Source organism: Pseudomonas sp. GW821-FHT04C07 (assembly GCF_059420325.1).
Map to the genome: position 1 here is coordinate 343,646 of NZ_JBWKTM010000002.1, position 57,671 is coordinate 401,316.

Below are 57,671 nucleotides of genomic sequence, written 5' to 3' on the forward strand. Positions count from 1 at the left end.
TACCTTCCGTTCCTGGGCGGCAACCTTGTGCATTGTGCTGCCGCTGGTGTTGACCTCGGTGCTCGGAAACGCCCTGATGGCCTTCATGGGTATCGGCGTGAAAGTCGCGACCTTGCCGGTGGTGGCGCTGGGCGTAGGGATCGGTGTCGACTATGGCATCTACATTTACAGTCGCCTCGAAAGTTTCCTGCGTGCCGGTCTGTCGCTGCAGGAAGCCTATTACCAGACCCTGAAATCCACCGGTAAAGCAGTGCTGTTCACGGGTTTGTGCCTGGCCATCGGCGTCTGCACCTGGATCTTCTCGGCGATCAAGTTCCAGGCCGACATGGGCCTGATGCTGACCTTCATGCTGCTGTGGAATATGTTCGGCGCGTTGTGGCTGTTGCCAGCGCTGGCGCGGTTCCTGATCAAGCCTTCGAGCCTGGCCGGGCAGAAGGGTAATTCGTTGTTCGCCCACTAAGGGTTAGCTGAAACAACAAAGCCGCAACTCAGGTTGCGGCTTTTTTTTGAGTGCGCCAGGCATGGCGCGTTTTTGATCGTTCCCACGCTCTGCGTGGGAATGCCTCACTGGACGCTCTGCGTCCGCTCTTGAATGTGACGCGCAGCGTCACGGGCTGCATTCCTTTGCTGCGCGTGGGAACGATCATGCCTCGCCTTGCACGACCAGCTATCATTGCACCTTTCCAATTGATGATTGATCGCCATGACTGCCGTTACCAACACCTTGCTGACCGCCCTCCAAACTTGCGACATGCTGGAAATCGACGGGCTGCATGCTTTTGATTTCTCCCTCGATGACAGCCAGTTGCAGATCGAATGCATGGACGGCCGGGCAGCCAAACGCTGGAGTTTCAGCGTGGCCCAGGTTCAAGCCGCGACCTTTGATGAAACGTTGCAAAGCTGGACCATCACCGGCGACTCCGGCGAACACCGACTGGTGTGCATGAGCGCATTCAGCGCCGGAGACGAAGAGGACGATGAGCATGAGGATGCGTAACTTCTGGCCATTGCTGATGGCTGGTAGTGTGGGGGCGATGTCCGTGCAGGCTGCACCGGTTGATAACTATGAGCTGTTGGTCGGTTCCTACACCCAGGGCCAGAGCCAGGGCCTCTATCGCCTGCAGTTCGACAGTCGCACGGGTCAGCTCGATGCCAAACCGTTGCAGGTGGTGAAGAGCTCCAACCCGTCCTGGTTGACCCTGTCCAAGGATCAGCAGCGACTGTTTGTGGTCAACGAGAACGGCCCCGGTCAGAGCGATCCGGTCGGCCGTGTCAGCAGTTTTTCTATTGAGCCGAAGAACCATCAGCTAAACCTGATCAATCAGGTCCAGTCCCTGGGCAATGAGCCGACTCACTCCAGTCTGAGCGCCGACGGGCGCTACCTGTTCGTCAGTAACTATTCGGTGCTGGAAGATCCGGGTGGCAGCCTCGCGGTCTTACCTGTGGCGGCTGATGGCAAGCTGGCACCGCCGGTGCAACTCAGCAGTCATCCGTCCAGTCGGGTCAATCCTGAACGGCAGATGTCAGCCCATGTGCATTCGGCGGTGTCATCGCCGGACGGTCAGTTTGTGTTTGCCAGTGACCTGGGGGCGGACAAGATCTTTGTCTACCGTTATGACCCCAAAGCCAGCCCCGAGCAGCCGTTGACCGCCGCTCCGCCAGCTTCGGTGCAATTGCCACCGGGCAGCGGGCCGCGGCATTTGCTGTTCAGCGGTGATGGCAAGCATGCCTGGTTGACGATGGAAATGAGCGCGCAAGTAGCGGTGTTCGATTATCAGGCAGGCAAGCTTGTGCAGCGGCAGATGGTCGAACTGGCCGCCAACCGGCCTGCGCAAGAGAAAGCCGCTGGCGCGCTGCATGCATCGCAGGATGGCAAATTTCTCTACGTCAGCAACCGTGGCAGCGCCAATCAGTTGCTGGTGTTTGCCGTTGATCCTGCGACGGGAGAGCTCAAGGAAATCCAGCGACGCTCGGTAGAAGGTGATCATCCGCGCGAATTCAGCCTCGATCCGAGCGGCAAGTTCTTGTTGATTGCCAACCAGAAAAGCAACCATATCGTCGTGCTGGAGCGGGACGCCAAGACTGGTTTGTTAGGCAAAACCGTACAAAAACTGCCTTTCGATTCCCCCAGCAATATCAGGTTTCTGCTGCGTCAATAGGCCGCAGGCCCCGAAGGTCGGGGCCTGCGTACTTCTATTAATGACGCTGATATTCGCTACTGCTGCAAAGCATTTCAACGCGCCGAACCTCGGGCGTAAGTTTGCTTCACGGCCCACCCGGGCAAGCAAGCCAACTGAATTCACGAGGGTTACCGCCATGAACTTCAATCTCTTCTCCGTCATCGCTGCTTCCGCTATCTCGGCTACCGTGGCTTTGCCAGCCAGTGCCAGCGTTGAGATCAGCGATAGAAAATCCAGCACCCATACCTACACCCAGAAATACCTGCAACAAAGCGCCAACTTCTACGCCGCACTGGATCACAAGATCCAACACTGAAAACTCGGCATTGAAGAATTTATGCAGGAGCGAAGTCACTTACTCCGATCGGCGATTATTTTCGTCGACCGGGACCAAGAGTGATGTCGCTCCTGCATAAAGCGCTGTGCTGTTGATTTGTGCGCCGAGTGCAAATTCCTTTGGTAATGTCACATGGCCATGTGTTTAAATTTGACGCTAATTTATTGACTCAGTCTCTCCAAGGGATCGACAGCATGGTTATGCGTCTGGCAGTGGTTCTTCTGTTCCTCTATTCCACCCCCATTTTGTCGGCTGCCCAGCCTGTTCCAGACGAGCCGGATGCTGCGCGCGAGCGGTTAATGAGCTTGCTGCAGGACTAAAACACGTCGGATTAAAGATCAATAAAGCTGATAGCTACTATGCATAAAGGTCGCTATTCATTGCCGGTTTTTTGATCGAATCTGTGGGCATTGAAACATGCCCACGGAGAATCCCATGGCCAGCACACTTCTTACCTCTGCCAAACACGGTGCGTACGTCGCCATCGGTTTGTACGTGGCCATAATCATCGTGGTCACGCTGTCGGCACAGACTAAAGCCTGGGTCGACGCGCCGATTCAAGTGGCTTACCCAGCCATTCAATTTGAACATCGCGCACAAAGCGTCACTGCCGAACAGGCACAGACTGTGGGAGTGGCGACGCTATGAAAGGAGGCAAGCTTTGGGTCATTGCCTTCCTGGCGTTCTTGACCAACGGCTCTTCGTTGCTGGGGATCGGGCAGGGTTCAGCGGGCTCTTTGGCCCGGGCCATCGAATGCAATCACAACATCGCCCACAACATTCAAACCGCCAAGGCGTTGGGGCTGCTGGCGGGTAATCCGCCGATCAAGCCGAAAGCCGCATTTTTCGGCCCGTTCAAAGTGGATTGCTCGGCGTTGCAAATGTGCAGTGTGTTTGCCAGGCCGGTGGTGGCTTAGGCGGATTTCAGAAGCGACGAACCTTCTGTAGCAGCTGCCGCCAGGCTGCGTCCGGTCGCGCAGCGGTCGTAGAATGATTGACCGCAATTTTTCTGGATGAGTCGGGATGCCGATTTACGACTGCTTCGCCCGAACGCGGACCGAGCCGGACGCAGCCTTCGGCAACTGCTACGGGTTTTGTGGCGCAGCTTCTTTGGCCATCACCCCGATAAACAACTCTGACTCCAGAAATCGCTGCAACCATGCCTGCAAATGCCGATACGGCGTCTGTGCGAACCAGTGCTGATCGACATGAGCAAACTGCCGCAAGAACGGCGCCAGGGCGATGTCCGCGAGGCTCAAGTGATCGGCTGCCAGATAGACATGCTTGTGCAAGAGGTCATCGAGCTTCTGTAAAAAAACGGCGCCTTGCGCGCGGTAATGCTCCATTGGCTGCTCCGGATAGCGATCGGCGTACTTGTAGCGATCCAGATAGCGCTTGAACACCTGATCGTTCTCTTCGATCAGCGCGGCGCTCGCTTGCTTTGCCGCGAGGTCGTCCTTGAGCCGCCAATCCTGCGGATCATGGTGTTCCAGCGCCCAGCGCATGATCTCCAGGCTTTCTTCGATTACCCGGCCATTAACGTTCAACACCGGCACCGTCCCTTTACTGGACAGCAGGAGCATTTCGGCAGGCTTGGCTTTCAGGCTGACCTCGACAATGTTCACGCTCACACCTGAATAACGCAGGGCCATGCGCGCACGCATCGCATACGGGCAGCGACGGAAGGAATAGAGGGTCGGCGTACTCATTTCACCTCCAGTGTGCTCAGGCCGTTGCCTTGGCGGCGGACCTGAATCTGCACCGGGATTCGCTCGTGCATTTCCTGCACGTGGGAAATCACCGCGACCTTGCGCCCTTGCGCCTGCAGACCGTCGAGTGCATCCATCGCCAGTTGCAGCGACTCAGGATCAAGACTGCCGAACCCTTCATCGATAAACAGCGATTCGATTTTCAGCGTGCTGGAGGCCATCGACGCCAGGCCCAGGGCGAGCGCCAGGGAGACCAGGAACGTCTCGCCACCGGACAACGAATGCACCGAGCGCAGTTCGTCACCCATTTCAGTATCCATCACCAATAGACCGAGCATGCTGCCGCCGCGCCTTAGGCGATAGCGGCGCACCAGTTGACGTAATTGCGCGTTGGCATGATGCACCAGCAGGTCAAGGTTGTAGGCCTGAGCGATCTTGCGAAAGGTGTCACCGGTGGCCGAGCCGATCAAGGCATTCAGCCGTGCCCAGCGCTGCCATTCGCTGTAGGCCTGGGCGATGCGTTGCGCCAGTACCTGATTGGCGTTCTGCCGGCGTTGGTCTTCGGCTTGCCGGGCACGCAGTTCGGCGCTGAGTTGTTCAGTGGCGGTGAACTGGCTTTGCAGTTCGCTCAGGGCGCTGGCCAGCTGTTCGGCATCGAGGTTGCCATTGTGCTGCGCCTGGTGGTGGTGCAGGCGCTGTTCGCGTTCATGCAGTAGAACTTTGGCTTGTTCGATGGTTTTTTCGCTGTGTTGCAACTGCTGGCGCAACTGGCTGATCTGCTCGTCGTCGAAGGCCAGCAACTGTTCCAGACCGCCGTCGTCCAGCTCGGGATGCCGCTGGCGCCAGTCGGCGATTTTGCTGCTCAACTCTCGGCTCTCTAGCTCAAGGGAGTGCAAGCGCTCTTGCTTGGCCTTCAGGTCCGCGCCGTGCTGGATCAGTTGGCTACGGGTTTCTTGCAGCGCCTGGTCGGCCATTGTCTGGGCGTTGCGTGCCTGTTCGACGGCCTGATCCAGTTGCTGCTGCCATTGCTCGGCATTGGCGTGTTCACCCAGTAGCCCACGCAGTTTTTGCTGACAGGCTTGCTGCTGATCGGCGAGGGCGGTGAACTGCTGTTGCGCGGCATCGGATTGCTGCGTGCGCAGTTGCTGACGATCCTGTTCCTTATCCAGCGACTGCTGACGCTGCTGCTGTTCGCTGAGCTCGTCGCGCTGCTGCTCAAGGTGTTCCAGGCGTTGGGCAATCTGCTGATCGAGCTGCATGAAGGTCGCGGCTGGCTGCCGGCGCAAACCTTCTAGCGTATCGGGCGGGAGCAGGGTGCTGAAAGCTGACAGCTCTTCCTCCAGGCGCTGGCGGTCTGCGGCCAGTTGCCGTTGTTGTTCCGCTAATTGTTGGGCAGCCTGCTGGCTGGCCTCCTCGGCGGTGCGTAGCTGTTGCTGGAGGCGTGCGGCGTCTTGCTGCAAGGTCAGCAGCGCATTCTGGCGCTGTTCATCCTGGGCGATGCTCTGGTTCAGCTGGCTGGTTTGCTGATTGAGCCAGGCATCGTGCTTGCCGGTGTCCTGGGCCAATAGTTGCCCCCACAGCGGGTGCGCTTCCAGGCTCAGGGCCAGCGCTTGTTGCTGGGGGGCGAGTTGCTCCAGCTGTTGCAGCAGTTCCTTTTGCCGGGCGATAACGCCGCCGACGTCGGAACGCAACTCATCGAGCTTTGCCTTCAGCGTATCGACAGCTTTGCGCGCATTGGCTTCTTCGCCTTCGTCGTGACGACCCAGGCTTTGCAGCAGGGCTTCAGGCTGATGGTAAGGATGTTCGTGACTGCCACAGACCGGACAGGGCTGGTCGTCCTGCAACTGCTCGCGCAGATCTTCGACGCTGGCACTGCGAGCCAGGCGCTGACGCTCCAGCAGTTGGAGAGTGACGTTCAGGGTTTGCTCGGCAACCGTCAGCTCGGCCTTGGCCTGAACTCCGTCGTGGGTCAGGCGCTCGCGTTCTTGTTGCGCGCTGTGCTGGCGCTGTTGCAGTTCCAACGCTCGCTGATCCATTTGTTGCTGGCTGGCCCACAACCGCGCCAGCTCTTCGAAGGCTCGCTGCTGCTTACGGTTGTCTTGTAACAGGCTGCCGAGAATCTGGATCTGCTCGGCCACCGCTTCAGGCTCGGCGGCGGCTTCGCGGTAGAGCAGTTCGAGCTGTTTGCGTTGCTCGCCCAGTTGCTGCGCGGCGGTGGCGGCGCGATGTTCCAGTTGAGGCAGTTCGGCCTGTCCCTGATTCAGACGATTACCGACTAGCACCAACTGTTGCAGACGATCGCGGTAGGCATTCCAGGCTTCGCCCAGCGGTGCCAGAGACGCGCTGTGTTCAAGTTGTTCGGCGATTTTAGTCAGGCGCTCGGCGACCAGACGTTGTTGCTCGAACATGGCCTGGATTGCGCTTTGCCCTTGGGTGCAGGCCAGCTCCGTTTGTTGCTTGAGCGCTGCACCTTGGCCCAGATCCTTGGTCAGGCGCACGAGGGTGCTTTGTTCTTCAAATGCTTGACGTAGCAGTGGCGCGCCAGCGGTTTGTCGGGCTTGTGCGTCGGCCAGGGCGGTCTGAGCATCCAGCAGGCTTTGTTCGAGCTGGCCCTGACGGGTTTGCAGATCAAGCTGCTGCTGGCTGTGTTGCTGAATTTGTACCGCCAGCGGATTGAGCAGGGCGGTGAGTTCTGTCTGGCGGGCAAACTGATGCCGCTGCGGCGCCAGTTGCTCCAGGCGGGTCAGATTCAGGCGCTCGCTGGCCTGACCGTCCCAATGCTGTTGGGCTTGCTGTAGTTGCTCGGCGGCGCTCTGCTGCCCGTCTTGCAACTGGCGCAGTTCCTTGAGCCAGGTGTGCTGCAACTCAAGTTGTTTGAGTTGCGCCTGTTGCGTCTTGAGTTGCTGTTGAGCGTCATTGAAACGCTGATCGAGCTCGGCGCGCGCGTCGGGCTCCAGCGGCGTGACACCGGTGGCCTGGTCTTGCAACAGCTTGTGGGCTTCGCGGGCGTCTTTGCTTTTATCGAAGGCGCGCTTGCCGAGGCGAGTGTAGAGGGCTGTGTCGGTGAGTTTTTCCAGCAACTCGCTGCGGTCGTTGTCATCAGCCTTGAGGAAGGCGCTGAACTCACTCTGTGCAAGCATCACCGCGCGGGTGAACTGTTCGAAATTCAGGCCCAGCACCGCTTCGAGCCGGGTTTTGTACTCGCCTTTCTGGCTGGCCAGCAGTTGATCGGTGTCCAGGTCGCGCAGGCTTTGGCGGCTGGCTTGCAGTTTGCCATTGGCTTTTTCCCGCGCCCGGTTGGCTTCCCAGCGTGCGCGATAGCGACGACCGTCGATACCGAGAAAGTCCACCTCGGCATAACCGTCACCGGTGCCACGACGCAACAGCGTACGCGGATCGCCCGTGGCAATTTCACCGTCCGCATCCGGCACTTTGGCGTCGCGCCCGGTGTTGTTGAGTCGCGGCACTGCACCAAACAGCGCCAGGCACAAGGCATCGAGCAAGGTGCTTTTGCCGGCGCCGGTAGGCCCGGTGATGGCGAACAAGCCGGCGCTGGCCAAGGGCTCGGCGGTGAAGTCGATTTCAAAGGGGCCGGCCAGCGAGGCGAGGTTTTTCAAACGGATCGCGAGGATTTTCATGGCTGTTCGCTCTCCAGTTGAACGTCTTGCAACAGCACGGCGAAGTCGTTGAGGGTCTGTTCGTCGACCTCGCTGCCATAGCTGTCCATCCAGGCTCGGCTGAACAGTTCCTGGGGTGTGAGTTGGTCCAGCTCGATCAGCTGAGTGCCTTCATCGGCGCCTTCACGGTCACCATTGCCGGCGTATTCGGCGGCGATTCGTACCAGGCGCACGGCTTTGCCTTGCAGCGCTGTTTCCACTTGCTGGCGCAGGTCCGGCTGCGGCTCGTCGAGGCGAACCCGCACCTCCAGCCAGGGTTGGCGCTGGAGATCGGCCAGCAGGTCGATATTCGGCAGGTCTTGCAGCTGGCTCAATATCTCGGCCAATGGCGCAGGGCCCAGGCGTTGCAGGTTGACGGCGCGGGGGATCAGCCGGGGTTCGACACTGAGCAGGGTTTCACCTGCCAGTTCGATGTCGAGAATCTGATGCTGATAACCAATCTCGGAAAATGACAGTGGAATCGGCGAACCGCTGTAGCGAATGCGTTCCTCACCGTTGACCTTTTGCGGTTTGTGCAAATGGCCGAGGGCGACATAGCTGATGCTCGGCCCGAACAGACTGGCGGGCAACGCTTCGGCATTGCCGATGATCAGGCTGCGCTCGGAGTCTTGCGAAACCGAACCGCCGGCCAGGTGCGCGTGGCTGATGGCGATCAGCGCCTGCCCCGGTTGGCGTTTGGCGTTGGCGGCGGCGATCAGCCATTCATGAACCTGGCCGATGCCGCGCAGGTAGTCGTCACCCAAATGCGCGCCGGTGACTTCTGCCGGACGCAAAAACGGGAGCGCCAGGCACCAGCCGGCGATTTCTCCGGTTGCATCGGGCAAAGGGATCAGCAGGCGCTCGGCATCCAGTTGGCCGTCATCGAGCCACAACACCCGCCCCAGCGCGTGAGTGCGCAAGCGCCGCATCAAGGACGCGGGCAGCTCGATGCGCGAGCCGGAATCGTGGTTGCCGGCGATCATCACGATGGTCAGCAATGGCTGTTGCTCGTGGGCGCTGACAATGAAGTCGTAAAGGCGTTCCTGGGCTTTGACCGGCGGGTTGACCGTGTCGAAGATGTCGCCGGCGATCAGCAGGACATCGGGCTTCTCCAGACCAAGCTGGCGAAGCAGCCAGTCGAGAAAGCAGGCGTGTTCAAAGTCGCGTTCCTGGCCGTGCAGGTTCTGCCCAAGGTGCCAGTCGGAGGTGTGAAACAGACGCAAGGCAAACTCCGCTTGAAAAATGAGGTGTGGCCGCGGGAAAAATGATAGCGGCGAAAGGGCAAAGAGTTTACTGGCAAAAAACTGTAAGGGCGCGGTTGATGTGGATTCGCGCGACCCGTAGCAGCTGCCGAAGGCTGCGTTCGGCTCGGTCCGCGTTCGGGCGAAGCAGTCGTAAATCATGTGTCCACGGTTAACCTGTAAAACCGCAGTGCCTGACTTTACGACCGCTTCGCGCTCGAACGCAGCCTTCGGCAGCTGCTACGGGAAAAATGCGGAGCCAGAAATTACTCTCCACTATTTCGGATAAAGCGGCGGCAGGCCGCTGTCGCCAACCGGGTCCTGAACGCGTTCGGTGATCGGGATGGCGCGGATCACCCGCCACAGCTCCTCGCCTTGCCAGTGTTGGCCGGTTTCGCTGTAGAGCGCCCCGTTCAGGCCGTCCAGTGCGTCGGACAGCGGCACGTAGCGGGCGGCCATATCGGCCAGGGTTTCCGGTTGTTGCCGGGCCCAGGCGTCCAACGCTTGTCGGGTTGCTTGCGGGTCGTTGGCCAGGCTCGCGCGTTTGATATCGTCGAGCAGGGTGCGCGGGCTTGGGCCTGTCTGCGCCGTGCGCAGGATCGCCGGTTGCCAACGGGCGCGCCACCAGAGACCGAAGCCGAGCAGGGTGGTGCAGGCCAGAATAAGGGTGCTGAGCTGCCAGCGTCGAAGTTCTGCGTAGTCAGTCGATGAGCCGGTCGGTGTGTTGCTGGTGGGGGTGTCGACCACCAGGCTCGGGTTGTTCGCCACTTGCAGAGTGTGGGCCGGCAGGCTGCTGCGTTCCAGGTGATCCTCAAAGGTGTTCCACCAGACCACTTCCACCGCTGGCAGCTCGATTGCGCCGCTGCGGGTCGGCACCAGAGCGTCGCGGTCTTCGCGACTGCCGATCAGGCCACGCTCGCCGCTCTTGTTGCTCAGTATCGGTTGGTCCGGGTAACGGCGCAGGCCGTTGACATCGGTGGTGGGCAGGGGTGCAAGTTGTGAGCTGGACAGGCCTTCAGCCTTGATCGTCAGGCTGCGGGTCAGAGAGTCGCCGACCTGGCTGTGATCCGGCTCCGGGCTCCAGCTTTCGCTCAGGCTCAGGCTGCGTGCCGGCAGCCAGGGTACGTCGGCCGGATAGTCGAGAGGTTTGGCTTTGACCGTCAGCGGGATCTCGGTGGAGCTGACGCGTATCAGTTTGCCTTGTTTCGGACCCTGGGGTGTCGGGTCCTGGGATGGTTGAGCGTCGACCAGGGTTGCGCTGAATATCTGCGCTGGAATCTTCAGCTCGCCGCTGTGTTGCGCAAAGATCGCGTAACGCATTTCGATCACGCCATGGCGCAGGCCGTTGATGACTTTTTCGTAGGTGCGCGACTCACCCAACTGTTCGATTCGCGCATCGGGAATTTGCAAGGGTGTCAGGCTGCTGTCGTCATACAGTGACACCGAGTGGTAGATGCGCAGGGTCAGGATCGCCTGGGCCTGCACGTAGACGCTGTCCTGATCGAGGCTGGCATCGATGAACACCGGCGCCAGTTTGTTGGCACTGTCCTGGGTTTCGCTTTCGATCACCTGCAGGCTGATCGGCTGGCTTTTGAATTCCCCCAGTTGCAACGACGGGATCTCCACGGTGCCGTTGTGTCTGGGCAGCAGGGTGATAATCCAGCGGGTGGTGGCACGGTTGTCACCGCCCAAGGTGGTGGGTTGGTTGATCTGGCGGGTGCCGCGGACTTCGAACAGTGCATCCAGCGGAGTCAGGTCGGGTTTGCCGAACAGCGTGGCATCGCTGGATTCGAGGGTCAGTTCAATGGTTTCTCCAGAGTTCAAACGGCTGCGATCTACGCTGGCGACCAGCCCTGCAGCCAGGGCCTGACAGGTCCAGAGAAGGAGTGCGAGCAAGAGGGCGGTGAAGCGGGTCATCGAATTTTTCCCTGATCCTGATGTTGTTGCTGTTCGTACCAGAATTTGCGTCTGAGCAGTTCGCTCGGGTTGTCCGGAATTTGTCGCAGCCATTGTTCCAGCGCTTGTCGGCGCTCATCGTCGAAGTTGTTTTCGGCCGATCTGATGGGCGGCGTGGTGGTGTGTTCGTCGCCCAGCTCGCTGCCCGGCACTTCATTATTGCCCGGTTGCGGTGTGCCGTGTGCCTGAGGTTCGCTGGTCGACGACGGGTTCTGCGTCTCGGTTTTCTGTTCACCGCTGGTCGGGGGCGGCGTCGCCGCGCCGGGTGGCGGGTTTTGCGTGGCTTGCTCGGCGTCAGAACCTTCGGTCTTGTTCGGTTCGCTCTGCGCCGGTGGCTGTTTCTGTTTAAGCAGACTTTCCACCAGGGCTTTGTTACTCAGTGCTGGCTGCAAATCCGGCTGGCGCTCCAGTGCCTGTTCGTAGGCATCCAGCGCAGCTTCCAGCTCACCGCTTTTGGCCAGTGCGTTGCCACGATTGTAATGGGCGCGGGCGTCGTTGCCTTCAGCGAAACGCTGGGCGGCAGCGGCATAATTGCCGGCTTCATAGAGCGCGAAACCTTGCCATTGTGGGTCTTCAAAATGCCGGGCGGCATCGGCCGGGCGTTGTTGCTCAAGCAAATGCTGGCCCTGTTGATCCGGGCGCAGCCAGAGGTCGTTGAACTCGAAGGCGTAACCCGGCTGCGGCAGCATGAACAGCAATGGCAGGCAAAACAGCCAGCCCCGTCGTCCGGCACAGGCAGCGAGCAGCAGCAATGGCAGCAACAGCCAATAGCCTTGATCGGCCCAGGTATCCAGGTGCAGGGTCTGGCCTTGATTGCGCAAGCTTTGCGGGCCGTTGAACAGGCCAAGGCCGCGCAGATCGTTATCGTCCAGCCGTGCCTGCCGATAGCGACCGCCCAGCTCATTGGCAAAGGCCTTGAGGCTTGCTCCATCCAGCCGCGCGACGAGAATTGCGCCTTGGGCATCCTTGAGGAAACTGCCGCCTTCCTGAGCGACCGGCGCACCTGCGCGGCTGCCGATACCCAATATCGAAAACTCTGGTGCCTGGCCGCTGAGTGCCTGACGAATCCCTTGGCGTTCCTGCTCGGTGAGGGATGAACCGATGAGCAATATCCGGCCCTGACCGAGGGTGCCGCGATCAAGCAGGGTCAAGGCTTTTTTCACCGCCAGATCGGCGCGATGACCTATCTGGGGCATGATCGACGGTTTCAGCGCTTCCAGCAGGTTGCGGCTCGTGGCCAGATCATCCGACAACGGCACCAGGGTGTGAGCGCTGCCTGAGTAGACGACAATCGCGGTTTGCGCATCGCTGCGGTTTTGCAGCAGGTCCAACAGCTTGCGTCTGGCCTGCTCCAGGCGGTTCGGCGAAACGTCCGTGGCAAGCATTTCCGGGGTCAGTTCGAGCAATACCACCAGCGGGTCGGCCGGCTTTTGGCTGGTCTGTTCAACCCGCTGCCAGCTCGGGCCGAGCAGCGCCAATACCGCCAGGGTCCAGGCCAGGCCGAGGGCGACCCATGGCAATTTGCTCTCATGGCCCCTGCCACCGCTGAGCAATGTCGCGTGAAACGCAGGGGGCAGAATCACCTGCCAGCGTCCGGCGCGTTTTTGTCGATGCCAGAGTTGCCACAGCAACCATCCCAGCAGCGGCAACAGTAGCAGCCACCAGGGACGGAACCAGTGCGGCCAGAGCGCGATCATCGGCGCCTCCGCAGACGCAGGCGCTTGAGTCGCTGGCGCCATTCAGGGTGTTGGTGCAGGAAAATCTCCTTGGTGAATAAACGCTGCACCGGGTTGTCCGGCCAACGCTGGCGGATCACCAGCAGCATGCTCAGCAGCAACGCCGCGGCCAGCGGCCAGTTGTATAACGCCTGGGCCGGGCGGGCCTGGGTCGGTTGTTGTGCAACAGGTTCAAGCCGATCGAGGGTTTCTTTGATCGCTCGCAACTCTTCGCCATCGCGGGCGCGGAAATAGCGTCCACCGGTGACCTCGGCTATTTCCTTCAGGGCAGGCTCGTCAAGGTCCAGGCTGGGGTTCAGCCCCAGAAAGCCCAGCGTGCCGCTTTGCTCCGGATCGGCGCCGATGCCAATCGGGTAAATGGTCACGCCTTCTTCGGCGGCCAACCGCGCGGCGGTGATCGGGGCGATCTGGCCAGCATTGTTCGCGCCGTCGGTGACCAGGATCAGTACCCGGCTTTGCGCTGGACGTTGACGCAGGCGTTTGAGGGCCAGGCCGATGGCATCACCGATGGCGGTGTTCTTGCCGGCGATACCGATTCGCGCTTCGTCGAGCCAGATCCGCACCGTACGTCGGTCAAACGTCAGTGGTGCCTGCAGATAGGCCTGACTGCCGAACAGAATCAAGCCGACGCGATCGCCTTCGCGGCCTTCGAGGAAGTCACCGAGCAGGCGCTTGACCAGCGTCAGGCGGCTGACGTCTTCGTCCTGCCACTGCATGTCGGGAAAGTCCATGGAACCAGAGACATCCACCGCCACCAACAGATCGCGGCCACTGGCGGCAATCGGTAACGGCTCGCCCAGCCAGTGCGGACGGGCAGCGGCGATCAGCAATAGCAGCCAGAGTAAAATGAACGGCGCCTGCTGGCGCCAGGCCGGAAGGTTAGCCCGGGCACGACGTCGGGCCAGACCTTCGAGATCGTTGAGGAAACTGACTTTGAGTGCCGGTTCGCCGCTGTCTGCCACCGGCAGCAACATCCGCAGCAGCCAGGGTAACGGCAGCAGGACGAAGATCCACGGCCAGGCGAACTCAAACATGTTTACGAATCCAGGTGTCGACCGCTTGGGTCAGGCCGGCGATGGCCTTGTCATCGAGTTTGCATTCGGGCTTGTAGGCGCCTTCGACCAGCACCATCCAGCGGGTCAAGCCGGCAGCGGGGCAGCGATTGTCGAGAAACGCCAGCCATTTGCGGCCATTGAGGGTATGGCTTTGGCTGTAGGGATAATGGTTGCGGCACAGGCGTTTGAGCAGCCCGTTAAGCTGCTGCAGCCAGGCGCCTGCTGGCGCGCCGTCATAGGGTTTTGGCATCTGCGCCAGTTCGGCCAGAGCCGCCAGTCGCACGGGGTCGAGCGGTTGTTCGGCGCGGGCCACAGGGCGTTTTTTCGGTAGAAAGCGGCGCAGCGTCCAAAGGCCGAAACCGATCAGCGGCAACAGAATCAACAGCAGCCACCAGCCTGGCGCAGGCGGCCAGAAGCCAACAGGTGGCGGGGTGATCAAGGGCTGTAATTGTTCCAGGCTGCTCACTTGGCTTTTCCCGGACGTAGCTGTGGGTTCAGGTATTCGCGCAATTGCTCGACCATTTCGCTCTGGGTGCTCAAGGGCATCAATGGTACCCGCAGTTTTTGTGCAAGCAACTCCCAGCGGGCAATGCGCGCTTCGCCTTGAGCGCGATAGGCCTGGCGCAAGTCGTAGTTGAGCGTGTCCAGTTCCAGTTGTGCGCCACGCTCGGCGAAGCGCAGCAGACCGGCGGCGGGCAGGGCATGGTCGAGCGGATCGGATAGTGGCAGCAACAACAGGTCGCAATGCCGTGACAGCAGGCTCAGTTGTTGCTCGGCGGCATCCGACAAGGCGCGTTCATCGCAGATCACGATCCCCAGACTGCCCGGGCGCAACACCTCCCGGGCGCGGCGCAGGGCTATACCGAAGGTATCACGGTCTGGCTCGCTTTCGGTGCGCAGCGACTGATTGACCCGTACCAGACGGTTGAGCAACTGAAGCAGGCTTTGCTTGCTGCGTCGTGGCTTGATCTCGTAGTGCTCGTTATCACCGAACACCAGCCCGCCGACCCGGTCGTTGTGACCCAGCGCCGCCCAGCCGATCAAGCTCGCGGCCTGGGCGGCGAGTACCGATTTGAACATCAGGCCGGAACCAAAGAACAACCGGCGGCTTTGTTCCACCATGATGAAAATCGGCCGTTCGCGTTCTTCATGGAACAGCTTGGTGTGGGGCTCCTGGGTGCGTGCAGTAACGCGCCAGTCGATGGTTCGCACGTCGTCGCCGGCCTGATAGACCCGCACTTGATCGAAGTCCACACCGCGTCCGCGCAGTTTCGAGTGGTGCAGGCCAATCAGCGGGCTGCGCTGGTTGGGCGTTGAAAACAACTGCACTTCACGCACGCGATGGCGCATCTTGATCAGCTCGGCGAGGCTGACGCGAATGCCCGGTTCGTGAATTGGGTGGGTCATAGGGGTCAAGCGACGGCTACAACGTCGAGAATCCGCTGGACCACCCGGTCCTGGTCGATGCCCGCGGCTTCGGCTTCAAAGGAAAGAATAATGCGGTGGCGCAATACGTCGAACAGCACGGCCTGGATATCTTCCGGGCTGACGAAGTCGCGACCGGCCAGCCAGGCATGGGCCCGGGCGCAGCGATCGAGGGCAATCGAGCCTCGCGGGCTGGCGCCGTAGGCGATCCACTCGGCCATTTCCGGATCGAACTTGGCCGGGGTGCGGGTGGCCATGACCAGTTGCACCAGGTATTCCTCCACGGCATCGGCCATGTACAAACCGAGGATCTCCTTACGCGCGGCGAAGATTGCCTGCTGGCTGACGCGGCGCTCGGGTTTGATTTCGCCGTTGAGGGCTTCGCCGCGAGCCTGCTGCAGAATGCGCCGCTCGACGGTAGCGTCTGGAAAGCCGATTTTGACGTGCATCAGGAAACGGTCGAGCTGAGCCTCGGGCAGCGGATAGGTGCCTTCCTGCTCGATGGGGTTCTGGGTTGCCATCACCAGAAACAGCGGCGACAGCTCATAGGTGCTGCGGCCGACGCTGACTTGCCGCTCGCCCATGGCTTCGAGCAAGGCCGACTGGACCTTGGCCGGGGCGCGGTTGATTTCGTCGGCCAGCACCAGGTTATGGAAAATCGGCCCTTGCTGGAATACGAAGCTACCGGTTTCCGGGCGATAGATCTCGGTGCCGGTGATGTCGGCGGGGAGCAGGTCGGGGGTGAACTGGATACGATGGAACTGCGCTTCAATACCTTCGGCCAGCTCTTTGATGGCCTTGGTCTTGGCCAGACCAGGGGCCCCTTCGACCAGCAAATGGCCGTCAGCGAGCAGGGCAATGAGCAAGCGCTCGATGAGTTTTTCCTGGCCTAGAATCTGCGTTGAAAGAAAGGTTCGCAGCGCTAGCAGCGCTTCACGATGTTCCATCTATGACTGTTCCTGGAAAGGGTGACCGAAGGCGTTCGAATAACGCTCTGGCTTGGGGGCGTTACTTTAATCCATAGCGGGGGGTGGCGACTAACGGCGATCGGGGATTTTTCGGGATTTGTGGGGGTTATGGAGGTTTTTTTGCGCGTATAAGGAGATCTTTCCCACGCTCTGCGTGGGAATGCCGCCATGGACGCTCTGCGTCCGCTTCTGAAGCTGTGACGCGGAGCGTCACGGGATGCATTCCCACGCAGAGCGTGGGAACGATCATTCTTGCGCTTTTTGCCAAAGGCTCAGGCGAGCTGGCTTATATAGGTGCCGGTACCTTTGAGGATGTTTTGCAGGGTTTCTTCAACCTCGGGCAAGTCCATCGCTGCGGTGCTGTGATGGATTTCCAGATGGTCGTCGCCATTGAGCACATCGGCATCGGCGGCGCCGATTTCGATCAGCAGGCGATCGGCGCTGAGGGTGACTTTCAAACCATCGAGTGTGGAAGGTTCGCCATCGAGGGTGAGCTCGACTTCATCCTCGTCGGGGTAGCGAGTCATCAGGAACATCTCGCCCTTGTCACTATGGCAGCAGAGCATTGCCATGTTGTCTTCTTCGTCGTCGCAGGGGTTGGCGATCAAATGGGCGGTGGTCAGTTGCATGGGGCGGTTCCTGGCTCTGGGGGCGCTGTGAAAGCAAGCAAAGTCTAATTCTGCCAGCCCGAAGAATTTTCTGCTGACTTGTGTGTCAGAGCCTGTGCTATGAACGGAGTGAGTCTTATCGGTCACTTCTGGTACGGATGTACTGTAAAACCTGGTTTGAACCAGCGATTTTCCTGCGCAACTGCTAGTGTTGTTCGATGCGCAGCAGCCGAGTTACTTACCGATGACCGAATATGTCGCAGCATCGCAAGCAGTGGCCTTGCCGCACTGGTTAAGCTGCGCAACTGATGGACACCTGTAAAGACATTGCTTGTCTGCCCGGCAGTCGTTTTTGCAGATGCCCATCGAAGGAAGGTGAATGTGACCTGAGTGTCTCGTCCAGCTTCACCCACCTGTCGCCCTGTTTCCTCTGCCCGAGAATCAGGAACCGGGTGACGGACCGCCCCGTAAGGGGTTTTGCACGCGACGCTTCCATCAATAACAAGCCCAAGCGGAGTACCACAGATGGCGTTCTTCACCGCAGCCAGCAAAGCCGACTTCCAGCACCAACTGCAAGCGGCACTGGCGCAGCACATCAGTGAACAGGCACTGCCACAAGTGGCGCTGTTCGCTGAACAATTTTTTGGCATCATTTCCCTGGATGAACTCACCCAGCGTCGGTTGTCTGACCTCGCCGGCTGCACCCTTTCTGCCTGGCGCCTGCTTGAGCGCTTTGACCACGCCCAACCGCAGGTGCGTGTGTACAACCCCGATTACGAACGTCACGGCTGGCAGTCGACCCACACTGCAGTCGAAGTGCTGCACCACGATCTGCCGTTTCTGGTGGACTCGGTGCGCACCGAGCTGAACCGTCGCGGTTACAGCATCCACACGCTGCAGACCACCGTGCTGAGCGTGCGTCGCGGCAGCAAGAACGAGTTGCTGGAAATCCTGCCAAAAGGCACCCAGGGCGAAGGCATCCAGCAAGAATCTCTGATGTACCTGGAGATCGATCGCTGCGCTCATACCGCCGAGCTCAATGTATTGAGCAAAGAGCTGGAGCAGGTTCTCGGCGAAGTCCGCGTTGCGGTCGCCGATTTCGAACCGATGAAAGCCAAGGTCCAGGAGCTGATCGACGGCATCGACAAAAGCAAGTTTGTTATTGATGCAGACGAAAAGAACGAGATCGAGGGTTTCCTCGAATGGCTGGTGGGCAACCACTTCACCTTCCTCGGCTACGAAGAGTTCGTGGTTTGCGATGACCAGAATGGCGGTCATATCGAGTATGACCAGAACTCCTTCCTCGGTCTGACCAAACTGCTGCGCGCCGGCCTCACCGCCGATGACCTGCGCATCGAAGACTACGCCGTGAATTACCTGCGCGAACCGACCGTGCTGTCGTTCGCCAAGGCTGCGCACCCAAGCCGTGTGCACCGTCCGGCTTACCCGGATTATGTGTCGATCCGCCAGATCGATGCCAACGGCAAGGTCATCAAGGAATGCCGTTTCATGGGCCTGTACACCTCCTCGGTGTATGGCGAGAGCGTGCGGGTCATTCCGTACATCCGCCGCAAGGTCGGGGAAATCGAACGTCGTTCCGGTTTCCAGGCCAAGGCTCACCTGGGCAAGGAACTGGCTCAGGTACTCGAAGTACTGCCCCGTGACGACCTGTTCCAGACTCCGGTCGACGAGCTGTTCAGCACCGTGATGTCGATCGTGCAGATCCAGGAACGCAACAAGATCCGCGTGTTCCTGCGCAAAGACCCGTACGGCCGCTTCTGCTATTGCCTGGCTTATGTGCCGCGCGACATCTATTCCACCGAAGTGCGTCAGAAGATCCAGCAAGTGCTGATGGATCGCCTGAAAGCCTCCGATTGCGAGTTCTGGACCTTCTTCTCCGAGTCCGTGCTGGCCCGTGTGCAACTGATTCTGCGGGTCGACCCGAAGAACCGTCTCGACATCGATCCGCTGTTGCTGGAAAAAGAAGTGGTGCAGGCCTGCCGCAGCTGGCAGGACGACTACTCAAGCCTGGTGATCGAAAGCTTCGGCGAAGCCCACGGCACCAACGTGCTGTCCGACTTCCCTAAAGGATTCCCGGCCGGCTACCGCGAGCGCTTCGCTGCGCACTCGGCTGTGGTCGACATGCAACACTTGCTGAGCCTGAGCGAAGCCAACCCGCTGGTCATGAGCTTCTACCAGCCGCTGCTGGGTCAAACCGCCGGTCAGCAACAGTTGCATTGCAAGCTGTATCACGCCGATACCCCGCTGGCACTTTCCGACGTGTTGCCGATCCTGGAAAACCTCGGTCTGCGCGTCCTTGGCGAGTTCCCGTATCGCCTGCGCCACAGCACCGGGCGCGAGTTCTGGATTCATGACTTCGCATTCACCGCCGCTGAAGGCCTGAACCTCGACATCCAGCAGCTCAACGACACGCTGCAGGACGCATTCGTCCACATCGTTCGTGGCGATGCCGAGAACGATGGGTTCAACCGTCTGGTACTGACTGCCGGCCTGCCATGGCGCGACGTGGCGCTGCTGCGTGCATACGCCCGTTACCTGAAGCAGATTCGCCTGGGCTTCGACCTCGGCTACATCGCCAGCACCCTGAACAACCACACCGACATCGCTCGCGAGTTGACCCGGTTGTTCAAGACCCGTTTCTACCTGGCCCGCAAGCTGACCAGCGAAGACCTCGACGACAAGCAGCTGCGTCTGGAACACGCGATCCTGAGCGCGCTGGACGACGTTCAAGTACTGAACGAAGACCGTATCCTGCGTCGCTACCTGGACCTGATCAAGGCAACTCTGCGGACCAACTTCTACCAGACCGATGCCAACGGTCAGAACAAGTCCTACTTCAGCTTCAAGTTCAACCCGCACCTGATTCCGGAACTGCCTAAACCGGTTCCGAAATTCGAAATCTTCGTTTACTCGCCACGGGTTGAAGGCGTGCACCTGCGCTTCGGCAACGTCGCGCGCGGCGGCCTGCGCTGGTCCGATCGTGAAGAAGACTACCGCACTGAAGTGCTGGGTCTGGTAAAAGCCCAACAAGTGAAAAACTCGGTGATCGTACCGGTCGGCGCCAAGGGCGGCTTCCTGCCGCGTCGCCTGCCATTGGGCGGCAGCCGTGATGAAGTCGCGGCAGAAGGCATTGCCTGCTACCGGATCTTCATCTCCGGCCTGCTGGACATCACCGACAACCTGAAAGACGGCGCTCTGGTGCCTCCGGCTAACGTGGTTCGTCACGATAACGATGACCCGTATCTGGTGGTGGCAGCGGACAAGGGCACTGCGACCTTCTCCGACATCGCCAACGGTATTGCCATCGACTACGGTTTCTGGCTCGGTGACGCGTTCGCCTCCGGCGGCTCGGCCGGTTATGACCACAAGAAAATGGGCATCACCGCCAAGGGTGCGTGGGTCGGCGTACAGCGTCACTTCCGTGAGCGCGGTATCAACGTTCAGGAAGACAGCATCACGGTGGTCGGCGTCGGCGACATGGCCGGTGACGTGTTCGGTAACGGCTTGCTGATGTCCGACAAGCTGCAACTGGTCGCAGCCTTCAACCACCTGCACATCTTCATTGACCCCAATCCTGCGCCAGCCAACAGCTTCGCCGAGCGTCAGCGTCTGTTCGATCTGCCGCGTTCGGCCTGGTCAGACTACGACACCAGCATCATGTCCGAAGGCGGCGGGATCTTCTCTCGTAGTGCAAAAAGCATCGCGATTTCCCCGCAGATGAAAGAGCGCTTCGACATCTCGGCCGACAAACTGACTCCGACCGAACTGCTGAACGCCTTGCTCAAGGCACCGGTGGATCTGCTGTGGAACGGCGGTATCGGAACTTACGTCAAGGCCAGTACCGAAAGCCACGCCGATGTCGGCGACAAGGCCAACGACGCGCTGCGCGTGAACGGCAACGAACTGCGCTGCAAAGTCGTGGGCGAGGGCGGTAACCTCGGCATGACCCAACTGGGTCGTGTGGAGTTCGGTCTCAATGGTGGCGGTTCCAACACCGACTTCATCGACAACGCCGGTGGTGTGGACTGCTCCGACCACGAAGTGAACATCAAAATCCTGCTCAACGAAGTTGTGCATGCTGGCGATATGACCGAGAAGCAACGTAACCAGTTGCTTGGCAGCATGACCGATGAAGTCGGCGGCCTGGTCCTGGGCAACAACTACAAGCAGACCCAGGCGCTGTCCCTGGCGGCCCGTCGTGCCTACGTACGGATCGCCGAGTACAAACGCCTGATGAACGACCTTGAAGGCCGCGGCAAGCTGGACCGCGCCATCGAGTTCCTGCCGTCGGAAGAGCAACTCGACGAGCGCGTCGCGGCTGGCCATGGCCTGACCCGTGCCGAGCTGTCGGTGCTGATCTCCTACAGCAAGATCGACCTCAAGGAAGCGCTGCTCAACTCTCTGGTGCCGGATGACGCCTACCTGACTCGCGACATGGAAACCGCATTCCCGCCGACGCTGGTCAGCAAGTTCGCCGAAGCCATGCGCCGTCACCGTCTGAAACGCGAGATCGTCAGCACCCAGATCGCCAACGATCTGGTCAACCACATGGGCATTACCTTCGTTCAGCGCTTGAAAGAGTCCACCGGCATGAGCCCGGCGAATGTTGCGGGTGCCTATGTAATAGTTCGGGATATCTTCCATCTCCCGCACTGGTTCCGGCAGATAGAGGCCCTGGATTACCAGGTTTCGGCGGACGTACAACTGGAGCTGATGGATGAGCTGATGCGTCTGGGCCGTCGGGCTACTCGCTGGTTCCTGCGCAGCCGTCGCAACGAGCAGAATGCTGCCCGTGATGTGGCGCATTTCGGTCCGCATCTGGCGGCGTTGGGTCTCAAGCTCGACGAACTGCTGGAAGGCCCGACCCGCGATGGCTGGCAGACCCGCTACCAGGCCTACGTCGAAGCCGGCGTGCCTGAGTTGCTGGCGCGCATGGTTGCAGGCACCACTCACCTGTACTCCTTGCTGCCGGTCATCGAAGCCTCTGATGTGACCGGTCAGAACCCTGCCGATGTGGCCAAGGCGTTCTTCGCCGTGGGCAGCGCGCTGGACATCACCTGGTACCTGCAACAGATCAGTGCTCTGCCGGTGGAAAACAACTGGCAGGCGCTGGCGCGCGAAGCCTTCCGTGATGACGTCGACTGGCAGCAACGGGCGATCACCATCTCGGTTCTGCAAATGGCCAATGCCCCGCAAGAGGTGGAAGCACGTCTTCAGTTGTGGCTGGAACAGAACCGCACCATGGTCGAGCGCTGGCGCGCCATGCTGGTGGACATCCGTGCCGCCAGCGGCACTGACTACGCCATGTACGCAGTGGCCAACCGCGAACTGCTGGATTTGGCGATGAGCGGTCAAAATGCCGTCGCTAACCGCGAACTGCCGGACCTGGAGATGGACAGTCAAACGGTGGCTGCCGCCACTGCCTGATTGAGTGCTGCATGAAAAAAACCCGCATCGAATGATGCGGGTTTTTTTTCAGCCTGAAAATCATGTGGTGTCTGATTTGACGCCATCGCGAGCAAGCTCGCTCCTACAGGTGGTACGTGTACTCTGTAGGAGCGAGCTTGCTCGCGATGAGGCCCTGACAGACACCACACATTGATGTCCTTATTTTTTCAACGGGGTCAACACTTCATCCTTATCGCCCAGCAACATGAACACCAGCAGTTTGGCAGGTTTGGTCTGGCTGGCATTGGCCGAGACCGGGTGCCTGGAGCCTGCGGCTTCGTACCACGACTCGCCGGCCTTGTAGGTGATGGCTTTTTCGTCGTTGACCTGGGACGTTATTTCACCTTCCAGCACATAAGCCATCGCTGAGCCCGCATGCATATGCGGCGCAGTGGCCTGGCCCGGGGCGTAGTCGACGGTGAGCATCATGGCTTTCTTGCCCGGTGCGTTGGTCAGTTCATGTTCTTGCAGTACGTTGCGTTTTTCCTTGCCATAGACCGGGTCGTGGGCGAAGGCACTGAGCGAGGCCAGCATGGCCAGACCAGCGAAGATCGAGGTCGCGAGCGAGAGGGCTTTCATGGCGGTTCCTTTTATGTCGTCGGGGAGGTGACTCACCCTAAGTCCCAATCCCGGACCGACCAATAGCCAATCCCGGGAAAGAACAGGAGGCCAATGGCTCAGTGATTGAAGTCCAGTCGGCAGGCCAGGCGATTGCCGATCAGCTCGATAAAACCCTGCAACGCCGGCAGTGCGAAGTGCGACTCCATGCATTCGCGGGTCTGCCAATGGCCGTTGACGGTCCACAGGCCAGGAGTGCTCGGGCACTCCTGCACCGCATAATCGAGACAGCCCCGCGCTTCACGCAGGGTGTCGGCAATCCGCGTCAGGTGTAGGCCAAGCTCATCCGAACGACCTTTAGCGGCCTGGATCTGGACGGTATTGATCGCGATGCTGGACATGGCAGGTTCTCCGGGTGACGTGCAGGGGAGTTCGTGAGGAGAAGAGTAGGGCCGGACTCGTTCAACACCCATATCCAATCCGCAGGAAAACCACTGAGCCAATCAGGCGATCTGTTTGAGAATATCCCTGACCTTGTCCAGCGCCGGGTCGATGTCCAGGGTCTCTATCGCTCCGAAGCCGATGATCAGTCCGCTTCTAACCGGTGTGTCGTGGAAGAAACTGTCCAGGGGGTAAAGCCCGACCTCGACTTTCTTCGCCAGCTCGATCAGCAAGGGAACTTCCACTGGCACCTTGCACAGCGCGGCCATGTGGAAACCGGCAATCGATGGCACTACCTCGAACCAGGGCGAAAGATCACCTTGCAGGCGGTTCAGTATTCGTTCCCGGCGCCCGGCGTAGACCGCGTGGCAGCGGCGGATGTGCTTGAGCAGATAGCCCTCGGAAATGAACTTGGCCAGCGCCCATTGCGGCAGGGTCGAGGTGTGGCAGTCGGTCAGTTGTTTGGCCTTGACCACCGCACTGTGGATCGCCGGTGGCAGTACTGCATAACCGAGTCGCAACTCCGGTAGCATGGTTTTCGAGAAGGTTCCGACGTAGGCGACCACGCCCCGGCTATCCATGCTTTGCAGGGAATCGGTGGGCCGGCCCTCATAGCGGAATTCGCTGTCGTAGTCGTCCTCGATCACGATCGCACCCAGCACTCGGGCGCGTTCCAGCAAGGCTTCGCGCCGCGCCGGACTCATTGGCATGCCGAGGGGAAACTGGTGCGACGGGGTGACGTAAATCAGCCTCGCGCCGTCGGGGATCAACTCGACCTGGATACCTTCGGCGTCCACCGGGACACCGACCACCATCGCGCCCTGGGCGGTGAACAGCAACCGTGCCGGGGTGTAGCCGGGGTCTTCCATGGCGACGATGCTGCCCGGTTCGATGACCACCCGGGCAATCAGGTCCAGCGCCTGTTGGGCGCCGTTGCAGACCACAATGTCGTCGTCATGACAGGCCACGCCACGGGAGAACGCGACATGCCCGGCGATGGCACTGCGCAAGGCTGGCAGGCCTTCCGGTTGGCTGTAGAACCCGCCGTTGAGGGCGATTCGGCGTAGCGCGTCCTGAGTGCAGCGCCGCCATTCTTCCTGGGGGAATTGATTGCGCGTAGTCGCGCCGCCGATGAATTCGCAGCGCAAGGTGCCTTCCAGGGTTGGATGGCGCAAGGGCGCGGGCAGGTTCTGCCAGTTTGCCAGGCTTTGTGCGCAGGCCAGGTCCGCCGCGCTTTGCTTGCGCTCGGCCTTGGCCGCCCGGGCATTGACGAAGGTGCCACGGCCGATCTTGCCGATCAGGAAGTTTTCATAGGTCAGCAGCGCGTAGGTGTCGGAGACCGTCTTGCGCGAAACGCCCAGTTGCTCGGCCAGTAAACGACTGGGTGGCAGCTGTGCACCGGCGGCAAGCCGACCGGACTCGATGGCACCGCGCAGTTGCTGGTACAGCTGCTCGGCCAGGTCCTTGCGGCCATTGATGACAACATGAAGTTCCATGGGTGAAGTCCTGAAGGCGGTCGTGTGCAAGGTTACGCGCAACAATACATTTCGTGTAGCCGGGCCACAGGCTACGGCTGCGGGTTTTGGTGCATGGGTGGTCTTTCGAAAAAATCGGCAATTGGATATAGGGCCTTGGCGCCTCGGGTCTTAGGCTTTGACTCACCGCATGTCAGCCTAAGGTCACGCCCATGGAACCTCGTCTGGATTACTACACGGCCTCGCCGCAAGCCCTCAAGGGGATCCTCATGCTCGAGGCGGCGACCTTTGGCCTGTCGATTGAAAAACCGTTGCTGGAACTGATCAGGATTCGCGTCTCGCAGCTCAATCAGTGTTCGTTCTGCACCGACATGCATGCCGTCGAGGCCCGCCGTCAGGGCGAGACCGAACGCAGGTTGTACGCAATCAGCGTCTGGCGTGATTCACCATTCTTCAATGCACGGGAAAAGGCCGCACTGGCCTGGAGCGAGTCGGTGACGTTGCTGCCTGCCTCCAATGTGCCGGACGAGCTGTATACAGCGCTGCGGGCCGAGTTCAGCGAGCGGGAGATGGTCGATTTGACCGTTGCGGTTGCCACCATCAATTGCTGGAACCGGTTGGCGGTGGGATTTCGGCAGCAGCCCAGTGATTAAGGCGCCTGCGTCGTACGCGAACCGCCTCCTGAGTCAATCGCCCAAGGCAAACGCCACGGCTGCCCGGGCGTGTAATTCGGTGGTGTCGAGTAGCGCCAGCGAGCTGTGTTCGGGTTTGATCAGCAGGCCGATTTCAGTGCAGCCGAGGATGATTGCCTGGGCACCGCGTGCGGCCAGGGATTCAATGATCCGTTGATAGGTTTGCCGTGAACGCTCACTGATCACACCGACACACAGCTCGTCGTAGATGATCCGGTGGACCGCGTCGCGCTCGGCGGCTCCTGGCACCAGAACGCTCAGCCCTTGGGCCGCGAGACGATCCTTGAGGAAGTCCTGCTCCATGGTGAACGCGGTCCCGAGCAGGCCGACTGTCAGCGCGCCGGCATCCACCGCGGCCTGCCCGGCCGGGTCGGCAATGTGCAGGAAAGGCACCGATATCGCCGCCTGAATCTGCTCGGCCACCCGGTGCATGGTGTTGGTACAGAGCACGACGCACTCGGCGCCGCCGGCTTCCAGACGGCGCGCCGCGTCCACCAGAATCAGTGCCGCATCGTCCCAGCGCCCGGCATGCTGGGCCTGTTCGACAGGGCCGAAGTCGACGCTGTACATTAACAACTTCGCTGAACGCAGCGGGCCCAGCCGGTCGCGTACTTGCTGGTTGATGATGCGGTAATATTCGGCACTGGACTCCCAGCTCATGCCGCCGATCAGGCCAATGGTGCGCATGCTGTTCTCCTGTTGATGGCAAATTTTTGTCGGAGAGAGTTTCCCGTGGCGCAGCGGTTCGATCTATCAAGAAATTTCACATGCCAGGCCCGCTGAGCCAGACCCTGCTGGGCGGCAAACTCTGCCTGCAACTCTTGCCGCGCGTCGCTTACAGTGCCCGTGATCCGGCACAGTGGCAAACCCTGGGCGTGACCCTTGAGCGTCAGCAAGGGGTACATGCGATCGATTCGGACCGACGGGTGGATTTCGACACCTTGCCCGGTGTGCTGGCCTATACACCGGTGGGTGTGGAAGTGTTTTCCGAGTCGGCCAGTGGCGGTGAATACCTGTTGGCGCGCTGGGATGAGCCGTTTGCTGGCGACGAACCGCTCAATCTCAGACACCGTGTGCAGGTCCCTGGCCATCGCCACGCTCTGGCGCTGGGCCGCGAGCTGCGGCGGTTGTTGCTCGATCCGCAACCCGATCTGCTGGCGCTGGAGGCCTGCGCCCTGAGTTTCGTTGGTTTGCCGTTGGTCCAGGCGCAAAAGCCGGAACGTGTGACGCCAAAAGCGTTAGCTCGGGTACTGGAGCAGATTGCCGGGCAGTACCATCAACCGTTGACGCTGGAGCAGCTGGCTGCCACCTACGGGCATACCGAGCTGCGTTTGCTGCGCGATTTCACCCGGGCGATCGGCAGGACGCCCCACGCCTGGATTGTCGAAGTCCGGGTCCAGGCTGCACGGTGGATGATCGAGCACACAGCGCTACCACTGGCCGCTATCGCGCTGGATGCAGGCTTTGCCCATCAGTCGCACATGGGCAGCGCATTCCGCACGCTGTTGGGGATGACGCCGGCTCAGTACCGTCGGCGGTTTTAGTCATACGCTGCTTGCTGGCATCTGCCATGATCAGAACCTTGAAGTCATGCTTGATCCGAGGAACAACGCAATGGACGACGTAACGCAACTGGGCGAGATGCTTCGCCACTATGCAGAAAGCGAAGCGCACAAGAAGCAGGTGTTCGAGACTCAATCGGCCGAATGGGCGGTGCGCATCGGCGAGCTGTTCGACCATATCGAACAGTGGCTTGAGCCTGTGGAGAGTCCGAACCTGCTTGAAGTCAGTCGCGAAGGCTATGTCGCTTCAGGTCCGAACGTTCCTGTCGAAACCTCTCCCTTCAACACCTGGAAGCTGACGGTGCAGATTACCGGCAAACCGGTGGAATTCGTACCGGAAGCGATGGGTGTCGGTGGCTTGATCTCTGTGGCGGTGATGGGCCTGACGGCCGCACGTTACGGCAGTGTCTCGCTGGTGTGCCAACCGCCGTCGACCGACTGGCAGTGGCGCAAGGCCAACGGTTTGAAAGACCCGGATATCTTTGCTTTTGATGCGAATTTCCTGGCGCAGCAGTTGCAAAGCCTGATTCCCCGGGAACGGGGGTAAGGATCGTTCCCACGCTCTGCGTGGGAATGCCGCCCCGGACGCTCCGCGTCTGCTTTTGGATGTGACGCAGAGCGTCACGGGATGTATTCCCACGCAGAGCGTGGGAACGATCAATCACATGTTTACATTCCCCCAGCCTTCCTTCGCCACTTCAGGCGCCACGGCCTTGATGGTCTTGCCCGTTGCCAATTCCACCCTTCGCGCCACTTCCGGGTCGTCGGCAAAGGGGATCAAACTCGCATCGTCGAGGCTCTCGGCCGACTGATTCCTCAAGCAATACTCCACCGACAGGTACAGACACACCACGGCCAGTACATTCAGTGCGATTTCAATCATCTAAACCTCCTGATCTCAGGCAATTTGCACCTCACTCATGGCCATTTTCAGCTCCGCGACGCGCACTGTGCGCCAGGTGTTGTAGGCCATCAGCAGCATGCCGCTGAGGAAGAACACGCCACCGGCAAAGCGCACAACGAACCCGGGATGGCTGGCTTGCAGTGCCTCGACGAAGGAGTAGGTGAGGGTGCCGTCGTCGTTGATCGCGCGCCACATCAGGCCCTGGGTGATGCCGTTGACCCACATCGAGGCGATGTAGAGTACGGTACCGATGGTCGCCAGCCAGAAGTGCAGGTTGATCAACGCGATGCTGTGCATCTGTAAACGTCCGAAGACTTTCGGGATCATGTGGTACATCGAGCCGAAGGTGATCATCGCCACCCAACCCAGGGCGCCTGCGTGTACGTGGCCGATGGTCCAGTCGGTGTAGTGGGAGAGGGCGTTGACCGTCTTGATGGCCATCATCGGTCCTTCGAAGGTCGACATGCCGTAGAACGCCAGTGACAGCACCAAAAAGCGCAGGATCGGGTCGGTACGCAATTTATGCCAGGCGCCGGAGAGGGTCATCATGCCGTTGATCATCCCGCCCCAGCTCGGTGCCAGCAGGATTAGCGACATGGCCATGCCCAGCGACTGCGCCCAGTCCGGCAGCGCGGTGTAGTGCAAGTGATGCGGGCCGGCCCAGATGTACAGGGTGATCAGCGCCCAGAAGTGCACGATGGACAAACGGTACGAATACACCGGCCGACCGACCTGTTTGGGCACGAAGTAGTACATCATCCCCAGAAAACCGGTGGTCAGGAAGAAACCCACGGCGTTATGCCCGTACCACCACTGGACCATCGCGTCGGTGGCGCCGGAGTACACCGGGTAAGACTTGAACCAGCCCACCGGGATCGACAGGTGATTGACCACATGCAGCATGGCGATTACCACAATGAACGCACCGAAGAACCAGTTGCCGACGTAGATGTGCTTCGTTTTGCGTTGCACCACGGTGGTGAAGAACACAATGGCGTAGGCGACCCAGACCACTGTCATCCACACCGCGCCCGAGAATTCGATCTCGGCGTATTCCTTAGTGGTGGTGTAGCCCAGCGGCAAGGTGATCAGCATGATCGTGACCACCGACTGCCAGCCCCAGAAGGTGAAGGCGGCGAGCTTGTCGGAGTACAGCCGCACCTGGCAGGTGCGCTGTACCGCGTAATAACTGGCGGCGAACTGCGCGCTGCCGGCAAAGCCGAAAATCACCAGGCTGGTGTGCAGCGGCCGCAAGCGACCGAAAGTGGTCCAGGGCAGGTCCAGATTCATTTGCGGCCAGACCAGTTGCGAGGCGATCCATACGCCCATCGCCATTCCGATCACGCCCCACACCACCGTTGCCACGACAAATTGGCGGACGACCCTGTAGTTATAAGCCTGTCCGTTTGCTGCTGTGCTCATGGTCAATTCTTCCACGGTTGCAAAGTCTTGCCAGGCCACCCGGTCTGGCATGCGCTGAACTGTAGAAAGCATGGGAGAAACAAAACAGACTCAGAAAAACTGCATTAATACAGATCAGATGGAGTGCCTGCCGACGGCCATGCGTCGCGCTCTGATATGGTTTTTTAGTCTTTACCTGAATCTGTAACGTGCTGAGCCGCAGGTGCATAGTCGCCATATCCACCCTGTAGCAGCTGCCGAGCCCGCGAGGCTGCGTTCGAGTGCGCAGCGCTCGTAATCCAGACGACGCGGTATGACAGACGCACCGCATGCTCGGGCTCTACGACTGCTTCGCCCGAACGCGGACCGAGCCGAACGCAGCCTCGCGGGCTCGGCAGCTGCTACGTGATGTGAGAGTTTGGGGTCAGCACTGATGAGGTAGGACCATGTATCACTATGACGACTATGACCGTGCCCTGGTCTTTGAACGGGTCGCGCAGTTTCGCGATCAGGTCGAGCGTTTCATGGTGGGCGAGTTGAGCGAGGAAGAGTTCCTGCCGCTGCGCCTGCAAAACGGCCTGTACATGCAAAAGCACGCTTACATGCTGCGGGTCGCGATTCCCTACGGCACCCTCGGCGTGCAGCAGATGCGCACCCTGGCGAGCATCGCCCGGGATTACGACCGTGGCTATGGTCACTTCACTACCCGGCAGAACATGCAATTCAACTGGATTGAACTGGCTCAGGTGCCGGACATCCTCGAGCGTCTGGCCCAGGTCGAGATGCACGCGATCCAGACCTCGGGCAACTGCGTACGCAATATCACCACTGAAGCCTTTGCCGGGGTCGCCGCCGACGAGCTGCTCGATCCGCGGCCGCTGGCGGAGATCCTGCGGCAGTGGTCGACCATCAACCCGGAATTCCTCTTCCTGCCACGCAAATTCAAGATCGCCATCTGCTCGGCCAGGCAAGACCGGGCGGCGATCATGATGCATGACATCGGTCTTTATCTTTACCGCGATGGCGGCGGCCAGATGCTGCTGCGGGTGATTGTCGGTGGTGGTCTGGGACGCACGCCGATCCTTGGTTTGCAGATTCGTGAGGGTTTGCCGTGGCAGCACTTGCTGTCGTATGTCGAAGCGGTGCTGCGGGTCTATAACCGCCATGGCCGACGCGATAACAAGTACAAGGCGCGGATCAAGATTCTGGTCAAAGCCTTGGGCATTGAAGCCTTTGCCAGGGAAGTGGAGGAGGAGTGGCAGCACCTCAAGGATGGCCCGGCGCAGTTGACTGACGTCGAGTACGAGCGCGTCGCCAGCGCCTTTGTACCGCCGAACTACCGTCCACTGGTGGATACCGATCTGGACTTCGGCACCCATTTGAGTGAAAACCCGGCTTTCGCCCGTTGGGTCTCACGCAACGTGCAGCCGCATAAAGTGCCGGGCTACACCAGTGTGGTGCTGTCGACCAAACCCGGTATTGCCTCACCGCCCGGCGACGTCACCGCTGAGCAAATGGAAGCGGTCGCCGATTGGTCCGAGCAGTTCGGCTTTGGCGAAATCCGTATCGCCCATGAGCAGAACATCGTCCTGCCGGATGTGCCCAAGGCCGATCTCTATGCGCTCTGGCGTCTGGCCAATGAACAGGGGCTGGGCTGCGCCAATATCGGCTTGCTGACCGACATCATCGCCTGCCCCGGTGGTGATTTCTGTGCCTTGGCTAACGCGAAGTCGATCCCCATCGCGCAGGCCATTCAAGCGCGTTTCGATGACCTCGATTACCTGCACGACCTGGGGGATATCAGCCTCAATATCTCCGGCTGCATGAACGCCTGCGGCCATCACCACATCGGCAATATTGGCATCCTTGGCGTCGATAAAAACGGCAGTGAGTGGTACCAGATCACTCTCGGTGGCTCCCAGGGCAAGAACAGCGCATTGGGCAAGGTGATCGGCCCCTCGTTCAGCGCCGCCGAAGTACCGCAGGTCATCGAGCGCATCATCGCGACCTTTGTCCTTTACCGGGAAAGCGAAGAGCTGTTCGTCGATACCTTGCAACGCATTGGCCTGGAGCCATTCAAGGAAAGGGTCTATCCGAAGGTCCTGGAGGTCTCGATATGAACAATGTGTTGCGTTTGCGAGAGGGTGTCGCCGAGTGGGTGCGCGACGATCCCTGGCAGTTGGTTCGTGACGCGGCAGATGAGTTGCCCAGTGGACCGCTGATCCTGCCGCTACCCCAGTGGCTTGCCCGCAGTGCTCAAACCACGACGGCGCTCTCGGGCGTCTGGCTCGGCCCTGACGACGAAGTGGAAAACCTGACGCCCTGGCTTTCCAGCCTGCCGCTGATTGCCCTGGACTTCCCGAGCTTTCGCGACGGCCGTGCCTACAGCCAGGCTTATCTGCTGCGCACTCGTTTGGGTTGGCAGGGCGAGTTGCGCGCAATTGGCGATGTGCTGCGCGATCAGCTCAGCCATATGCGCCAATGCGGCTTCGATGCCTTCGCGGTGCGTGAAGACAAATCCGCCGAAGATGCCCTCAAGGGCCTGGCCGGGATGAGCGTGTTGTACGGCCGCTCGGTGATCGAGCCACGGCCGTTGTTTCGCAGGCGTTAGAGGGGGACTATTGAGCTGACACGCTGGAATGCCAGGCATCGGGCCTGTGGCGAGGGAACGTGCTCCCTTGCCACAAATGACCATCACACCATCATCGTTGATTCGGCACTCTTTACTTCAACGCCGAATCCCCGGGTCTGGTTCTTGAACGTGACGCCGTTGAAGCCAGCCAACAATCAGGCGCATGTTCACGGCGTGTTACTCAATGGGTGTCAGCAGCGGCATTTTCCACTGTCCGCTGACCACTTCCGGTTTGGGCAGGTAGATCCGCAACACGGCATAGAACGGTCCGTGCGGCGCCGGCAGCCAATTGCTCTTTTTGTCCTTGACCGGTTCTGAGTGCTGCAGGTAAAGGGTCAGGCCGCCGTCGGCATCGAGTTTCAGGTTCGGCAACAGGTGCGAGTTGATCAGGTAGCGCTTCATATGGTTGGCCACCAGCAACTGGCTCTTGCCGTCGTACATGGTCAGTGACCAGAAAGCGTCGGCCGGCGGCAGTGAATCTTTGTCGAAGTGCAGGGTGTAACTGCGTTTCGCGCCATTGGCCGGCTTGCCCTTGTTGTCGACCAAATAAACGATGTCGTTCGCCTCTTCGGCCGAATTGCCGAAGATCCCCATCCTGGCGCCGGCATAGCGGTACAGGTAGTTGTTGTTCAGGCGGTCTCGGGTGCCGTATAGATTACCGCTGTTGACCTGGTGAGTGTCGACCTTGTCCTTCTTGAGTGCGGCAAACTCGGCCTTGCCGTCGGCGATCCCGGCCTCCAGGGCTTTGCGCTGCTCGGCACTCAGGTCGCTGACCTTGAACGGTTGTCCGGCGACGATGCCGATTTTGGCGAAGCGCGCCAGCAGGTCTCCTTCAACCGCTTGCGGTGCAGCGAAGGCCAGCATGAAGTTCAGGTAGCGAAACAGCTCCGGGCTGTCGCTCATGTTGGCCTCGGGTTTTGGCCAATCTACCCTGGAGGCCGCTTGGGGCGCAGGTTCGCCCAGGTAGCGGCTCAGGGGCTGAACCTTGTATCCCTTCTGTATCTGTCTGACCTTGTTCAGGTCTTTTTCGTCGAACAACTGCGTGCGATACATGGCATAGGCAATGTTGCTTTCACTGCGGATCATCCGGTCGATGTTGACCGGTTGCTGACCATTCCAGTCGGGGCCGGCGATCATGAAATGGCCACCTTGGTTGCCGGTGCTACGGGTGCCGAGATAGGCGACGTTCTGCGTGTAAAGGTCGATCAACTGGACCGAGTAATAGCGGCTTTCCTCGATCGCCGGCAGTGTCAGGACCACAGGTTCGGTTCGCAGGTCCATCCAGACGAACGAGTAGGGCGTGTCGGAGTCAGGGGTGAGGAAGGCGGTGTCCTTGGGCGTGAAGAGCATGGCGGTATTGCTGATCTGATTGAACGGTGCCTTGTAGTTCGGAGCTTTTTTGTCCACGGCCTGGCTGTACAGGGTCTTGTACATCTCCACCACCGGGAAGCCGTAGAGGTACGCCTCTTTGGCAATTGCCCGGGCTTCGGCGGGTGTGGCGCTGAAGTCGGCCCAGGCAGTGCTGCTCAGCAGCAGCGAAAGGCTGGCGAGCAACAGGCGTGTCGGTCTTTCAATGATCATTGCTTCGTCCTTCTCATGAACTCATCCGGTTTTCAGGCGTTATTCCACAGCCATGATGCCGTCGGGTTTCCAGCTTTTGTCGAAATAGGCACCGGTTGGCGCATACAGCGGCAAGTAGCTGAACACACAAGCGGCAAGGCTCACAAATAAGCCTGAATAGCCAGTTGAAAGTCCAGTTCGGCGTAGCGTTTGGCAATGGCGTCGCGGGACGGCAGTTCGCCCTGCATGTTGATTGGGCCGAGGCGAGTGTCCAGAGACTGAGCTTGAGCACCGACGCCACAACTTGCGAAAAGCGCCATCAGGCTGAAACCCGCTGCGCGAAGAAAAACATTCATAGCAACTTCCTTATTTTCCGAAGGTGACATTCAGTCCGGCAAGCAGCGTGAATTGCGGTACGCCGTCACCTTTGCGCTCAGCTGTGTTGTAGCATTTGGGGGTTGGTTGTCCCCTATTACGCAAAACGCAGGCGATAACGTTGCGGCCAATAACATGGCGGGCGCATGTAGAGTTTTCGACATCATTCCCCCGATTCCTTCGTGGCTCAGTGGACGACTCGGCACTTCATGGCCGATTGATATAGCTTTTCGCTCTAGGACTCCAGCAGGACGCTTCTGATGAAACTAGCAGGGAAAGTCGACTTAGCCAGTGGAAGGCATTCATTCGTTGGGTTTTGTGCACGGCTTTGCCGGGGTTGAGGGGGCGGACGGGCAAGTTCTTCGTAGCAGCTGCCGAAGGCTGCGTTCGAGCGCGTAGCGGTCGTAAAACCGGCGAGCGCTTCCTTCCTGAAAACATACGGTTCACTCAATTGCGACTGCTGCGCACTCGAACGCAGGCTTCGCCAGCTTGTGTCTTGGGCATAGAAGTGTTGCCCGGCCTTCTCCGACAGAGGATCGCGTCATATTTGTGGGAACGAGGCTTGCCCGCGATAGACGGTCCGTCATTCAACGTAGAAACCTGCATCTGCTGACGAGCGTGTATTACAGTCATGAGCAGGACATTTCAGGTAATGGAACGGGAGTTATTTGTCAGCAATACGGGATAGGCCGCAAAGCACTTTCGTGTTTAACTTTGGCTCCTCGAAATGTTCAAGATTTCTCACCACAACTCCTCTCAAAAGGACTCCGTTCATGGCTCAAGTCACTCTTAAAGGCAACCCGGTTCAAGTCAACGGCCAGCTGCCGCAAGCCGGTTCCAAGGCGCCTGCGTTCTCCCTGGTTGCTGGCAATCTGTCCGACGTTACCCTGGCGAGCTTTGCCGGCAAGCGCAAAGTGCTGAACATTTTCCCAAGCATCGACACCCCGACCTGCGCCACTTCCGTGCGCAAGTTCAATGCCCAGGCCAACGACGTGGCCAACACGGTTGTGTTGTGCATTTCGGCTGACCTGCCGTTCGCCCAGGCGCGTTTCTGCGGCGCGGAAGGTCTGGAAAACGTCCAGAACCTGTCCACCCTGCGTGGCGTCGAGTTCATCCAGAACTACGGCGTGGCTATTGCTGACGGTCCACTCAAAGGCCTGACTGCTCGTGCCGTTGTCGTCCTTGACGAAAACGACACTGTGCTGCACAGCGAACTGGTCAAGGAAATCGCTGAAGAGCCCAACTACCAAGCGGCGTTGGCCGTTTTGAAGTAACAGGTTTTACGATTATTGACGGCCTGGCCTTGTCCAGGCCGTTTTTATTTGTGCGTCAGTGGTTTAGCAAGCACTGACGAACGTAAGCCCAACGTAAATTGCCGGTAAAGGCGCTTTGCTAAATCCCCGCCAGTGCTTATCTTTCAGCCTTCAGTAGAAGATGCTCACGCGCCCAATGGTTGATCCTTCCATGCAATCCACTGCTTCCCGTAACCCCCGTCGCTGGCTGCTCGGCCTGCTTGTCCTGTTGGTCATCGCTGGTCTGTGCTGGAAGTTCTGGCCAACCGACGTTGCTCACAAAGAAGCCGCAGCGCAGAAAGCCAGCACCGGGCATACCGGCAAGTCCGGCCTCATGCGCCCGGGTTTCGGCGGGTCCGCCGGACCGGTTCCGGTACGCGTGGCGGCAGTAACGCGTGGAGATTTCCCGCTGTACTACAAAGCACTGGGTACCGTCACGGCGTTGAATACCATCAATGTGCGCAGTCGCGTGGCTGGCGAGCTGGTCAAGATCGCGTTTGAGGAAGGGCAGATGGTCAAGGCCGGCGACTTGCTGGCCGAGATCGACCCGCGTCCCTACCAGAATGCCTTGCTTCAGGCCGAAGGCACCTTGCTGCAGAATCAGGCGCAACTGAAAAATGCCCTGGTCGACCTTGAGCGCTACCGCGGCCTGTACGCCGAAGACAGTATCGCCAAACAGACGCTGGACACCGCCGCAGCGCTGGTGGGCCAGTATCAGGGCACGGTCAAGACCAATCAGGCGGCGGTCAATGACGCCAGGCTCAACCTGGAGTTCACCAGGATTCGCGCACCGATTGCCGGACGTCTGGGCTTGCGTCAACTGGACGTCGGTAACCTGGTGGCGGCCAATGACACCACGGCGCTGGTGATCATTACCCAGACTCAGCCGATCAGCGTGGCCTTCACCTTGCCGGAAAACAGCCTGACGACGGTCCTTGAGCGCTTCCACAGCGGTGCCCGATTGCCAGTGGAAGCCTGGGACCGCGGTGACGTGAAATTGCAGGCTACCGGCGTCTTGCAGAGTCTGGATAACCAGATCGACATCACCACCGGAACCCTGAAATTCAAGGCGCGCTACGAGAACCGTGATCAAACGCTGTTTCCCAATCAGTTCGTCAATGTGCGCGTGCTCGCCGACACCTTGAAAGGCGTAGTGCTGGCGCCGTCGGCAGCGATCCAGTTCGGCAACAACGGTACCTTTGTCTACGCGATGGACGGCGATAAAAAGGTCAGGATCCTGCCGTTGAAGGTGGGTGCCAGCGACGGCGATGTAACGGTTATCAACGAAGGCCTGAGCCCGGGTGATCGTGTGGTTCTGGAGGGCACCGATCGCCTGAAAGAGGGCAGCGAGGTGGAAGTGGTCAACGACAGCCAGGAGACTCCGGCCACCCCGGCCAAGGATCTGCAAGGCACACCGGCGAGCAGCGCAGTTGAACCAGCAGCCACTGGCAAGGCGATAAAGGGCGGCGCATGAACATCTCACGGCTGTTCATCCTCCGTCCGGTGGCCACGACCCTGAGTATGCTGGCCATTATTCTGGCCGGCCTGATCGCCTACCGGCTGTTGCCGGTCTCGGCATTGCCCCAGGTCGATTACCCGACCATTCGGGTGATGACGCTTTACCCCGGTGCCAGCCCTGATGTGATGACCAGTGCGGTCACTGCGCCGCTGGAACGTCAGTTCGGGCAAATGCCAGGGCTGACCCAGATGACCTCGACCAGTTCTGGCGGCGCCTCGGTGCTGACCTTGCGTTTCAGCCTCGAGATCAATATGGATGTCGCCGAGCAGCAGGTGCAGGCCGCGATAAACGCCGCCACCAACCTGTTGCCCAAGGATCTGCCGGCACCGCCGGTGTACAACAAGGTCAACCCGGCGGACACCCCGGTTCTGACGTTGGCCATTACCTCCAGGACCATGCTGTTGCCCAAGCTCAATGATTTGGTCGATACCCGCATGGCGCAGAAGATCGCCCAGATCAGTGGCGTCGGCATGGTCAGCATCGCGGGTGGTCAGCGTCAGGCGGTGCGGATCAAGGTCAATCCCGAGGCTCTGGCGGCCAACGGCTTGAACCTCTCGGACGTGCGCACACTGGTCAGTGCCTCTAACGTCAACCAGCCAAAGGGCAACTTCGACGGTACGACCCGGGTCTCGATGCTCGATGCCAACGACCAGCTGACCTCGCCCAAAGACTACGCCGAGCTGATCCTCGCCTATAAAAACGGTGCTCCGCTGCGTCTGAAGGACGTGGCACAGATCGTCGACGGCGCCGAGAACGAACGTCTCGCCGCCTGGGCCAATCAAAACCAGGCCGTGTTGTTGAACATCCAGCGTCAACCGGGCGCGAACGTGATCGAAGTGGTCGACCGGATCAAGGCATTGTTGCCGAGCATCACCGATAACCTGCCGGCCGGCCTTGACGTGATCGTGCTGACCGACCGTACCCAGACCATCCGTGCCTCGGTCACCGACGTGCAACACGAACTGCTGATCGCCATCGCCCTGGTGGTCATGGTGACGTTCCTGTTTCTGCGCAGGGCCAGCGCGACGATCATTCCGTCGGTTGCCGTACCGCTGTCGTTGATCGGTACCTTTGGTGTGATGTACCTGGCCGGATTCTCGATCAACAACCTGACCCTGATGGCCCTGACTATCGCCACCGGTTTTGTGGTGGACGACGCCATCGTCATGCTGGAGAACATCTCGCGCTTCATCGAGGAGGGTGACAGCCCGCTAGTGGCGGCGCTCAAGGGCGCCAAGCAGATCGGCTTCACCTTGATCTCGCTGACACTGTCGCTGATCGCGGTATTGATTCCGCTGTTGTTCATGGCTGACGTGGTAGGGCGGTTGTTCCGCGAGTTCGCCATCACCCTGGCGGTGGCGATCCTGATTTCCCTGATCGTCTCCCTGACCCTGACACCGATGATGTGCGCGCGTTTGCTCAAGCGTGACCCCGATGAGCAAGAGCAGGGCCGTTTTTACCGTGCCAGCGGCGCCTGGATCGACTGGATGATTGCCGCCTACGGGCGCAAGTTGAAGTGGGTGCTGAAACACCAGCCACTGACCCTGCTGGTGGCCATCGCCACTCTGGGCCTGACGGTGTTCCTGTATATGGTGGTGCCCAAGGGGTTCTTCCCGGTGCAGGATACCGGGGTGATCCAGGGCATTTCCGAGGCGCCGCAGTCGATTTCGTTCGCTGCGATGAGCCAGCGTCAGCAGGAGCTGGCCAAAATCATTCTGCAAGACCCGGCCGTACAAAGCCTGTCGTCCTACATCGGCGTCGACGGCGATAACGCCACGCTCAACAGCGGGCGCCTGTTGATCAACCTCAAACCCCATAACGAGCGTGGCCAGAGCGCAACGCAAGTGATTGCGCGCTTGCAGCCCGAACTGAACAAGTTGGTGGGCATCCGGCTGTTCATGCAGCCGGTGCAGGATTTGACCATCGAAGACCGGGTCAGTCGTACCCAGTATCAGTTCAGCATGTCCTCGCCGGATGCCGACATGCTCAGCCTCTGGAGCGGCAGGCTGGTCGAAGCGCTGGCCAGGCAGCCGGAGCTGACCGACGTTGCCAGCGATTTGCAGGACAAGGGTTTGCAGGTCTTTCTGGTGATCGACCGCGATGCGGCGTCGCGCATTGGTGTGTCCGTGTCGAACATCACCGATGCGCTGTATGACGCCTTCGGCCAGCGGCAGATTTCCACCATCTACACCCAGGCCAGCCAATACCGCGTGGTGCTGCAGTCGCAGTCCGGCGAGAAGATCGGTCCGCAGGCTCTGGAGCAGATCCACGTCAAAACCACCGCTGGCGGTCAGGTGCGGTTGTCCAGCCTGGCCCATATCGAGGAGCGTCAGGCGCAACTGGCGATTACCCATATCGGCCAGTTCCCCGCGGTGATGATGTCGTTCAACCTGGCGCCCGGCGTGGCGTTGGGGCAGGCGGTACAGCTGATCAATAAGGTGCAGCAGGATATCGGCATGCCGATCGGCGTGCAGACCCGGTTCGAGGGCGCCGCCCAGGCCTTTGAAGCGTCGCTGTCGAGCACCTTGCTGCTGATTCTGGCGGCGGTGGTGACCATGTACATCGTGCTTGGCGTGCTCTACGAGAGCTACATCCACCCGGTCACCATTCTTTCGACCTTGCCCTCGGCGGCGGTTGGCGCCTTGCTGGCGTTGATCCTCAGCGGCAATGATTTGGGAATGATCGCGATCATCGGCATCATTCTGCTGATCGGTATCGTGAAAAAGAACGCGATCATGATGATCGACTTCGCCCTCGATGCCGAACGCAATCAGGGCATGGGCCCGGAGGCGGCGATCTATCAAGCGGCGTTGCTGCGGTTCCGGCCGATTCTGATGACTACCCTGGCCGCACTGTTCGGCGCCGTGCCCTTGATGCTTGCCACCGGTTCCGGCGCTGAACTGCGTCAACCTCTGGGCCTGGTGATGGTCGGCGGTTTGTTGGTCAGCCAGGTGCTGACGCTGTTCACCACGCCGGTGATTTACCTGTACTTCGACCGTCTCGCCCGGCGCTGGCGGCCGGCGCCGGATCGTCTGGAGCCGGTTGAGCCATGAACCTGTCCGGACCCTTCATTCGCCGGCCGGTAGCGACCATGTTACTGAGCCTGGCGATCCTGCTGCTGGGTGGCGTGAGCTTCGGTTTGCTACCGGTGGCGCCACTGCCACAGATGGACTTCCCGGTGATCGTGGTTCAGGCGAGCCTGCCTGGTGCCAGCCCGGAAGTCATGGCGTCGACCGTGGCAACGCCGCTGGAGCGTTCCTTCGGCGCCATCGCCGGGGTCAACACCATGAGCAGCCGTTCCAGCCAGGGCTCGACCCGGGTGATCCTGCAGTTCGACCTCGATCGGGACATCAACGGCGCGGCGCGGGAAGTGCAGGCCGCGATCAACGCTTCGCGCAACCTGCTGCCCAGTGGTATGCGCAGCATGCCGACCTACAAAAAGGTCAACCCGTCCCAGGCACCGATCATGGTCTTGTCGCTGACCTCGGATGTGCTGCAAAAGGGCCAGCTCTATGATCTGGCCTCGACCATTCTGTCGCAAAGCCTGTCCCAGGTGCCGGGGGTGGGTGAAGTGCAGATCGGCGGCAGCTCGCTGCCGGCAGTGCGCATCGAGCTGGAGCCGCAGTTGCTTAACCAGTACGGCGTGGCACTGGACGATGTGCGTACGACCATCGCCAACGCTAACGTGCGCCGACCCAAGGGCTCGGTCGAAGACGACCAGCGCATGTGGCTGGTGCAGGCCAACGACCAACTGGAGAAAGCCAGGGATTACGAGCCGCTGATCATTCGCTACCAGAACGGCTCGGCGTTGCGCCTCAGTGATGTGGCGAAGGTCAGCGATGGCGTCGAAGACCGCTACAACAGCGGCTTTTTCAACGATGATGCGGCGGTGCTGCTGGTGATCAACCGTCAGGCCGGGGCTAACATCATCGAAACGGTCAACGAGATCAAGGCCCAGCTGCCAGCGTTGCAGGCAGTGTTACCGGCCAGCGTCAAACTGAACCTGGCCATGGACCGCTCGCCGGTGATCAAGGCCACGTTGCACGAAGCGGAAATGACCCTGTTGATCGCCGTGACACTGGTGATTGTGGTGGTGTTTGTGTTCCTCGGAAAGCTGCGCGCCTCGTTGATCCCTACATTGGCCGTACCGGTGTCGCTGGTCGGCACCTTCGCCATCATGTACCTCTATGGGTTTTCCCTGAACAACCTGTCGCTGATGGCGCTGATTCTTGCCACCGGGCTGGTGGTGGACGACGCGATCGTGGTGCTGGAGAACATTTCCCGGCATATCGACGAAGGCATTTCGCCGATGAAAGCGGCGTATAGGGGGGCCCAGGAGGTGGGGTTCACGCTGCTGTCGATGAACGTCTCGCTGGTGGCGGTGTTTCTCTCGATTCTGTTTATGGGCGGGATCATCGAGAGCCTGTTCCGCGAGTTTTCCATCACCCTGGCAGCGTCCATCGTGGTCTCGCTGGTGGTCTCGCTGACCCTGACGCCGATGCTCTGCGCGCGTTGGCTGAAGCCCCACAACCCCGGCCAGGAAAATCGCTTGCAACGCTGGAGCCAGCGGGCCAACGAGTGGATGGTCAGCGGCTATGCGCGCAGCCTGGACTGGGTGTTGCTTCATCGGCGGCTGACCTTGTTCAGCCTGCTGATCACTATCGGGGTCAACGTCGCGCTGTATGTGGTAGTGCCCAAAACCTTCCTGCCGCAACAGGACACCGGTCAGTTGATTGGCTTTGTGCGCGGTGATGACGGGATGTCGTTCAACGTGATGCAACCGAAGATGGAAACCTTCCGTCGCGCGGTATTGGCCGACCCGGCGGTAGAAAGTGTCGCCGGCTTTATTGGCGGGAACAACGGCACCAACAACGCTTTCATGCTGGTGCGTCTGAAACCGATTAAGAAACGGCAGATTTCCGCGCAGAAAGTCATCGAGCGTCTACGCAAGTCGGTACCCAAGGTGCCGGGCAGTCAATTGATGCTCATGGCCGACCAGGATCTGCAATTTGGTGGAGGTCGCGAGCAAACCACCTCGCAATATTCCTACATCCTGCAAAGTGGCGATCTGGGGGCATTGCGCGAGTGGTACCCCAAAGTCGTCAAAGCGCTCAAGGCCTTGCCCGAGCTGACGGCCATCGATGCCCGCGAGGGGCGGGGTGCCCAGCAGGTGACGCTGGTGGTCGACCGCGACCAGGCCAAGCGCCTGGGCGTTGACATGAACATGGTCACAGCAGTGCTGAACAACGCCTACAGCCAGCGACAGATCTCCACCATCTATGACAGCCTCAACCAGTATCAGGTGGTGATGGAGGTCAACCCGAAATACGCCCGGGACCCGATAACCCTCAATCAGGTGCAGGTGATCACCGCCACTGGCCAGCGCATCCCGCTGTCGGGTATCGCCCATTATGAAAACAGCCTGGAAAACGACCGGGTCAGCCATGAAGGGCAGTTTGCTTCTGAAAGCATTACCTTCGACATGGCCGAAGGCGTTACCGTCGAACAGGGTACTGCGGCCATCGAACGGGCCATTGCCAAGGTCGGGCTACCCGAAGAAGTGATTGCCAAGATGGCGGGTACCGCGAACGCCTTCGCCGCGGCGCAAAAGAGTCAGCCGTGGATGATTCTCGGCGCGCTGGTGGCGGTGTACCTGGTGCTGGGGGTGCTCTATGAAAGCTATATTCACCCGTTGACCATTCTTTCAACGCTACCGTCGGCCGGGGTCGGGGCGCTGCTGTCGATCTACGCGTTCGGCGGCGAGTTCAGCCTGATCTCGTTGCTCGGGCTGTTCTTGCTGATCGGCGTGGTGAAGAAAAACGCGATCCTGATGATCGACCTGGCGCTGCAGTTTGAACGTCAGCGGGGCATGCCACCGCTGGAGTCGATCCGCAGCGCCTGCCTGTTGCGACTGCGGCCTATTCTGATGACCACGCTGGCGGCGATTCTCGGTGCCTTGCCGTTGTTGCTCAGCACCGCGGAGGGCGCGGAGATGCGTCAGCCGCTGGGCCTGACGATTATCGGCGGGCTGATCTTCAGCCAGGTACTGACGCTTTACACCACCCCGGTGGTTTACCTCTATCTCGACCGTCTGCGCCATCGCTTCAATCACTGGCGCGGGATACGTACCGATGCTGCTCTGGAAACTCCGCTATGACTGACCGCTCGCCTCCCAAAGCCCCCGTGCCGTTCACTCAACGCCTGGTCATGGCCCGCGGTTCGCGTCTGCTTAGCCTGACCTTGTGCGGGTTGATGCTCAGCGCCTGCGCTATCGGCCCTGATTACCAGCGCCCGGAACTGAGTGCTCCAGCCCAATTCAAAGAAGCCAAAGGCTGGCGTCAGGCCAACCCCAGCGACTCCCTGGCCCGTGGTGCCTGGTGGGAGTTATACGGCGATCAGCAACTCGATGGCCTGATCGAGAAGCTCAACAGTGCCAACCAGACCGTTGCCCAGTCGGAAGCCCAGTACCGCCAGGCCCAGGCCCTGGTTCGCAGCGCCCGAGGTTCGTTTTTTCCGAGTGTGAACCTGAGCGCCGGGAAAACCCGCTCCAGTCAGGGCACTGGCAGCAGCAGTTCGAGCTTGACCAGCTCCATCAGCGGCATTCGCGATACTTACAACACCCAGCTGGGTGTGAGTTGGGAGGCGGATGTCTGGGGTAAATTGCGTCGCGGCCTGGAGGCCAATGAGGCCAGTGCCCAGGCAAGCTTTGCAGATCTGGCGGCAATGCGCCTGAGCCAGCAATCGCAGCTGGTGCAGAGCTACCTGCAACTGCGGGTGATGGATCAACAGAAGCGCCTGTTGGAAGCGACGGTCGAGACCTATCAGCGCTCACTGACAATGACCGAAAACCAATACCGCGCCGGCATATCCGGCAAAGATGCGGTCGCCCAGGCGCAAACCCAGCTAAAGAGCACTCAGGCGGACCTCATCGACCTGATCTGGCAGCGCGCCCAACTGGAAAACGCCATCGCCGTACTGACGGGGGTGCCGCCGGCAGAGTTCAACCTGGCAGAGACTCAGGACATCCCCGCGTTGCCGCAGATTCCCTTGAGCCTGCCGTCGCAGCTGCTTGAACGGCGTCCGGACATCGCTTCGGCCGAGCGTTCGGTGATTGCCGCCAATGCCAACATCGGCGTAGCTGAAGCAGCCTACTTTCCAGACCTGACTCTCAGCCTGAGCGGCGGTTACAGCAGCAGTACCTTCGCCGACTGGATCAGCCTGCCAAACCGCTTCTGGTCGGTGGGACCGAAACTGGCCATGACCCTGTTCGATGGCGGCCAACGCTCGGCGGAGGTCGATCGCACTGAAGCGGTGTATGACCAGACCGTGGCCAAATACCGGCAGACCGTGCTCGATGGCTTTCGCGAGGTGGAAAACTTCATGGTGCAGCTCAAGGTGCTGGAAGACGAAGCGGCGGTGCGACAGCAAGCCCTGGAGTCAGCCCGCGAATCCTTGCGTCTGACCCAGAACCAGTACAAGGCCGGCTTGATCGCCTACCTCGATGTGGTGGTGGTCCAGGCCACTGCCCTGAGCAACGAACGCAGCGTGCTGACCCTGCTGCAAAGCCGCTTGATTGCCAGCGTACAACTGATCGCTGCGCTGGGCGGTGGCTGGGATGGGCAGATGCAGGTGAGTGAGAAGGAGTAGGGGATAAAGATACAGGCAGGTTTTGTAGCAGCTGGCGAAGCCTGCGTTCGAGTGCGAAGCGCTCGTGAATGAGCCTCTGCGATCAGCCTGCGGAATCTTGGTGTTTAATTTACGTCCGCTACGCGGTCGAACGCAGGCTTCGCCAGCTGCTACATACGGATTATCGACTAATGGCCTATTGATAGTTTTTCTCAGTGCGTTCTGTAGCGCAATCGGTACAATCGCCACTTTGACACCGAGCATGGACGCCGTTCGGCTCATTGGCCACGAGAAGCCCCATGCTCATTGGTAGTTATTCCCCCGCCCTGGTCTTGATCTCCCTCTGTGTAGCGATTCTCGCTTCCTATACCGCTCTGGATCTCACCGGACGCATCGCTACGGCCAGGGGCCGGGCGGTTCATCTGTGGACGGCGGGCGGGGCGCTGGCCATGGGTGTGGGTGTCTGGTCGATGCACTTTATCGGCATGCTGGCATTCGAGTTGCCGGTTGACCTGGGGTATGACCTCACGATTACCCTGTTATCCCTGCTGATCGCCATTGTGTCCTGTGGTTTTGCCCTGTGGCTGGTCAGCCAGCCACGTTTGCCGGCCTGGCAGTTGGCGTTCGGCGCCCTGATCATGGGCGCCGGGATCAGCGCCATGCACTACACCGGCATGGCCGCCATGCGCATGCAGCCGGGTATCGATTACGACCCGGCGCTGTTCAGCGCGTCCTTGTTGATCGCCGTCGGGGCTTCAGCCGCTGCGTTGTGGATCGCCTTCCGGCTACGTCAAAACACCCCTTACGTCATGTTTGCCCGTGGCGGCGCGGCAGTGATCATGGGCATCGCCATAGTCGGCATGCATTACACCGGCATGGCCGCAGCGCGTTTCGCCGACGGCAGCTTTTGTGGTGCAGCGCTCGACGGCCTGAGCAGCAAGGGCCTGGATAACCTGGTGCTGGTCACCACCCTGGCGGTGCTGTGCATCGCGTTGCTGACCTCGGTCCTCGACGCCCGCCTCGAAGCCCGTACTGCCGATCTGGCCAACTCGCTGACCCTGGCCAATCAGGAACTCACCCAGCTGGCACTGCACGACACCCTGACCGGATTGCCGAATCGGGTTCTGCTGGCCGATCGCATTGATCAGGCGATGCATCTGGTGCGCGAGCAGGGCGGTTGTTTTGCGTTGATGTTCCTCGATCTGGATGGCTTCAAACCGGTCAACGATGCGTTTGGGCATCACATGGGCGACCAGTTGCTACGTGAAGTCGGCCTGCGCCTGCGCGAGGATTTGCGTAGCCAGGACACGCTGGCGCGCATCGGTGGCGATGAATTCGTGTTGTTGGTGCAGCTCGGCGAGCCGGATGATGCCCTGAGCCTGGCGGCGCGCCAGGTCGGGCTGATTTCGCGCTCGTTTCGGGTGGCCGAGCATGACCTGCAAATCTCCGCCAGCGTGGGTATTGCCGTTTACCCCGGTAATGGTCAGACCGCACAAGAATTGCTGATGAACGCCGACGCGGCGATGTACCACGCCAAAGGTACCGGCAAGAACGGTTATCGCTTCTTCGACGCCTCGATGAACACCGACGCCCGTAAACAATTGCAATTGCTGCAAGACCTGCGTGCCGCCGTCGAGCACGAGCAATTCAGTCTGTATTACCAACCCAAGTTCGATGCCTGCAACGGCCAACCAGTAGGTGCCGAGGCCCTGTTGCGTTGGGTACACCCGCAGCATGGCATGATGCTGCCGGACAAATTCATTGATCTGGCGGAAAAGACCGGTCTGATCATCCCGATCGGCGAATGGGTATTGAACGAAGCCTGCCGCCAGATGCGTGAATGGTACGTGCAGGGCTACACCGACTGGCGTATCGCAGTGAACCTGTCGGCTTTGCAGTTTTGTCATGCCGGGCTGGTGAAAAGCGTTGCCGGCGCGTTGGCGCGCCACCACTTGCCGGCCAACAGCCTGACCCTGGAAATCACCGAAACCACGGCCATGAGCGACGCTGATGCGAGCATGACGGTCCTCCAGGAGCTTTCGCAAATGGGCGTCGATTTGTCCATTGATGACTTTGGTACCGGCTACTCGAGCCTGATGTACCTCAAGCGTTTGCCGGCCAACGAATTGAAGATCGACCGTGGTTTTGTCCGCGATCTGGAACATGATAGCGATGACGCCGCCATCGTTTCAGCCATCGTCGCCCTCGGTCAGGCGTTGGGGCTGCGAATCGTCGCAGAAGGCGTGGAAACCGATGTGCAGCAAAATTTCCTGACCCAGTTAGGGTGCGATTCGTTGCAAGGCTACCTGCTCGGGCATCCGCTGCCAGCGGAGCGCTTCATGGCAGATATCCATAGAACGGAGCAACTGGCGGCAAGTTGAACTGCGATGTGCTTGACTTGACCCCATGCAAAAGCACTCGCTGGCAGGTATTGTGCAGCCAATGCTTAAGGTTTGAATGGGGGAGCAAGCATGGACAGAGTCATGGTCATCACCGGCGGCGGCCGCGGTATCGGCGCGGCCACTGCACTTCTGGCAGCGCAGCAGGGTTATCGGATCTGCATCAATTACCAGGCGGACGAGCTGGCCGCTCAGCAGGTGCTCGAGCAAGTCCGCGCGCTGGGTGTCCAGGCGATTGCCGTGCGCGCCGATGTCAGTATCGAAGACGAAGTCATCGGCCTGTTCCATCGGGTCGATACCGAACTGGGTCGGGTGACGGCACTGGTCAGCAACGCGGGCACCGTGGGGCACAAATCCCGGGTCGATCAAATGTCCGAGTTTCGTATTCTCAAAGTCATGAAAACCAATGTGCTGGGGCCGATTCTCTGCGCCAAGCATGCGGTGTTGCGCATGTCCCCCAAACACGGCGGCCAGGGCGGCAGTATCGTCAACGTATCCTCCGTCGCCTCGCGTCTGGGAGCCCCCGGTGAGTACGTCGACTACGCGGCCTCCAAAGGCGCACTGGACAGCTTCACTATCGGTCTTTCCAAAGAAGTGGCAGGCGAGGGTATCCGCGTCAATGCGGTGCGCCCCGGCTACATCTACACCGATTTCCACGCCCTGAGCGGCGACCCGGACCGCGTCAGCAAACTCGAATCCGGCATTCCGATGGCCCGCGGCGGCCGCCCCGATGAAGTGGCCGAGGCGATTATCTGGCTACTGTCGGACAAGGCTTCCTATGCGACCGGGACTTTTGTGGATCTGGGCGGTGGGCGGTAGGGCTTTAGAGCTGCATCGTCTGTTTAATGATCGTTCCCACGCGCAGCAAAGGAATGCCTCACTGGACGCTCTGCGTCCGCTTTTGTGACGCAGAGCGTCACGGGCTGCATTCCCACGCGGGAGCGTGGGAACGATCCATAGGGCCGGTCTTGAAGATCAATCCACTTGGTGATTAGGGTGGGGGAGTTGGATCGTTCCCACGCTCTGCGTGGGAATGCCTCACTGGACGCTCCGCGTCCGCTTCGGCAGTGACGCAGAGCGTCACGGGCTGCATTCCCACGCAGGAGCGTGGGAACGATCACACTGAACCATCAGAACGACCGCACAATCCGCCCCAGCGTTTCCATCGCCTTCTCGGCAGCCTCGTTCCAGGGGCTGCCGTAATTCAACCGAATGCAATTCCTGAACCGCCGGGTTGGCGAGAAGATCGGCCCCGGTGCGATGCTGATGCCCTGGGCCAGTGCCATCTGGAATAACTTCAATGAGTCCATCTGCGCCGGCAGTTCCAGCCACAGGAAGTAGCCGCCGGCCGGTTGGCTGACGCGGGTTTGCGCCGGGAAGTAGCGGGCGATGGCGGCGAGCATGGCGCTTTGTTGCTCTTCCAGGGCGTAACGTAGTTTGCGCAAGTGGCGGTCGTAGCCGCCGTGTTGCAAGTAGTCGGCGATGGCGGCCTGGGCGGGCATCGAGGCGCAGAGTGAGGTCATGAGTTTCAGGCGTTCGATTTTCTGTGCATAGCGCCCGGCGGCGACCCAGCCGATACGGTAGCCGGGAGCCAGGCTTTTGGCGAAGGAGCCGCAGTGCATCACCAGGCCTTCGGTGTCGAAAGCCTTGGCCGGTTTCGGTGCCTGTTGACCGTAATAGAGTTCGGCGTAGACGTCGTCCTCGATCAGCGGCACTTGATGAGTGCGCAGCAGCTCCACAAGTTCCTGTTTTTTGGCCTCGGGCATCGTCGCGCCCATGGGGTTCTGGAAGCTGGTCATGCACCAGCAGGCCTTGATCGGGTGGCGCTCGAGGGTTTGCGCCAGGACGCCAAGGTCGATGCCGTCCCGTGGATGCACGGGGATTTCCACGGCTTTGAGCTTGAGTCGTTCCAGCACTTGCAGGCTGGCATAGAACGCCGGGGCTTCGATGGCCACCAGGTCACCGGGTTCGGTCACCGCTTGCAGGCACAGGTTCAGGGCCTCGAGGGCGCCGTTGGTGATCAGCAGTTCTTCCATGGGCAGCATCAAGCCGCCGACCATGTAGCGCAGGGCGATCTGCCGACGCAGTTGCGGGTTGCCCGGCGACATGTCGGTGACCACCATCCGTGGGTCCATTTCGCGGCTGGCGCTGGCCAGTGAACGGGCCAGACGTTGCAGCGGGAACAGGGTCGGGCTGGGGAAGGCCGAGCCGAAGGGGATGGTGGTCGGGTCCTTGATCGAATCAAGGACCGAGAACACCAGTTCGCTGACATCGACTTCAGTGGATTCGTTGACCTGGCTGCTGATCACCGGCTCCGAGAACGGGCTCGGCGCGTGGGTGTTGACGAAGTAGCCGGAGCGCGGTCGGGCACGGATCAGACCACGACGTTCCAGCAGGTAATACGCCTGGAACACCGTGGACGGGCTAACTCCATAGGTCTGGCTGGCATAGCGCACCGATGGCACGCGCTGGCCAGGGCCGAGCACCCCGCGGCGGATCAGTTCAGCGATGTCGTCAGCGAATTTTTCGTAGCGTTTCATCTAAGGCCCGGTTCAGTGTCATACAGAAATATTCGGCTGACTTCTTCGCGGGCAAGCCTCGCTCCTACAGAATTGCGCACACCGTAGGAGCGAGGCTTGCCCGCGATCGAGCGCTCGCTAGAGAGTCTACCGATTCAACGGCGCAACAAAACGACTTTGCGCGACGCTGTGTACGCTCGGGTCATCGCTGTCGGTAATCATGAAGCTGATTTTTTGCGAGCTGCTGCTTGGGCGGTCAGTCGTCATCGCCACCGACACGGGGATATCCACGATCTCGCCCGGCGCCAGGCTCAGCTCCGTCTTGCCCTGCAACTGGAAGCCATCGCCATCCACCAGGGCCAGGTTGTATTGCTGGCGTTGCTGGGTCTTGTTGATGATCTTCAGGCTGTAGATGTTCTCGATCTGGCCCAGACTGTTTTCGCGGAACAGGCCACGATCCTTGCTCACATCCAGCGAGACCATCGGCCGTTCCACCAACGCCAGGGCCAACGCGCCGATCATCAGCAGCAGCACCACGGTGTAACCGACCAGTCGTGGGCGCAACAGGTGAGTCTTGCCACCTTGCAACTCATGCTCCGAGGTATAGCTGACCAGCCCGCGGGCATAGCCCATTTTGTCCATGATCGAATCGCAGGCATCGATACAGGCTGCGCAACCTATGCATTCCATCTGCAAGCCGTCACGGATATCGATACCGGTGGGGCAGACCTGCACGCACAGTTGGCAGTCGATGCAGTCACCCAGCCCAACCTCGGCCGATGCCACGCCGCGTTTGCGTGGGCCACGATTTTCGCCGCGGGCAACATCGTAGGAAATGGTCAGGGTGTCTTTGTCGAACATCACGCTCTGAAAGCGGGCATAGGGGCACATGTGCATGCACACCGCTTCGCGCAACCAACCGGCATTGATGTACGTCGCACCGGTAAAAAACAGCACCCAGAACAGACTGACGCCACCCATTTGCAGGGTCAGCAGCTCGTTGGCCAGCGGCCGGATTGGCGTGAAGTAACCGACAAAGGTCAAGCCGGTGAGCAGGCTGATGGCCAGCCACATAGTGTGCTTGACCGAGCGGCGCATCAGTTTGTTCAGGCCCCAGGGCGCGGCTTGTAGTTTGATTCGCTGGTTGCGCTCGCCCTCGGTGACCTTTTCGCACCACATGAACAGCCAGGTAAAGGAGCTCTGAGGACAGGTATAGCCACACCAGACTCGCCCGGCGAACACGGTGATCGCGAACAAGCCAAAGGCGCAGATGATCAGTAGCGCCGAGAGCAGAATGAAATCCTGCGGCCAGAAGGTAGCACCGAAGATGTGGAATTTGCTGTCCGACAAGTCCCAGAGCACCGCCTGACGGCCGCCCCAGTTCAGCCACACGGTGCCAAAGAACGCCAGGAACAAAAAGCCTGCACCGCTCACCCGCAAGGTGCGGAACAAACCGGTGAAGCTTCGGGTATGAATCAGGTTGTCGCTGGATTTGGCCTTCATCTTTGGACGCGAAGGCTCGAATGTTTCTACTAGTCGGACGGGGATTCTATCGCTCATGGTCTTTCGCTCATCAGCCTCCATCAGGCAGCTGCACTATGACGAGCGATCTGTTTGCATAACAGACTCAGGTATCGGAATAAAAAGCGGATCAGATGAGCGCCAGACGCTTGCCTGCGACAAGTTGCAGCACCCTTGGCGTCCCCATTACAGCGACACGACAGCCCCCGACGCAGGCGCTGGCCGCTGCCTGCAATCCGGATCAGTCAAATCACCGAACCACCCTCGGTGGCCTGCGAATGCTAACGACGGTCTACCGCGCCTGCTACGGTGCCAAGTACCTTGCCGGTATTGGCGATATTTAGTGTGATGCCGAGGGTGGTTCGGTTGCCGGAGACGGATGAGTAATAGTTCGCGCAGGCCTTATTCAGTTTCCGATAAAGGTGTGTCGTCCCCAGTCGATGGTTTCTGCAGTTCATGTTTACTGAAGTCGATGTCGTTGTTTCTGCTCAGTTGATCAAGGGTTTCTCTTAGTGACCGCTGTCTCTTTTCGGGCACGGCTCTATCGGATGTTTTGAAGTGTTTGTTGTAGAAGTTCAGTAGCTCGTAGTTGTAGGGGTCACAGGTCGGTCGACTATCTTTTAGTTGCTCGCGATTCAGTGCGCAGGGCAGTGCTGCTGTAGGGCGTTTATTGGAGTTTCTAAAAAATAAAGCCTGCGACTTGCAGGCTTGCCATGAATAAAGCGACGAACGGTAGGCTGTAAAAACCATCCCTCACGCAGGTCACCCATTGGTTTTCTACCTATGCTTATCGCTTCTGTTGGGCCGCTAATAGGGGGCGCTTGAGTCGGCGGATCTTTTTCACGCGCAATTGAGATACCCATGAACATGGCCTCGTTTCTGCTTGTTGGTGACAGGAGTAAAGCGGTTGAACGTCGGCAGGTGACGATGACTGCCGATTTTGCCGAGGGTACGCCGCAGGCAAATCAGTCTGAACTTTTGTGCCTGCTCTTGGCTCGGAACCTAAGTGAGTTCATTCACAGACAGACCAGCGCCTGTGAGGCACGACCAGGCACAAGAGCGTCCAAGGGGGCGTAGGGAGAGATGCTCAATGATTGCTGAAACACCGACAGAACTTGAACACAACCCGAAATTGCCTTTGTCGCAGGCGTTGCTGTTGCCACGCATTGCGATCGAAAGCACCCAGCCTGTCATCGATGGAGGGCAGTTTGCGGCCAAAGCCCTGGTGGGCCAGCCGGTGACAGTCACCAGCAAGGTGTTCGCCGACGGGCATGACAAGCTGGCGGTCAACCTCCGTTGGCGCGCGGAGGCTGATAGCGCGTGGCAAAGCGAAGCCATGACCGACCTCGGTAATAACGGCTGGCAAGGGCAGTTCACGGTGCCCGCCCAGGGTCGCTATGTGTTTTGCATCGAAGCCTGGATCGATCAGTTCGCCAGTTTTTGTTATGAGCTGGGCAAGAAACATATGGCCGGCGTACCGGTCAGCCTGGAGTTGCAGGAAGGACGCAACCTGGTGCAACAAGCGGTCGAGCGCAGTGAAGGGGTATTGAGCGAGCAGTTGAGCGCTTTGCATCATGAACTCTGCGGTTTGCCGGAAACCCGGCAAGTCGCGTTGTTTGTGCATGAGCGCAGCGCTGAGCTGATGGCCCAGGCCAATCATCGTGCCTACTTGAGCATCAGCCCTGAATACCCGTTGGACGTCGAGCGTGAGCTGGCGCAGTTCGCCAGTTGGTATGAGCTGTTTCCCCGCTCGATCACCGATGACCCGGCGCGCCATGGCACGTTCAATGATGTGCACTCGCGATTGTCGATGATCCATGACATGGGCTTCGATGTTTTGTACTTTCCGCCGATCCACCCGATTGGCCGCAGCTACCGCAAAGGTCCGAACAATTCGCTGACGTGTGGTCCTGATGATCCGGGCAGCCCTTATGCCATCGGCAGCGACGAGGGCGGGCATGAGGCGATTCATTCAGAGTTGGGCAGTCGTGAAGACTTTCGCCGCCTGGTGGCCGCTGCCGCTGAACATGGGCTGCAAATCGCTCTGGATTTCGCCATCCAGTGTTCCCAGGATCACCCCTGGCTCACGCAGCGCCCAGGCTGGTTCAACTGGCGGCCGGACGGCAGCATTAAGTACGCCGAAAACCCGCCGAAGAAGTATCAGGACATCGTCAACGTCGACTTCTATGCCACCGATGCGATTCCCGGTCTGTGGATGGCGTTGCGGGACGTCGTCGTCGGCTGGGTCGAGGAGGGGGTGAAGATCTTTCGCGTCGATAACCCGCACACCAAGCCTTTGCCGTTCTGGCAGTGGATGATTGCGGATGTACGGGCGGTGTACCCCGAGGTGATTTTTCTTGCCGAGGCCTTTACCACGCCGGCGATGATGGCGCGCCTGGGCAAGGTTGGCTTTTCCCAGAGCTACACTTACTTCACCTGGCGCAACACCAAGGCTGAACTGGCGACGTATTTCACCGAGCTCAACCAGTCGCCGTGGCGCGAGTGCTTCCGCCCGAATTTCTTCGTCAATACGCCGGATATCAATCCGGCTTTTCTGCATGAGTCCGGTCGTGCCGGTTTCCTGATCCGCGCCGCGCTGGCGACCATGGGCTCGGGGCTGTGGGGTATGTACTCGGGCTTCGAGCTGTGTGAAGCCGCGCCGGTGCCGGGCAAGGAAGAGTATCTGGACTCGGAGAAATATCAGATCCGCCCCCGCGACTTCAACGCCCCCGGCAACATCATCGCCGAGATCACCCAGCTCAACCGCATACGTCGGCAGAACCCGGCACTGCACAGTCATTTGGGTTTGAAAATCTATAACGCCTGGAACGACAACATTCTGTATTTCGGCAAACGCAGCGCCGATGGCAGCAACTTCGTTCTGGTGGCGGTCAGCCTCGATCCATTCAATGTGCAAGAGGCGAACTTCGAGCTGCCGCTATGGGAGATGGGCTTACCCGACGACGCGCAAACCCGCGGCGAGGATTTGATGAACGGTCATCGGTGGACCTGGTACGGCAAAACCCAGTGGATGCGCATCGAGCCGTGGAATCAGCCGTTCGGGATCTGGCGGATATCGGCAGTGTGACGATGACGGGTTGATCGTTCCCACGCAGAGCGCTTTTGATCGTTCCCATGCGCAGCAAAGGAATGCAGCCCGTGACGCTCCGCGTCACACCAAGAGCGGACGCGGAGCGTCCGGTGAGGCATTCCCACGCAGAGCGTGGGAACGATCCGATCAGTCCAGGAGTTTCCAATGGCAAAGAAACCCAAGTCAGCAAGCTTTATCAAGGACCCGCTCTGGTACAAGGATGCGGTGATTTATCAAGTCCATATAAAGTCATTTTTCGACTCCAATAACGACGGAATCGGCGATTTTCCAGGTCTGATCGCCAAGCTCGATTACATTGCCGATCTGGGTGTGAACACCATCTGGCTGCTGCCGTTCTACCCCTCACCGCGTCGCGACGATGGTTACGACATTGCCGAGTACCGGGGCGTTCACGCCGACTACGGGACCATGGCCGACGCCAGGCGCTTTATCGCCGAGGCTCACCAGCGCGGGCTGCGGGTCATCACTGAACTGGTGATCAACCACACTTCGGACCAGCACCCGTGGTTTCAGCGGGCGCGCAAAGCCAAACCGGGATCAAAGGCGCGGGACTTTTATGTGTGGTCCGATAACGATCAGAAGTACGACGGCACGCGGATCATCTTTCTCGACACCGAAAAATCCAACTGGACCTGGGATCCGGTGGCCGGCCAGTACTTCTGGCACCGCTTCTATTCCCACCAGCCCGATCTGAATTTCGATAACCCGCAAGTCATGAAAGCCGTACTCTCGGTGATGCGCTACTGGCTGGACATGGGCATCGACGGCCTGCGGCTGGACGCCATTCCGTACCTGATCGAACGTGACGGCACCAATAACGAGAACCTGCCCGAAACCCATCAGGTGCTCAAACAGATCCGTGCCGAGATCGACGCCAACTACCCGGACCGTATGCTGCTGGCTGAAGCCAACCAATGGCCGGAAGATACACAGCTGTATTTTGGCGATGCTGACAGCAAAGGCCAGAATGGCGACGAGTGTCACATGGCCTTTCACTTCCCGTTGATGCCACGCATGTACATGGCGTTGGCCCAGGAAGACCGTTTTCCGATCACCGACATCCTGCGTCAGACCCCGGAGATTCCCGTCAACTGCCAGTGGGCGATTTTCCTGCGCAATCACGATGAACTGACCCTGGAAATGGTCACCGACAAAGAGCGCGATTACCTGTGGAATTACTACGCGGCCGACCGTCGGGCGCGGATCAATCTGGGGATTCGTCGACGCCTGGCACCCTTGATGGAGCGTGACCGCCGTCGCATAGAGCTGCTCAACAGCCTGCTGCTGTCGATGCCGGGCACCCCGACGCTGTATTACGGTGATGAGATCGGCATGGGCGACAACATCTATCTGGGCGACCGCGACGGCGTGCGCACGCCGATGCAATGGTCGATCGACCGTAACGGTGGATTCTCGCGCGCCAATCCGGCCAGCCTGGTGCTGCCACCGATCATGGACCCGCTCTACGGCTATCTGTCGGTCAATGTCGAGACCCAGGCCGTCGATCCGCATTCATTGTTGAACTGGCATCGGCGGATGCTGGCCGTTCGTAAACAGTCGAAAGCGTTCGGTCGCGGTACGCTGAAAATGCTGTCGCCGAGCAATCGACGGATTCTGGCCTATACCCGGGAATACACAGGAGCCGACGGCAAGCACGAAATTATCCTTTGCGTGGCCAACGTGTCCCGCAGTGCACAGGCCGCAGAACTGGATCTGTCGGCTTTCGCGGGCATGGTGCCGGTGGAAATGCTCGGCGGGAACGCCTTCCCGCCGATTGGCCAATTGAATTTTCTGCTGACGCTGGCTCCGTACGGTTTTTACTGGTTTGTACTGGCGGCGGAAAATCAAATGCCGAGCTGGCATGTGGAGCCGGCGCAAAGCATGCCGGACTTCACCACCCTGGTCCTGAAAGAACGCCTCGAAGAATTGCTCGAAGCGCCGTCACGCACCACCCTGGAGCAGACGTCGCTGCCGACCTGGTTGCCGAAGCGGCGTTGGTTCGCTGGCAAGGACTCGGCGATCGAACGGGTGCATATCGCCTACGGCGTGCGCTTTGGCGACCCGCAGCATCCGGTGCTGCTCAGCGAAATCGAGGTCACCAGCGATGGGCAGGCCAGTCGCTATCAGTTGCCGTTCGGTCTGTTGGCCGAGGATCAGTTCAGCACAGCCTTGGCGCAGCAGCTTGCACTGGCGCGGGTCCGGCGTGGACGACAAGTCGGTTTGATCACCGATGCCTTCAGCCTCGATACCTTTGTGCGGGCGATTTTGCAGGGCATCCAGACGCAGACCGTATTGCCGACAAGCGCAGGCGAGATTCGCTTCGAGGCCACCGCCGAACTGGCCAGGCTGGGCCTGAGCGAGGAAGCTGAAGTGCGATATCTGTCGGCCGAACAGTCCAACAGTTCAGTGGTGGTCGGCAGCAGTCTGGTGCTCAAACTGATCCGCAAAGTCAGCGCCGGTGTTCATCCGGAGCTGGAAATGGGGGCTTATTTGACCTCGGCGGGCTTCCCTCATATTTCACCGCTGCTCGGCTCGGTGATTCGCCGTGACGAGCAGGGCCAGGACAATCTGTTGATGATCGCGCAAGGGTATCTGAGTAATCAGGGGGACGCCTGGGAGTGGACGCAGAACAACCTTGAACGGGCGATTCGCGATGAATTGGCCGAGGCTGTTTCCGAACAGGAACAGCATTACAACGCGTTGGGCGAACTGAAGGATTTCGCCGGCATGCTGGGTCAGCGCCTGGGCGAGATGCACCAGGTGTTGGCCGCGCCCAGCGATAACCCGGACTTCAGTCCGAAACCGAGTACGCTCAAGGATACGCAAGAGTGGGCCAGACACATCGGCACGCAACTGGGGTGCGCCTTGCAGATGCTCGAGCAACATCGGACCGGGCTTGGGCCTGAAGATCAGGTATTGGTCAGCCGTTTGCTGCAACACAAAGAAGCCCTGCTGAGCCACATCCAGAGCCTGGCAAAACAAACTGTCGGCGGCTTGCGTATGCGGGTACACGGTGATCTGCACCTGGGACAGGTGCTGGTGATCAAGAACGATGCCTACCTGATCGACTTCGAAGGCGAACCGGCCCGCGCATTGCATGAACGTCGTGGCAAACACAGCCCGTACAAGGATGTCAGCGGCGTGCTGCGTTCGTTCGACTATGCGGCGGCGATGGCGCTGAATGTGCAGGGTGTCGACGGCTCGGCACAGGCCCATGCCGCGCGCGCGCGTGTGACGGATCGGTATTTGAGTGAAGCGCGGCATGCCTTTGTTCAGGCATATCGGCTGGCAACGGCTAGTCTTGCTCATGCATGGCAAAACGACGAAGGTGAAGACGCCGCGCTGGCGTTGTTCTGTCTGGAGAAAGCAGCCTATGAAGTGGTGTATGAAGCCGAAAATCGACCCACTTGGCTGCCGGTGCCATTGCACGGCTTGTATGGATTATTGAGGGGGCTTAAACCCTTTTCCGACACAGAGACCAGTGGAGAGCAGTCATGAGTTTCTCAAACAGGGAACAGGGTCATTCGAGAGTGACATTGCTGCCCGGCGCAAAGGATATTGACGCCTTGGTGCGTGCCGAGCATCGCGATCCGTTTGCAATTCTGGGCCCCCATGACGATGGTGCAGGCGGGCAGATTATCCGCGCGTTTTTACCGGGTGCCCTGAGTGTTCAGGTGCTGGCCAGGGGCAGTGGGGAGGTGCTCGGAAGTTTGAGCGAGGCCGATGTACCGGGTCTGTTTGTC

At 59.9% G+C, this 57,671-nt stretch carries 44 protein-coding genes (2 of these 44 running past the window's edge); 23 read left to right on the forward strand and 21 right to left on the reverse strand.

Going from position 1 to position 57,671, the window contains the following annotated elements; translation table 11 throughout:
- The 7 genes from AC07UI_RS05160 to AC07UI_RS05190 form a co-directional block, all read left to right on the forward strand.
- A protein-coding gene (locus AC07UI_RS05160; RefSeq protein ID WP_494991468.1) for an efflux RND transporter permease subunit crosses the window boundary here: on the forward strand, positions 1-460 show its final stretch. The gene continues 1,946 nt to the left of window position 1, outside the view; only the last 460 of its 2,406 coding nucleotides appear in the window; its start codon lies off the left edge, out of view; it ends in the stop codon at positions 458-460.
- A gap of 243 nt (positions 461-703) precedes the next feature.
- On the forward strand, positions 704-997 hold the full coding sequence (locus AC07UI_RS05165) for a DUF5629 family protein (protein ID WP_494991469.1): 294 nt from the start codon (positions 704-706) through the stop codon (positions 995-997).
- Entirely contained in the window at positions 984-2,159 is a 1,176-nt protein-coding gene (locus tag AC07UI_RS05170) for a lactonase family protein (protein ID WP_494991470.1), read from the forward strand. The genes AC07UI_RS05165 and AC07UI_RS05170 overlap by 14 nt, the downstream gene beginning before the upstream one ends.
- 157 nt (positions 2,160-2,316) lie before the next feature.
- On the forward strand, positions 2,317-2,496 hold the full coding sequence (locus tag AC07UI_RS05175; protein WP_494991471.1) for a hypothetical protein: 180 nt from the start codon (positions 2,317-2,319) through the stop codon (positions 2,494-2,496).
- A gap of 215 nt (positions 2,497-2,711) precedes the next feature.
- Positions 2,712-2,837 (forward strand): hypothetical protein, encoded by a 126-nt coding sequence (locus tag AC07UI_RS05180; protein ID WP_494991472.1) that lies wholly within the window; start codon positions 2,712-2,714, stop codon positions 2,835-2,837.
- 115 nt (positions 2,838-2,952) lie between these two features.
- Positions 2,953-3,165 carry a hypothetical protein gene (locus tag AC07UI_RS05185; RefSeq protein WP_494991473.1) on the forward strand — a complete coding sequence of 71 codons (213 nt, stop codon included), beginning with the start codon at positions 2,953-2,955 and terminating at the stop codon, positions 3,163-3,165.
- Positions 3,162-3,434: a hypothetical protein gene (locus AC07UI_RS05190; RefSeq protein ID WP_494991474.1), complete on the forward strand. Its 273-nt coding sequence runs from the start codon at positions 3,162-3,164 to the stop codon at positions 3,432-3,434. Before AC07UI_RS05185 ends, AC07UI_RS05190 begins: the two co-directional genes overlap by 4 nt.
- A gap of 168 nt (positions 3,435-3,602) precedes the next feature.
- Here the strand turns inward: AC07UI_RS05190 and AC07UI_RS05195 are convergent, their stop codons facing one another.
- The 10 genes from AC07UI_RS05195 to AC07UI_RS05240 all read right to left on the reverse strand — a co-directional run bounded on the left by AC07UI_RS05195 (position 3,603) and on the right by AC07UI_RS05240 (position 16,892).
- Positions 3,603-4,226, reverse strand: coding sequence for a glutathione S-transferase (locus AC07UI_RS05195; RefSeq protein WP_494991475.1), 624 nt, complete (start codon positions 4,224-4,226; stop codon positions 3,603-3,605).
- Complete coding sequence (locus tag AC07UI_RS05200) at positions 4,223-7,864, reverse strand: AAA family ATPase (RefSeq protein WP_494991476.1); 3,642 nt, start codon at positions 7,862-7,864, stop codon at positions 4,223-4,225. Before AC07UI_RS05200 ends, AC07UI_RS05195 begins: the two co-directional genes overlap by 4 nt.
- Positions 7,861-9,105: an exonuclease SbcCD subunit D C-terminal domain-containing protein gene (locus AC07UI_RS05205; RefSeq protein WP_494991477.1), complete on the reverse strand. Its 1,245-nt coding sequence runs from the start codon at positions 9,103-9,105 to the stop codon at positions 7,861-7,863. Before AC07UI_RS05205 ends, AC07UI_RS05200 begins: the two co-directional genes overlap by 4 nt.
- 294 nt (positions 9,106-9,399) lie before the next feature.
- Positions 9,400-11,040: a BatD family protein gene (locus tag AC07UI_RS05210; protein WP_494991478.1), complete on the reverse strand. Its 1,641-nt coding sequence runs from the start codon at positions 11,038-11,040 to the stop codon at positions 9,400-9,402.
- Complete coding sequence (locus AC07UI_RS05215; RefSeq protein ID WP_494991479.1) at positions 11,037-12,776, reverse strand: vWA domain-containing protein; 1,740 nt, start codon at positions 12,774-12,776, stop codon at positions 11,037-11,039. Before AC07UI_RS05215 ends, AC07UI_RS05210 begins: the two co-directional genes overlap by 4 nt.
- Positions 12,773-13,849, reverse strand: coding sequence for a vWA domain-containing protein (locus AC07UI_RS05220; protein ID WP_494991480.1), 1,077 nt, complete (start codon positions 13,847-13,849; stop codon positions 12,773-12,775). The genes AC07UI_RS05215 and AC07UI_RS05220 overlap by 4 nt, the downstream gene beginning before the upstream one ends.
- The gene (locus AC07UI_RS05225) at positions 13,842-14,336 is read right to left on the reverse strand and encodes a DUF4381 domain-containing protein (protein ID WP_494991481.1); all 495 of its coding nucleotides are present in this window, start codon (positions 14,334-14,336) and stop codon (positions 13,842-13,844) included. Before AC07UI_RS05225 ends, AC07UI_RS05220 begins: the two co-directional genes overlap by 8 nt.
- Positions 14,333-15,277 carry a DUF58 domain-containing protein gene (locus tag AC07UI_RS05230; protein WP_494991482.1) on the reverse strand — a complete coding sequence of 315 codons (945 nt, stop codon included), beginning with the start codon at positions 15,275-15,277 and terminating at the stop codon, positions 14,333-14,335. Before AC07UI_RS05230 ends, AC07UI_RS05225 begins: the two co-directional genes overlap by 4 nt.
- Positions 15,278-15,282: 5 nt before the next feature.
- Positions 15,283-16,242 carry an AAA family ATPase gene (locus tag AC07UI_RS05235; protein ID WP_494991483.1) on the reverse strand — a complete coding sequence of 320 codons (960 nt, stop codon included), beginning with the start codon at positions 16,240-16,242 and terminating at the stop codon, positions 15,283-15,285.
- Positions 16,243-16,535: 293 nt separating this feature from the next.
- Positions 16,536-16,892 (reverse strand): hypothetical protein, encoded by a 357-nt coding sequence (locus AC07UI_RS05240; protein WP_494991484.1) that lies wholly within the window; start codon positions 16,890-16,892, stop codon positions 16,536-16,538.
- A gap of 504 nt (positions 16,893-17,396) precedes the next feature.
- Between AC07UI_RS05240 and AC07UI_RS05245 the strand changes: the two genes are divergently transcribed.
- Positions 17,397-22,319 carry an NAD-glutamate dehydrogenase gene (locus AC07UI_RS05245; protein WP_494991485.1) on the forward strand — a complete coding sequence of 1,641 codons (4,923 nt, stop codon included), beginning with the start codon at positions 17,397-17,399 and terminating at the stop codon, positions 22,317-22,319.
- Positions 22,320-22,499: 180 nt separating this feature from the next.
- Here the strand turns inward: AC07UI_RS05245 and AC07UI_RS05250 are convergent, their stop codons facing one another.
- From AC07UI_RS05250 to pdxR, 3 genes are all read right to left on the reverse strand, one after another.
- Positions 22,500-22,919: a cupin domain-containing protein gene (locus tag AC07UI_RS05250; protein ID WP_494991486.1), complete on the reverse strand. Its 420-nt coding sequence runs from the start codon at positions 22,917-22,919 to the stop codon at positions 22,500-22,502.
- 98 nt (positions 22,920-23,017) lie between these two features.
- The gene (locus tag AC07UI_RS05255) at positions 23,018-23,299 is read right to left on the reverse strand and encodes an antibiotic biosynthesis monooxygenase family protein (protein ID WP_494991487.1); all 282 of its coding nucleotides are present in this window, start codon (positions 23,297-23,299) and stop codon (positions 23,018-23,020) included.
- Positions 23,300-23,401: 102 nt separating this feature from the next.
- Entirely contained in the window at positions 23,402-24,835 is a 1,434-nt protein-coding gene (gene pdxR, locus AC07UI_RS05260; RefSeq protein ID WP_494991488.1) for a MocR-like pyridoxine biosynthesis transcription factor PdxR, read from the reverse strand.
- Positions 24,836-25,026: 191 nt separating this feature from the next.
- Here pdxR and AC07UI_RS05265 point away from each other — a divergent pair, with 191 nt between their 5' ends.
- The gene (locus tag AC07UI_RS05265) at positions 25,027-25,467 is read left to right on the forward strand and encodes a carboxymuconolactone decarboxylase family protein (protein ID WP_494991489.1); all 441 of its coding nucleotides are present in this window, start codon (positions 25,027-25,029) and stop codon (positions 25,465-25,467) included.
- Between the two features lie 33 nt (positions 25,468-25,500).
- Here AC07UI_RS05265 and AC07UI_RS05270 read toward each other — a convergent pair whose 3' ends face one another.
- Positions 25,501-26,193, reverse strand: a complete 693-nt coding sequence (locus AC07UI_RS05270) for an aspartate/glutamate racemase family protein (RefSeq protein WP_494991490.1) — start codon at positions 26,191-26,193, stop codon at positions 25,501-25,503.
- 80 nt (positions 26,194-26,273) lie between these two features.
- On the opposite strand from AC07UI_RS05270, the gene AC07UI_RS05275 reads away from it, so the two are divergent.
- Together AC07UI_RS05275 and AC07UI_RS05280 are read left to right on the forward strand one after the other, a co-directional pair.
- Complete coding sequence (locus AC07UI_RS05275) at positions 26,274-27,050, forward strand: helix-turn-helix domain-containing protein (RefSeq protein ID WP_494991491.1); 777 nt, start codon at positions 26,274-26,276, stop codon at positions 27,048-27,050.
- A 70-nt stretch (positions 27,051-27,120) separates the two neighbouring features.
- Complete coding sequence (locus AC07UI_RS05280) at positions 27,121-27,615, forward strand: hypothetical protein (RefSeq protein ID WP_494991492.1); 495 nt, start codon at positions 27,121-27,123, stop codon at positions 27,613-27,615.
- A gap of 114 nt (positions 27,616-27,729) precedes the next feature.
- Here AC07UI_RS05280 and AC07UI_RS05285 read toward each other — a convergent pair whose 3' ends face one another.
- Together AC07UI_RS05285 and ccoN are read right to left on the reverse strand one after the other, a co-directional pair.
- Complete coding sequence (locus AC07UI_RS05285) at positions 27,730-27,951, reverse strand: cbb3-type cytochrome c oxidase subunit 3 (RefSeq protein WP_494991493.1); 222 nt, start codon at positions 27,949-27,951, stop codon at positions 27,730-27,732.
- A 15-nt stretch (positions 27,952-27,966) separates the two neighbouring features.
- Entirely contained in the window at positions 27,967-29,394 is a 1,428-nt protein-coding gene (gene ccoN / locus AC07UI_RS05290; RefSeq protein ID WP_494991494.1) for a cytochrome-c oxidase, cbb3-type subunit I, read from the reverse strand.
- Positions 29,395-29,819: 425 nt separating this feature from the next.
- On the opposite strand from ccoN, the gene AC07UI_RS05295 reads away from it, so the two are divergent.
- Positions 29,820-31,493, forward strand: a complete 1,674-nt coding sequence (locus tag AC07UI_RS05295; protein WP_494991495.1) for a nitrite/sulfite reductase — start codon at positions 29,820-29,822, stop codon at positions 31,491-31,493.
- Complete coding sequence (locus tag AC07UI_RS05300; protein ID WP_494991496.1) at positions 31,490-31,984, forward strand: DUF934 domain-containing protein; 495 nt, start codon at positions 31,490-31,492, stop codon at positions 31,982-31,984. Before AC07UI_RS05295 ends, AC07UI_RS05300 begins: the two co-directional genes overlap by 4 nt.
- Before the next feature lie 198 nt (positions 31,985-32,182).
- Here AC07UI_RS05300 and AC07UI_RS05305 read toward each other — a convergent pair whose 3' ends face one another.
- Entirely contained in the window at positions 32,183-33,583 is a 1,401-nt protein-coding gene (locus AC07UI_RS05305) for a DUF1254 domain-containing protein (RefSeq protein WP_494991726.1), read from the reverse strand.
- Between the two features lie 143 nt (positions 33,584-33,726).
- Positions 33,727-33,921, reverse strand: a complete 195-nt coding sequence (locus AC07UI_RS05310) for a hypothetical protein (RefSeq protein ID WP_494991497.1) — start codon at positions 33,919-33,921, stop codon at positions 33,727-33,729.
- Between the two features lie 792 nt (positions 33,922-34,713).
- On the opposite strand from AC07UI_RS05310, the gene tpx reads away from it, so the two are divergent.
- From tpx to AC07UI_RS05345, 7 genes are all read left to right on the forward strand, one after another.
- Positions 34,714-35,214: a thiol peroxidase gene (gene tpx / locus AC07UI_RS05315; RefSeq protein WP_494991498.1), complete on the forward strand. Its 501-nt coding sequence runs from the start codon at positions 34,714-34,716 to the stop codon at positions 35,212-35,214.
- 175 nt (positions 35,215-35,389) lie between these two features.
- Entirely contained in the window at positions 35,390-36,706 is a 1,317-nt protein-coding gene (locus AC07UI_RS05320) for an MdtA/MuxA family multidrug efflux RND transporter periplasmic adaptor subunit (RefSeq protein WP_494991499.1), read from the forward strand.
- Positions 36,703-39,804, forward strand: coding sequence for an MdtB/MuxB family multidrug efflux RND transporter permease subunit (locus AC07UI_RS05325; RefSeq protein WP_494991500.1), 3,102 nt, complete (start codon positions 36,703-36,705; stop codon positions 39,802-39,804). Before AC07UI_RS05320 ends, AC07UI_RS05325 begins: the two co-directional genes overlap by 4 nt.
- Positions 39,801-42,908, forward strand: coding sequence for an efflux RND transporter permease subunit (locus tag AC07UI_RS05330; RefSeq protein ID WP_494991501.1), 3,108 nt, complete (start codon positions 39,801-39,803; stop codon positions 42,906-42,908). The genes AC07UI_RS05325 and AC07UI_RS05330 overlap by 4 nt, the downstream gene beginning before the upstream one ends.
- Positions 42,905-44,398 carry an efflux transporter outer membrane subunit gene (locus AC07UI_RS05335; protein ID WP_494991502.1) on the forward strand — a complete coding sequence of 498 codons (1,494 nt, stop codon included), beginning with the start codon at positions 42,905-42,907 and terminating at the stop codon, positions 44,396-44,398. Before AC07UI_RS05330 ends, AC07UI_RS05335 begins: the two co-directional genes overlap by 4 nt.
- Positions 44,399-44,676: 278 nt before the next feature.
- Complete coding sequence (locus tag AC07UI_RS05340) at positions 44,677-46,758, forward strand: putative bifunctional diguanylate cyclase/phosphodiesterase (RefSeq protein WP_494991503.1); 2,082 nt, start codon at positions 44,677-44,679, stop codon at positions 46,756-46,758.
- 90 nt (positions 46,759-46,848) lie between these two features.
- Positions 46,849-47,595, forward strand: a complete 747-nt coding sequence (locus AC07UI_RS05345) for an SDR family oxidoreductase (protein ID WP_494991504.1) — start codon at positions 46,849-46,851, stop codon at positions 47,593-47,595.
- A gap of 311 nt (positions 47,596-47,906) precedes the next feature.
- Here the strand turns inward: AC07UI_RS05345 and mapR are convergent, their stop codons facing one another.
- From mapR to AC07UI_RS05360, 3 genes are all read right to left on the reverse strand, one after another.
- A complete protein-coding gene (gene mapR, locus AC07UI_RS05350; protein WP_494991505.1) occupies positions 47,907-49,316 on the reverse strand; it encodes a GntR family transcriptional regulator MpaR in 1,410 nt (469 codons plus the stop codon).
- Between the two features lie 126 nt (positions 49,317-49,442).
- Entirely contained in the window at positions 49,443-50,855 is a 1,413-nt protein-coding gene (gene ccoG, locus AC07UI_RS05355; RefSeq protein WP_494991506.1) for a cytochrome c oxidase accessory protein CcoG, read from the reverse strand.
- A gap of 596 nt (positions 50,856-51,451) precedes the next feature.
- On the reverse strand, positions 51,452-51,679 hold the full coding sequence (locus tag AC07UI_RS05360) for a hypothetical protein (RefSeq protein ID WP_494991507.1): 228 nt from the start codon (positions 51,677-51,679) through the stop codon (positions 51,452-51,454).
- A 227-nt stretch (positions 51,680-51,906) separates the two neighbouring features.
- On the opposite strand from AC07UI_RS05360, the gene AC07UI_RS05365 reads away from it, so the two are divergent.
- The 3 genes from AC07UI_RS05365 to glgB form a co-directional block, all read left to right on the forward strand.
- Positions 51,907-53,904, forward strand: a complete 1,998-nt coding sequence (locus AC07UI_RS05365) for an alpha-1,4-glucan--maltose-1-phosphate maltosyltransferase (RefSeq protein ID WP_494991508.1) — start codon at positions 51,907-51,909, stop codon at positions 53,902-53,904.
- A gap of 168 nt (positions 53,905-54,072) precedes the next feature.
- Complete coding sequence (gene treS / locus AC07UI_RS05370) at positions 54,073-57,426, forward strand: maltose alpha-D-glucosyltransferase (protein WP_494991509.1); 3,354 nt, start codon at positions 54,073-54,075, stop codon at positions 57,424-57,426.
- Positions 57,423-57,671: the start of a 1,4-alpha-glucan branching protein GlgB gene (gene glgB / locus AC07UI_RS05375; RefSeq protein ID WP_494991510.1), read on the forward strand. It continues 1,983 nt past the right edge of the window; only the first 249 of its 2,232 coding nucleotides appear in the window; its start codon is at positions 57,423-57,425; its stop codon lies off the right edge, out of view. The genes treS and glgB overlap by 4 nt, the downstream gene beginning before the upstream one ends.

Bases quoted from the DNA above. Each gene is read 5' to 3' on its own strand.
- AC07UI_RS05165 (WP_494991469.1), top strand. From the start codon at position 704: ATGACTGCCGTTACCAACACCTTGCTGACCGCCCTCCAAACTTGCGAC.
- AC07UI_RS05170 (WP_494991470.1), top strand. From the start codon at position 984: ATGAGGATGCGTAACTTCTGGCCATTGCTGATGGCTGGTAGTGTGGGG.
- AC07UI_RS05175 (WP_494991471.1), top strand. From the start codon at position 2,317: ATGAACTTCAATCTCTTCTCCGTCATCGCTGCTTCCGCTATCTCGGCT.
- AC07UI_RS05180 (WP_494991472.1), top strand. From the start codon at position 2,712: ATGGTTATGCGTCTGGCAGTGGTTCTTCTGTTCCTCTATTCCACCCCC.
- AC07UI_RS05185 (WP_494991473.1), top strand. From the start codon at position 2,953: ATGGCCAGCACACTTCTTACCTCTGCCAAACACGGTGCGTACGTCGCC.
- AC07UI_RS05190 (WP_494991474.1), top strand. From the start codon at position 3,162: ATGAAAGGAGGCAAGCTTTGGGTCATTGCCTTCCTGGCGTTCTTGACC.
- AC07UI_RS05195 (WP_494991475.1), bottom strand. From the start codon at position 4,226: ATGAGTACGCCGACCCTCTATTCCTTCCGTCGCTGCCCGTATGCGATG.
- AC07UI_RS05200 (WP_494991476.1), bottom strand. From the start codon at position 7,864: ATGAAAATCCTCGCGATCCGTTTGAAAAACCTCGCCTCGCTGGCCGGC.
- AC07UI_RS05210 (WP_494991478.1), bottom strand. From the start codon at position 11,040: ATGACCCGCTTCACCGCCCTCTTGCTCGCACTCCTTCTCTGGACCTGT.
- AC07UI_RS05215 (WP_494991479.1), bottom strand. From the start codon at position 12,776: ATGATCGCGCTCTGGCCGCACTGGTTCCGTCCCTGGTGGCTGCTACTG.
- AC07UI_RS05220 (WP_494991480.1), bottom strand. From the start codon at position 13,849: ATGTTTGAGTTCGCCTGGCCGTGGATCTTCGTCCTGCTGCCGTTACCC.
- AC07UI_RS05230 (WP_494991482.1), bottom strand. From the start codon at position 15,277: ATGACCCACCCAATTCACGAACCGGGCATTCGCGTCAGCCTCGCCGAG.
- AC07UI_RS05235 (WP_494991483.1), bottom strand. From the start codon at position 16,242: ATGGAACATCGTGAAGCGCTGCTAGCGCTGCGAACCTTTCTTTCAACG.
- AC07UI_RS05240 (WP_494991484.1), bottom strand. From the start codon at position 16,892: ATGCAACTGACCACCGCCCATTTGATCGCCAACCCCTGCGACGACGAA.
- AC07UI_RS05245 (WP_494991485.1), top strand. From the start codon at position 17,397: ATGGCGTTCTTCACCGCAGCCAGCAAAGCCGACTTCCAGCACCAACTG.
- AC07UI_RS05250 (WP_494991486.1), bottom strand. From the start codon at position 22,919: ATGAAAGCCCTCTCGCTCGCGACCTCGATCTTCGCTGGTCTGGCCATG.
- AC07UI_RS05255 (WP_494991487.1), bottom strand. From the start codon at position 23,299: ATGTCCAGCATCGCGATCAATACCGTCCAGATCCAGGCCGCTAAAGGT.
- pdxR (WP_494991488.1), bottom strand. From the start codon at position 24,835: ATGGAACTTCATGTTGTCATCAATGGCCGCAAGGACCTGGCCGAGCAG.
- AC07UI_RS05265 (WP_494991489.1), top strand. From the start codon at position 25,027: ATGGAACCTCGTCTGGATTACTACACGGCCTCGCCGCAAGCCCTCAAG.
- AC07UI_RS05270 (WP_494991490.1), bottom strand. From the start codon at position 26,193: ATGCGCACCATTGGCCTGATCGGCGGCATGAGCTGGGAGTCCAGTGCC.
- AC07UI_RS05275 (WP_494991491.1), top strand. From the start codon at position 26,274: ATGCCAGGCCCGCTGAGCCAGACCCTGCTGGGCGGCAAACTCTGCCTG.
- AC07UI_RS05280 (WP_494991492.1), top strand. From the start codon at position 27,121: ATGGACGACGTAACGCAACTGGGCGAGATGCTTCGCCACTATGCAGAA.
- AC07UI_RS05285 (WP_494991493.1), bottom strand. From the start codon at position 27,951: ATGATTGAAATCGCACTGAATGTACTGGCCGTGGTGTGTCTGTACCTG.
- ccoN (WP_494991494.1), bottom strand. From the start codon at position 29,394: ATGAGCACAGCAGCAAACGGACAGGCTTATAACTACAGGGTCGTCCGC.
- AC07UI_RS05295 (WP_494991495.1), top strand. From the start codon at position 29,820: ATGTATCACTATGACGACTATGACCGTGCCCTGGTCTTTGAACGGGTC.
- AC07UI_RS05300 (WP_494991496.1), top strand. From the start codon at position 31,490: ATGAACAATGTGTTGCGTTTGCGAGAGGGTGTCGCCGAGTGGGTGCGC.
- AC07UI_RS05310 (WP_494991497.1), bottom strand. From the start codon at position 33,921: ATGAATGTTTTTCTTCGCGCAGCGGGTTTCAGCCTGATGGCGCTTTTC.
- tpx (WP_494991498.1), top strand. From the start codon at position 34,714: ATGGCTCAAGTCACTCTTAAAGGCAACCCGGTTCAAGTCAACGGCCAG.
- AC07UI_RS05320 (WP_494991499.1), top strand. From the start codon at position 35,390: ATGGTTGATCCTTCCATGCAATCCACTGCTTCCCGTAACCCCCGTCGC.
- AC07UI_RS05325 (WP_494991500.1), top strand. From the start codon at position 36,703: ATGAACATCTCACGGCTGTTCATCCTCCGTCCGGTGGCCACGACCCTG.
- AC07UI_RS05330 (WP_494991501.1), top strand. From the start codon at position 39,801: ATGAACCTGTCCGGACCCTTCATTCGCCGGCCGGTAGCGACCATGTTA.
- AC07UI_RS05335 (WP_494991502.1), top strand. From the start codon at position 42,905: ATGACTGACCGCTCGCCTCCCAAAGCCCCCGTGCCGTTCACTCAACGC.
- AC07UI_RS05340 (WP_494991503.1), top strand. From the start codon at position 44,677: ATGCTCATTGGTAGTTATTCCCCCGCCCTGGTCTTGATCTCCCTCTGT.
- AC07UI_RS05345 (WP_494991504.1), top strand. From the start codon at position 46,849: ATGGACAGAGTCATGGTCATCACCGGCGGCGGCCGCGGTATCGGCGCG.
- mapR (WP_494991505.1), bottom strand. From the start codon at position 49,316: ATGAAACGCTACGAAAAATTCGCTGACGACATCGCTGAACTGATCCGC.
- ccoG (WP_494991506.1), bottom strand. From the start codon at position 50,855: ATGAGCGATAGAATCCCCGTCCGACTAGTAGAAACATTCGAGCCTTCG.
- AC07UI_RS05360 (WP_494991507.1), bottom strand. From the start codon at position 51,679: ATGGGTATCTCAATTGCGCGTGAAAAAGATCCGCCGACTCAAGCGCCC.
- AC07UI_RS05365 (WP_494991508.1), top strand. From the start codon at position 51,907: ATGATTGCTGAAACACCGACAGAACTTGAACACAACCCGAAATTGCCT.
- treS (WP_494991509.1), top strand. From the start codon at position 54,073: ATGGCAAAGAAACCCAAGTCAGCAAGCTTTATCAAGGACCCGCTCTGG.